This is a genomic window from Morganella sp. GD04133, assembly GCF_029835375.1.
Taxonomy (GTDB): Bacteria; Pseudomonadota; Gammaproteobacteria; order Enterobacterales; family Enterobacteriaceae; genus Morganella; species Morganella morganii_B.
Genome location: NZ_JAODZS010000007.1, coordinates 1 through 57671 on the forward strand (window position 1 = coordinate 1; position 57671 = coordinate 57671).

General features: G+C 51.3%; 53 protein-coding genes, 1 pseudogene and 1 riboswitch (1 of these 55 running past the window's edge). Of the genes and pseudogenes, 31 read left to right on the top strand and 23 right to left on the bottom strand.

Translation table 11 applies throughout. The features are described from left to right. Positions 1 to 186 (top strand): hypothetical protein (locus N7387_RS04305; protein WP_279797162.1); only part of this gene is annotated, 186 nt, incomplete at its 5' end. A 38-nt stretch (positions 187 to 224) separates the two neighbouring features. Here the strand turns inward: N7387_RS04305 and murI are convergent. Both murI and btuB read right to left on the bottom strand, forming a co-directional pair. Continuing rightward, positions 225 to 1091 carry a glutamate racemase gene (gene murI, locus N7387_RS04310; protein ID WP_279797163.1) on the bottom strand — a complete coding sequence of 289 codons (867 nt, stop codon included), beginning with the start codon at positions 1089 to 1091 and terminating at the stop codon, positions 225 to 227. Then, on the bottom strand, positions 1036 to 2886 hold the full coding sequence (gene btuB, locus N7387_RS04315) for a TonB-dependent vitamin B12 receptor BtuB (RefSeq protein WP_279797164.1): 1851 nt from the start codon (positions 2884 to 2886) through the stop codon (positions 1036 to 1038). The genes murI and btuB overlap by 56 nt, the downstream gene beginning before the upstream one ends. Before the next feature lie 64 nt (positions 2887 to 2950). After that, a riboswitch (cobalamin riboswitch) is annotated at positions 2951 to 3137 on the bottom strand. A 107-nt stretch (positions 3138 to 3244) separates the two neighbouring features. Here btuB and trmA point away from each other — a divergent pair. The 6 genes from trmA to N7387_RS04345 all read left to right on the top strand — a co-directional run bounded on the left by trmA (position 3245) and on the right by N7387_RS04345 (position 7905). After that, entirely contained in the window at positions 3245 to 4345 is a 1101-nt protein-coding gene (gene trmA, locus N7387_RS04320) for a tRNA (uridine(54)-C5)-methyltransferase TrmA (protein ID WP_279797165.1), read from the top strand. 434 nt (positions 4346 to 4779) lie between these two features. Further along, positions 4780 to 5469 (top strand): DUF4198 domain-containing protein, encoded by a 690-nt coding sequence (locus N7387_RS04325; protein WP_279797167.1) that lies wholly within the window; start codon positions 4780 to 4782, stop codon positions 5467 to 5469. A gap of 51 nt (positions 5470 to 5520) precedes the next feature. Next, positions 5521 to 5991, top strand: a complete 471-nt coding sequence (locus tag N7387_RS04330) for an Additional component NikL of nickel ECF transporter (protein ID WP_262864605.1) — start codon at positions 5521 to 5523, stop codon at positions 5989 to 5991. Between the two features lie 13 nt (positions 5992 to 6004). Continuing rightward, entirely contained in the window at positions 6005 to 6637 is a 633-nt protein-coding gene (gene cbiM / locus N7387_RS04335) for a cobalt transporter CbiM (RefSeq protein ID WP_279797168.1), read from the top strand. Further along, positions 6630 to 7346 carry an energy-coupling factor transporter transmembrane component T gene (locus N7387_RS04340; protein ID WP_214179129.1) on the top strand — a complete coding sequence of 239 codons (717 nt, stop codon included), beginning with the start codon at positions 6630 to 6632 and terminating at the stop codon, positions 7344 to 7346. The genes cbiM and N7387_RS04340 overlap by 8 nt, the downstream gene beginning before the upstream one ends. After that, positions 7261 to 7905 carry an ABC transporter ATP-binding protein gene (locus tag N7387_RS04345; RefSeq protein ID WP_262883151.1) on the top strand — a complete coding sequence of 215 codons (645 nt, stop codon included), beginning with the start codon at positions 7261 to 7263 and terminating at the stop codon, positions 7903 to 7905. The genes N7387_RS04340 and N7387_RS04345 overlap by 86 nt, the downstream gene beginning before the upstream one ends. 56 nt (positions 7906 to 7961) lie before the next feature. Here the strand turns inward: N7387_RS04345 and N7387_RS04350 are convergent, their stop codons facing one another. Further along, complete coding sequence (locus N7387_RS04350; protein ID WP_046892928.1) at positions 7962 to 8336, bottom strand: YijD family membrane protein; 375 nt, start codon at positions 8334 to 8336, stop codon at positions 7962 to 7964. Between the two features lie 23 nt (positions 8337 to 8359). Further along, positions 8360 to 9016 (bottom strand): HTH-type transcriptional repressor FabR, encoded by a 657-nt coding sequence (gene fabR / locus N7387_RS04355; RefSeq protein ID WP_262860765.1) that lies wholly within the window; start codon positions 9014 to 9016, stop codon positions 8360 to 8362. Between the two features lie 203 nt (positions 9017 to 9219). Between fabR and sthA the strand changes: the two genes are divergently transcribed. Beyond that, entirely contained in the window at positions 9220 to 10620 is a 1401-nt protein-coding gene (gene sthA / locus N7387_RS04360) for a Si-specific NAD(P)(+) transhydrogenase (protein ID WP_015422398.1), read from the top strand. Here the strand turns inward: sthA and oxyR are convergent. Further along, the gene (gene oxyR / locus N7387_RS04365) at positions 10617 to 11528 is read right to left on the bottom strand and encodes a DNA-binding transcriptional regulator OxyR (RefSeq protein ID WP_004236590.1); all 912 of its coding nucleotides are present in this window, start codon (positions 11526 to 11528) and stop codon (positions 10617 to 10619) included. The two genes, sthA and oxyR, sit on opposite strands and share 4 nt — an antisense overlap. A gap of 247 nt (positions 11529 to 11775) precedes the next feature. Between oxyR and N7387_RS04370 the strand changes: the two genes are divergently transcribed. Together N7387_RS04370 and N7387_RS04375 are read left to right on the top strand one after the other, a co-directional pair. Further along, positions 11776 to 11937, top strand: coding sequence for a hypothetical protein (locus tag N7387_RS04370; RefSeq protein WP_262883152.1), 162 nt, complete (start codon positions 11776 to 11778; stop codon positions 11935 to 11937). Between the two features lie 149 nt (positions 11938 to 12086). Further along, positions 12087 to 12488: a hypothetical protein gene (locus N7387_RS04375; protein WP_262883153.1), complete on the top strand. Its 402-nt coding sequence runs from the start codon at positions 12087 to 12089 to the stop codon at positions 12486 to 12488. Between the two features lie 407 nt (positions 12489 to 12895). Here N7387_RS04375 and N7387_RS04380 read toward each other — a convergent pair whose 3' ends face one another. Together N7387_RS04380 and N7387_RS04385 are read right to left on the bottom strand one after the other, a co-directional pair. Next, a complete protein-coding gene (locus tag N7387_RS04380) occupies positions 12896 to 14098 on the bottom strand; it encodes an MFS transporter (protein ID WP_279797179.1) in 1203 nt (400 codons plus the stop codon). A 77-nt stretch (positions 14099 to 14175) separates the two neighbouring features. Then, entirely contained in the window at positions 14176 to 14952 is a 777-nt protein-coding gene (locus tag N7387_RS04385) for a hypothetical protein (protein ID WP_279797181.1), read from the bottom strand. 198 nt (positions 14953 to 15150) lie between these two features. Between N7387_RS04385 and N7387_RS04390 the strand changes: the two genes are divergently transcribed. Next, entirely contained in the window at positions 15151 to 15372 is a 222-nt protein-coding gene (locus tag N7387_RS04390; protein ID WP_025151958.1) for a helix-turn-helix transcriptional regulator, read from the top strand. Positions 15373 to 15435: 63 nt separating this feature from the next. Here N7387_RS04390 and argH read toward each other — a convergent pair whose 3' ends face one another. From argH to argC, 4 genes are all read right to left on the bottom strand, one after another. Further along, the gene (gene argH, locus N7387_RS04395; RefSeq protein ID WP_279797184.1) at positions 15436 to 16815 is read right to left on the bottom strand and encodes an argininosuccinate lyase; all 1380 of its coding nucleotides are present in this window, start codon (positions 16813 to 16815) and stop codon (positions 15436 to 15438) included. Positions 16816 to 16896: 81 nt separating this feature from the next. After that, positions 16897 to 18120, bottom strand: a complete 1224-nt coding sequence (locus N7387_RS04400; RefSeq protein ID WP_025151960.1) for an argininosuccinate synthase — start codon at positions 18118 to 18120, stop codon at positions 16897 to 16899. A 69-nt stretch (positions 18121 to 18189) separates the two neighbouring features. After that, the gene (argB, locus tag N7387_RS04405; protein ID WP_279797188.1) at positions 18190 to 18963 is read right to left on the bottom strand and encodes an acetylglutamate kinase; all 774 of its coding nucleotides are present in this window, start codon (positions 18961 to 18963) and stop codon (positions 18190 to 18192) included. 42 nt (positions 18964 to 19005) lie between these two features. Next, complete coding sequence (gene argC, locus N7387_RS04410; protein WP_279797189.1) at positions 19006 to 20016, bottom strand: N-acetyl-gamma-glutamyl-phosphate reductase; 1011 nt, start codon at positions 20014 to 20016, stop codon at positions 19006 to 19008. A gap of 97 nt (positions 20017 to 20113) precedes the next feature. Here argC and argE point away from each other — a divergent pair, with 97 nt between their 5' ends. Together argE and metF are read left to right on the top strand one after the other, a co-directional pair. After that, positions 20114 to 21274: an acetylornithine deacetylase gene (gene argE, locus N7387_RS04415; protein ID WP_279797191.1), complete on the top strand. Its 1161-nt coding sequence runs from the start codon at positions 20114 to 20116 to the stop codon at positions 21272 to 21274. Between the two features lie 213 nt (positions 21275 to 21487). Then, positions 21488 to 22387: a methylenetetrahydrofolate reductase gene (metF, locus tag N7387_RS04420; RefSeq protein ID WP_072871468.1), complete on the top strand. Its 900-nt coding sequence runs from the start codon at positions 21488 to 21490 to the stop codon at positions 22385 to 22387. A 54-nt stretch (positions 22388 to 22441) separates the two neighbouring features. Here the strand turns inward: metF and N7387_RS04425 are convergent, their stop codons facing one another. From N7387_RS04425 to metB, 5 genes and pseudogenes are all read right to left on the bottom strand, one after another. Further along, positions 22442 to 23110 (bottom strand): hypothetical protein, encoded by a 669-nt coding sequence (locus tag N7387_RS04425; RefSeq protein ID WP_279797195.1) that lies wholly within the window; start codon positions 23108 to 23110, stop codon positions 22442 to 22444. Between the two features lie 141 nt (positions 23111 to 23251). Continuing rightward, a pseudogene (locus N7387_RS04430) lies at positions 23252 to 23586 on the bottom strand (carboxymuconolactone decarboxylase family protein). A gap of 174 nt (positions 23587 to 23760) precedes the next feature. Then, complete coding sequence (ppc, locus tag N7387_RS04435; RefSeq protein ID WP_279797197.1) at positions 23761 to 26394, bottom strand: phosphoenolpyruvate carboxylase; 2634 nt, start codon at positions 26392 to 26394, stop codon at positions 23761 to 23763. A gap of 718 nt (positions 26395 to 27112) precedes the next feature. Further along, positions 27113 to 29551 (bottom strand): bifunctional aspartate kinase/homoserine dehydrogenase II, encoded by a 2439-nt coding sequence (locus tag N7387_RS04440; RefSeq protein ID WP_279797199.1) that lies wholly within the window; start codon positions 29549 to 29551, stop codon positions 27113 to 27115. Positions 29552 to 29559: 8 nt separating this feature from the next. Further along, on the bottom strand, positions 29560 to 30720 hold the full coding sequence (metB, locus tag N7387_RS04445; protein WP_279797201.1) for a cystathionine gamma-synthase: 1161 nt from the start codon (positions 30718 to 30720) through the stop codon (positions 29560 to 29562). Positions 30721 to 30903: 183 nt separating this feature from the next. On the opposite strand from metB, the gene metJ reads away from it, so the two are divergent. Further along, positions 30904 to 31221 (top strand): met regulon transcriptional regulator MetJ, encoded by a 318-nt coding sequence (gene metJ, locus N7387_RS04450; protein WP_004236602.1) that lies wholly within the window; start codon positions 30904 to 30906, stop codon positions 31219 to 31221. Positions 31222 to 31341: 120 nt separating this feature from the next. On the opposite strand, the gene rpmE is transcribed toward metJ, so the two are convergent. Beyond that, positions 31342 to 31557 carry a 50S ribosomal protein L31 gene (gene rpmE / locus N7387_RS04455; RefSeq protein WP_025151971.1) on the bottom strand — a complete coding sequence of 72 codons (216 nt, stop codon included), beginning with the start codon at positions 31555 to 31557 and terminating at the stop codon, positions 31342 to 31344. A 303-nt stretch (positions 31558 to 31860) separates the two neighbouring features. Here rpmE and priA point away from each other — a divergent pair, with 303 nt between their 5' ends. The 7 genes from priA (at position 31861) to rraA (ending at position 39914) form a co-directional block, all read left to right on the top strand. Next, on the top strand, positions 31861 to 34062 hold the full coding sequence (gene priA / locus N7387_RS04460; protein ID WP_279797208.1) for a primosomal protein N': 2202 nt from the start codon (positions 31861 to 31863) through the stop codon (positions 34060 to 34062). A gap of 251 nt (positions 34063 to 34313) precedes the next feature. Next, on the top strand, positions 34314 to 35342 hold the full coding sequence (gene cytR, locus N7387_RS04465; RefSeq protein ID WP_279797339.1) for a DNA-binding transcriptional regulator CytR: 1029 nt from the start codon (positions 34314 to 34316) through the stop codon (positions 35340 to 35342). Positions 35343 to 35419: 77 nt separating this feature from the next. Further along, the gene (gene ftsN, locus N7387_RS04470; protein WP_262860779.1) at positions 35420 to 36226 is read left to right on the top strand and encodes a cell division protein FtsN; all 807 of its coding nucleotides are present in this window, start codon (positions 35420 to 35422) and stop codon (positions 36224 to 36226) included. A 100-nt stretch (positions 36227 to 36326) separates the two neighbouring features. After that, positions 36327 to 36857 carry an ATP-dependent protease subunit HslV gene (gene hslV, locus N7387_RS04475; RefSeq protein ID WP_015422392.1) on the top strand — a complete coding sequence of 177 codons (531 nt, stop codon included), beginning with the start codon at positions 36327 to 36329 and terminating at the stop codon, positions 36855 to 36857. 11 nt (positions 36858 to 36868) lie between these two features. Further along, a complete protein-coding gene (gene hslU / locus N7387_RS04480) occupies positions 36869 to 38203 on the top strand; it encodes an HslU--HslV peptidase ATPase subunit (protein WP_262860780.1) in 1335 nt (444 codons plus the stop codon). Between the two features lie 114 nt (positions 38204 to 38317). Further along, on the top strand, positions 38318 to 39247 hold the full coding sequence (locus N7387_RS04485) for a 1,4-dihydroxy-2-naphthoate polyprenyltransferase (RefSeq protein WP_262860781.1): 930 nt from the start codon (positions 38318 to 38320) through the stop codon (positions 39245 to 39247). Positions 39248 to 39374: 127 nt separating this feature from the next. After that, positions 39375 to 39914 carry a ribonuclease E activity regulator RraA gene (gene rraA / locus N7387_RS04490; RefSeq protein WP_279797213.1) on the top strand — a complete coding sequence of 180 codons (540 nt, stop codon included), beginning with the start codon at positions 39375 to 39377 and terminating at the stop codon, positions 39912 to 39914. A gap of 298 nt (positions 39915 to 40212) precedes the next feature. Here rraA and zapB read toward each other — a convergent pair whose 3' ends face one another. Continuing rightward, positions 40213 to 40455 (bottom strand): cell division protein ZapB, encoded by a 243-nt coding sequence (zapB, locus tag N7387_RS04495; RefSeq protein WP_004236611.1) that lies wholly within the window; start codon positions 40453 to 40455, stop codon positions 40213 to 40215. A 315-nt stretch (positions 40456 to 40770) separates the two neighbouring features. Between zapB and N7387_RS04500 the strand changes: the two genes are divergently transcribed. The 4 genes from N7387_RS04500 (at position 40771) to glpQ (ending at position 45954) form a co-directional block, all read left to right on the top strand. Next, positions 40771 to 41589, top strand: coding sequence for an aquaporin (locus N7387_RS04500; protein WP_279797217.1), 819 nt, complete (start codon positions 40771 to 40773; stop codon positions 41587 to 41589). A 69-nt stretch (positions 41590 to 41658) separates the two neighbouring features. Beyond that, complete coding sequence (gene glpK / locus N7387_RS04505) at positions 41659 to 43185, top strand: glycerol kinase GlpK (protein ID WP_279797219.1); 1527 nt, start codon at positions 41659 to 41661, stop codon at positions 43183 to 43185. 319 nt (positions 43186 to 43504) lie between these two features. Further along, positions 43505 to 44857, top strand: coding sequence for a glycerol-3-phosphate transporter (gene glpT / locus N7387_RS04510; protein ID WP_274369912.1), 1353 nt, complete (start codon positions 43505 to 43507; stop codon positions 44855 to 44857). A 14-nt stretch (positions 44858 to 44871) separates the two neighbouring features. Next, positions 44872 to 45954: a glycerophosphodiester phosphodiesterase gene (gene glpQ, locus N7387_RS04515; RefSeq protein WP_279797223.1), complete on the top strand. Its 1083-nt coding sequence runs from the start codon at positions 44872 to 44874 to the stop codon at positions 45952 to 45954. Between the two features lie 69 nt (positions 45955 to 46023). Here the strand turns inward: glpQ and emrD are convergent, their stop codons facing one another. Continuing rightward, positions 46024 to 47211 (bottom strand): multidrug efflux MFS transporter EmrD, encoded by a 1188-nt coding sequence (gene emrD, locus N7387_RS04520; protein WP_262862616.1) that lies wholly within the window; start codon positions 47209 to 47211, stop codon positions 46024 to 46026. 325 nt (positions 47212 to 47536) lie between these two features. On the opposite strand from emrD, the gene fpr reads away from it, so the two are divergent. Next, positions 47537 to 48286, top strand: coding sequence for a ferredoxin--NADP(+) reductase (gene fpr, locus N7387_RS04525; RefSeq protein ID WP_279797226.1), 750 nt, complete (start codon positions 47537 to 47539; stop codon positions 48284 to 48286). Positions 48287 to 48320: 34 nt separating this feature from the next. On the opposite strand, the gene N7387_RS04530 is transcribed toward fpr, so the two are convergent. After that, complete coding sequence (locus N7387_RS04530) at positions 48321 to 48749, bottom strand: DUF805 domain-containing protein (RefSeq protein ID WP_279797228.1); 429 nt, start codon at positions 48747 to 48749, stop codon at positions 48321 to 48323. A gap of 57 nt (positions 48750 to 48806) precedes the next feature. On the opposite strand from N7387_RS04530, the gene N7387_RS04535 reads away from it, so the two are divergent. Beyond that, entirely contained in the window at positions 48807 to 49427 is a 621-nt protein-coding gene (locus N7387_RS04535) for a DUF1454 family protein (RefSeq protein ID WP_279797230.1), read from the top strand. Between the two features lie 133 nt (positions 49428 to 49560). Then, entirely contained in the window at positions 49561 to 50331 is a 771-nt protein-coding gene (gene tpiA, locus N7387_RS04540; protein WP_025151987.1) for a triose-phosphate isomerase, read from the top strand. 96 nt (positions 50332 to 50427) lie between these two features. On the opposite strand, the gene N7387_RS04545 is transcribed toward tpiA, so the two are convergent. Both N7387_RS04545 and pfkA read right to left on the bottom strand, forming a co-directional pair. Further along, positions 50428 to 51030 (bottom strand): phenylacetic acid degradation protein, encoded by a 603-nt coding sequence (locus tag N7387_RS04545; RefSeq protein WP_279797232.1) that lies wholly within the window; start codon positions 51028 to 51030, stop codon positions 50428 to 50430. 263 nt (positions 51031 to 51293) lie between these two features. Then, positions 51294 to 52271 carry a 6-phosphofructokinase gene (gene pfkA / locus N7387_RS04550; RefSeq protein WP_025151989.1) on the bottom strand — a complete coding sequence of 326 codons (978 nt, stop codon included), beginning with the start codon at positions 52269 to 52271 and terminating at the stop codon, positions 51294 to 51296. Between the two features lie 908 nt (positions 52272 to 53179). Between pfkA and N7387_RS04555 the strand changes: the two genes are divergently transcribed. Beyond that, the gene (locus tag N7387_RS04555; RefSeq protein WP_279797235.1) at positions 53180 to 55660 is read left to right on the top strand and encodes an autotransporter outer membrane beta-barrel domain-containing protein; all 2481 of its coding nucleotides are present in this window, start codon (positions 53180 to 53182) and stop codon (positions 55658 to 55660) included. A gap of 214 nt (positions 55661 to 55874) precedes the next feature. Here N7387_RS04555 and N7387_RS04560 read toward each other — a convergent pair whose 3' ends face one another. Next, positions 55875 to 56375: a Spy/CpxP family protein refolding chaperone gene (locus N7387_RS04560; RefSeq protein WP_279797237.1), complete on the bottom strand. Its 501-nt coding sequence runs from the start codon at positions 56373 to 56375 to the stop codon at positions 55875 to 55877. 154 nt (positions 56376 to 56529) lie between these two features. Between N7387_RS04560 and cpxR the strand changes: the two genes are divergently transcribed. Then, positions 56530 to 57234, top strand: a complete 705-nt coding sequence (gene cpxR / locus N7387_RS04565; protein WP_004236626.1) for an envelope stress response regulator transcription factor CpxR — start codon at positions 56530 to 56532, stop codon at positions 57232 to 57234. Beyond that, a protein-coding gene (gene cpxA / locus N7387_RS04570) for an envelope stress sensor histidine kinase CpxA (RefSeq protein WP_024473658.1) crosses the window boundary here: on the top strand, positions 57231 to 57671 show its 5' end (the start). It continues 930 nt past the right edge of the window; the window shows 441 of its 1371 coding nt (coding positions 1-441); its start codon is at positions 57231 to 57233; the stop codon falls past the right edge of the window. The genes cpxR and cpxA overlap by 4 nt, the downstream gene beginning before the upstream one ends.

Consider the following 57671-nt stretch of genomic DNA (forward strand, 5'->3'; position numbering starts at 1 on the left):
GTTGCAACCTTCGCTGCCGTTGCCGGTCTTCTGCGTTGTTGCGAGGCTGCGTATATTACGTTTCCTCATTTGGTGTCAAGTATTTATTTTCAGACTTTTCACCTTGTTATCTCAGCGGACTTCGCGTCCTGTGCTGTGACAACGGATGCGCATTATAGGGAGTTTTTATCTGACCGCAAGGGGTAATTTATAAAAATGTGCTGACTGCTGATTAATGCAGCAAATCATCCTGTAATCGTCAGTTTTTTCAGCGATTCGAGTCCCAATTGCTGCAAAACCGGCTGTAATTTCTGTGTCGCTTCATCATCCCGCATGCAATACGCCACGTTTTTTTCAGCGGTTAAGTAATGAGGTTTCTCACTGTTATTGATTAACCACTGCACGCGGCGGGCAATCGCTGCACCGGAGTCCACCAGCCGGGTGCCGTCCGGTAATGCCGATTTCAGTTCTTCGGCGATCAGCGGGAAGTGTGTGCATCCCAGCACCACGGTGTCGGGCGGCTCTTTCATATTCCGCCACGGCGCAAGGATAGTTTCCAGGGCACCCGCCGGAATCGCCTCACCGTACAACTTGCGTTCTGCGAGTTCAACCAGCTCCGCCGATCCTAATAGTGATACCTGGCACTCAGAAGCAAACCGGTCAATCAGTTCCCGGGTGTAAGCCCGTTTTACTGTCGCCCGTGTTGCCAGCAGCCCGACCAGGCCGTTACGTGTCAGTTTCGCTGCCGGTTTGATCGCCGGAACCACGCCAACCACCGGAATGTCGGACATTGCACGCAGTGCAGGCAGCGTAATAGTGCTTGCGGTATTACAGGCAATGACAATCACTGCCAGCGGATGCTGCTGAGCAATCTGACGGACAATCTTAGTCACACGTTCGACAATAAAGGCTTCGGTTTTTTCACCGTAAGGAAATGCCTCATTATCGAATGCATAGATATAGTGGAGATCAGGAAGTAATTGTCTTACTTCCTGATAAACAGATAAACCGCCCATGCCGGAGTCAAACAGCAGTACTGTCGGGCGGGTTTTCGGATCAGAAGTTGTAGCTTCCTGTGAGGAAGTATTCGCGGCCAGCGGTTCGATAGCCATACGCAGTCTCGTAGTCTTTATCAAACAGGTTAGCTACTTTACCACGAATTGTCAGATGGTCAGTGATCGGATATGCGGCAGTCACATCAAAAAGACTGACTCCGCTAAGTTCAACACGCTCCGCCGGATACTTATTCCAATCCGTGTCATAACGTTTTCCGATATATTGGTACGTAACTCCCATATCAATATCTGCAACTACCCAGTCAAGCTGATATTTTACTTGCTGTTTTGCTCTGCGCTGCAGAATTTCGTCTTTACCATTACGCGGATCAACATACTGCAATGTCAGTTGATGATGGAAAATACCGGTATCCATTTCACCGACCCACTCAACACCTTTTATTTTTGCCGTATTTTCATTCAGATACTTATTATTTTCATAGATAATAAGATTGTCTATGTCATTCCGGTATGCAGATAAACGCCAACTTAATGGCCCGGACAGTCCCTCAAGGCCAATCTCCCACTGCTTACTTTCTTCCGGCTTCAGATTAGGATTACCCTGTGCCCATTTACTGCTGTACAACTGCCCCAGGTTTGGTGCTTTAAATGCAGTACCATAAGAACCAATTAAACGATACCCATCAATAAATTCCCAGCCAGCACCTGCCTGCCAGGTTGAGTGCCATCCGAATTCAGAGTGATGGTCGCTGCGCACCGCACCTTCGAGAGTAAACTTCTGAATTTCTTTTTGTCCGGTCAGATAGATACCTGTATTGTCAGTACTTTGCTTATCCAGAACAGACGCTGAGTTCGCATCAATTTCTTGTCGCTGCCAATCAACCCCGGTACTTATACCGCCATTTTCAATAGAAAAATGGTTACCCCACTGGATGTTATACTGTTTTGAATTATCGACACTCGAGTCAGCACCGTAATTTCCATATACAGAGTTATAGTTATAATCTTTCAAATGGCTATAGCTTGCCAATAACTGTGTATCATACATCCCGCGGCTGAAACGAAGGCCGGTATCTATGGCGCGATTAAAGATCTCACCCTGATCTGTTCCCCCGGGAAATGAAGGCGCATATGTAGTTCTGTTATTCCAGCCATAGGTTCTTGCAAAAACACCCATTTCATCCGATAACTGATGATCAACACCAAACCACCACGATTTACTCATCGCTCCGTGTTTATTGTGTGATGGTTCATAAACAGGTGATGTGTCATCCAGGATATTATACCCCTTCGTATAGACATAACTTCCGGCCGCACTCAGCGTTGTATTTTCACCTATTTTTTGCATGGTAGACCCATTGTAATTCTGGAAACCATGCGAACCTATTCCGGCATTTAACGTTGTGCCCGGATTTTCCCGCGTCGTAATTATGTTGATGACACCACCGACTGCATCAGAACCATAAATGGCAGAGCGGGATCCCCTTATGTATTCAATTCTCTGAACAAGCGCAATAGGCAATTGGCTCATGTCAAACGCCCCGGAAACGCCAGCCTGATTAGTGCGCATACCATCGATAAGAATGAGAGTATGACGGGCTTCAGAACCCCGGATTGACAGAGTACTAAACTGACCAACGCCACCATTTTGGCTGATATCCACCCCCGGGAGTCTTCTCAGCACATCCAGGACAGAATTCGACTGCCACTTATCTATCTCTTCACGGGTTACAACGGTTACCGGTGCCAGCACGGACGAAACCGGCTGCTGAAAACGGTTAGCAGAAACAATTATCTGATCATCTTTAGTATTAGCAGAAGCGCTAAACGATAACGCGGAAAACACGGCCAGTCCGACAGCGGACAGCGCATAAGGCGAGGTCATTTTCATTTTTTCCTGAGCACCCACATATATATAAAGAGGATGCCACCCGTCTGCTTTGTAGCGTCAGCAGGACGGACGACAAATCTTCGGCAGGTCTTCGGACTCAGGAGGGTACTACGTGATTCCCCGCAACGACTTCCCGTCATTTATAACAGTGTCATCGTGTTGCTTTTACCATTACCGCTGCGCGCCAGTTCCGGAATTTCACCGGATTCCCTTTTCATTCTTATGAAGAAACCGAATTATCATGCTACGATCCGGTTTTAAAACCTGTCCAGAATAAGATGTCTGAATTGTCGGGCGGAACACTTTAATCACCAGGACACGAACATTTTTTGTGATCAGCAAAACGGATCGACGCGCCATGCACAACACGTTACCTATTGAAAATTATGAAGAACAACTTGCGGAAAAGGCAAGAAGTCTGCAAAAAATGATGCAGCCTTTTCAGGCGCCGGATGCTCACGTATTTGCGTCACCGGTTTCACACTACCGGATGCGCGCTGAATTCCGTATCTGGCATGAAGGGGATGATCTCTGGCATATCATGTTTGATCAGCAGACCAAACAGCGTATCCGGATTGATACCTTCCCGGCCGCGAGTCAGCTGATTAATGACATGATGCAGGCCATTTTGCCGTTACTGAAACAGACCCATCTCCTGCGTCACAAACTTTTTCAGATTGATTATCTGTCGACACGCAGCAACAAAATTATTGTTTCCCTGCTCTATCATAAAAAACTCGATGACAGCTGGACAGAAGCCGCCAAAACATTACGGGCACAATTGCAGTCACAGGGTTTTGATTTACAGCTGATTGGCCGTGCCTCTAAAACAAAAATCATGCTGGATAATGATTATGTTGATGAAGTTTTACCGGTCGCAGGTAAAGAGATGATTTACCGCCAGGTGGAAAACAGCTTCACGCAGCCGAATGCGGCGGTCAATATCCATATGCTGGAGTGGGCACTTGCCGCGACAGAAGGTTCAGAGGGCGATTTGCTGGAGCTGTATTGCGGCAACGGCAATTTCTCACTGGCACTGGCGCGTAATTTCCGCCGCGTGCTGGCAACCGAAATCGCCAAACCGTCAGTGGCTGCCGCGCAATATAATATCGATGCTAACCATATCGATAATGTGCAGATTATCCGTATGTCCGCGGAAGATTTCACACAGGCAATGCAGGGCGCACGTGAATTTAACCGTCTCGCGGGGATTGATCTGTCCTCTTATGAATGCAATACCATATTTGTCGATCCGCCACGCAGCGGACTGGATGCGGAAACCGTCAAACTGGTTCAGGGCTACGAGCGGATTCTGTATATTTCCTGTAATCCGGAAACATTATGTGAAAATCTGGAGACACTGAACCAGACACATGATGTCGTGCGGCTGGCGCTGTTTGATCAGTTTCCGTACACCCCGCACATGGAAAGCGGCGTTTTGTTGATCCGGCGCGGATAAGTTGTTACGGGTTTTCCCAAAAAGTTCTTGATCTTTGATCAGGAACTTTTTTACTTTATGAGTTTATATCAATTATTTCTTTATGATCTCCGGCTGACGTCCCGGTTTTCTTTATTCATCAGAATGATCCACTGAGGCCGCTGGCAAGCGGTGAAAAATACGTCATAAAGTGACATTTAAATCCTGTAAATATTCATTCAACGAATATTCATTACACTCATAACATTTCAGAGACAAAAAATAACCCTCACGCAATAGATTAACAACCCACCCAAGTCCATTAAAAAAAACGGTTTCGGTAAATAAATATTTAACAATTTACTGTGAGCAGTTCCTGATATTAATTATTCTTCTGAATTTAAGGTCTTATTTTTATTTTCACTCCTCTATACTCGGCCATAAATAATCCCGCAACTTAACCGAAAGGTATTTTTATGTCTCTGAAGAAAATGACGTTAATTTCAGCCGCCCTGTTATTTGGTAGTTTTCAGGCAAATGCACACAATGTTTGGATTGAACAAACTGACGGCTCTGATTATGTTGTCCGTTTTGGTCATAATCCGACAGAAAAATATCCGGAAAATAAATTAAAACCGGTTCAGGCGGTAATGCATGACGGTAAAATAGAAACGGTCAGCACCACCTTTAAAGATGGTGAAGCTTACTTTGTTATGCCTGAGAATGCGTCAATTATATTATTAGGTTACGACAACGGTGTCTGGAGTAAATTAAAGAACGGCCGTACCGTTGAGAAAAATAAAATTGAAGTACCGGATGCTGAGTTCAGCAAGAACCCGATTAAATTCAGCAAAAATATCGTCAAATGGGATGACAATGCCACAAAAGTCTTTAACACCCCGTATGAGCTGGTACCGATGACCAAACCGGTGGCCGGTCAGGAGGTTGAGATCAAAGCCCTGAAAGATGGTCAGCCGCTGGAAGGCATGAAAATCGCCAAAAGCGAAGAAGACCCGGGTGTGCTGACCAATAAAGACGGCCTGGCAAAATTCAAAGCTGAAAAAGGTGCCAATAAAGTTTACGCCGAATACAAACTGGACACACCGGATAATAAAGAATACGGGTTCCAGCAGCTGGAATATGTTTTATCTTTTGACGCTGAGTAATTAAACGTTATGAAATCTGTTTATTTATTTGTCATTTTACTGATTAACGGGGTGCTGTTGGCAACAACAGCACAAGCTCATTCCATGCATGTGGTTGCACAGCTGGAAGGAAATGTGATCAGCGGCCAGTCTTATTATTCTGATATGTCTCCGGCAAAAGATACTTATGTCGGTACGTATCTGAAAGGCCATGAAGATGATGAAATATCCGGTAAGACCGATGAAAAAGGGTATTTCAAAATCGACGTCCCGGCGACCGGTGATTATATTCTCTATGTTGAAGGTGATGAAGGGCACAAAGTGGAAACGGAAGTGCCGGTTATTTCCGCCACTGCCAATACCGGCAGCGGTGATTCCTCTTCCGGTTATATTCAGATCCGCCAGGATATTGACCAGCTGAAGAATAAGATCTATCTGCAGAATATTCTCGGTGGTGTGGGCTATATCGTGGGTATTTTCGGTGTGATTGCGTTCTTCCGTGCCCGTGAATTAACGAAGCAGGCCGCCAAAAACGCCGCATAACAGGAGGAAGACCATGCATTTATCTGAAGGCGTATTACATCTTCCTGTTCTGGCCGGTGCCGGTGTGGTGGCAGCCGCCGGGGTTGCCATCGGCATCCGTCAGCTGGATACCTCGCGTCTGTCACTGGCAGCCCTGTTCGGGGCTGCGTTTTTTGTCGCCGGAACGATTCATGTACCGATCGGGGTCAGCAGTGTGCATCTGATCTTAAACGGACTTGCCGGATTGTTTCTCGGCTGGGCGGTTTTCCCGGCATTCCTGATAGCCCTTGCGCTGCAGGTGCTGTTTTTTTCCTTCGGCGGCTTCGCGGTTCTCGGGGTTAACCTGTGTAATATTTCCATTCCGGCGCTGCTGGTCTATTACCTGTTCCGGAACTCCCTGCGTCCGGGGCTGAGTCAGGGACGTCTGGTTTATCTCGGGATCATGGCCGGGGTTATCGGTACGCTGGGTACAGTGTGTCTGACCTCACTGGCACTGGTGCTCGACAGCGGTAAATCCTATATCGATCTGGTCTGGCTGCTGTTTATCGGGCATCTGCCGATTTTTGTCACCGATTCCCTGATCAGTGTCGGGATTCTGCTGGCGCTGGCAAAAATGCGTCCGGCTTCCCTGATGGTCAATCAGCCCGGGCAGCATACCTATGGATAACTGGCTGCCTCCCCACCGGCGCCTGCTTCTTGCGGTTCTCTGGGCTTTTTTGCTCAGCGGTATCCGGCAGACCGACTGGCTTATCGCCGGTCTGTCGGGTGCTTTTCTGCTGTTTGTTGTCTGCCGCCGCCGTCAGTTGGGCCGTTCACTGCTGACGGTGCTGAAACTGAATATTTTTATTCTGTTTGTCTGGCTGACACTGCCGTGGAAAATTGAGAGTCAGGGCATTGTGCAATCCCCGGCAGGGGTGTTTCTCGCCCTGCAAATCACGCTGAAAATGAATGCGATTCTGCTGTTTGTCTCTGCAATGCTGACAAACATGACAGATATCGATCTGGCGTGTGCGGTGAAACGTTACCCCCTGCCCGACAAGCTGATAAAGCTGTTTATTCTGACTATCCGCTATATCGCGATTTTCAGTGAAACCAAACAACAGCTTGAAACGGCCATGAAAGCACGGGGATTCCGCAAAGGGATGAATAAACGGACATTTACCATGTTATCCCAGCTGGTCGCCCTGCTGCTGATCAAAGCCATGCACAAAGCGGAAACCACTGAAATGGCGCTGAAAGCCCGGGGTTTTTACGCGCGTCCGTCTTCTGTTAATACAAAAAGGTCTGTTAATGACGTCCCCAAATCCCCTGATTCAGGTCAGCAATCTGGTTGTCAGCCGCAACAATGCGCCGATAATTCAGGATCTGAGCTTTGAACTGAACGCCGGAGAACGGCTTTTTCTGTGCGGTGATATCGGCAGCGGGAAATCGACCCTGCTGCACACACTGTTAGGTTTTATCCCGTTCACCGGAGATATTTCGGTTTTCGGTAAATCCCGTCATTCCGAAGATGATTTCACCGGGGTGCGCGGCCCGCTGGGATTGCTGTTTCAGCATCCGGATGATCAGTTGTTCGGCCCGGGTGTGCTGGATGATGTGATGTTTGGTCCGCTGAATATGGGAATGACACAGGATGCCGCACGGGAGCGCGCTTTACAGTGTCTGGAAATGCTGGATATTGTCCGCCTGAAAGACCGTGCTGTGACGGAGATTTCCGGTGGTGAGAAAAATTTTACCGCGCTGGCCGGTGTGCTGGCAATGTCACCGTCTGTTCTGCTGCTGGATGAACCGACCAACGGCCTGAATGAGAAAAATATTCAGCGTCTGGAAGCGATTCTTACACAGCTGAATCTGCCGATGATTGTTGCCTCGCATAATCAGCAGTTCACGCAGCGGATGGCGCACCGCGTGATCCCGTTTCCCTGCCGTGCCTGATACGGATACTAAAAAGCCGGTCAGTGACCGGCTTTTCATCGTCTTTCTGACACCAATTACTCTGTCACTTCATCCTGCCCGGTGGCACGGCGCTGCTTCATCGCCCGGTAGAGCCACACGGCAATAATCACAATAAAGACGGCAGAAAAGTAGTTTGATCCGGCTTCCGGATATTCCGCACGCATCAGGGCGTTATAGGCAAACAGACCCAGGAAGAACGTGCCGGTCACCAGCTTGGGCATACCTTCCGGCAGCATCTGGTTGAGGTAGCGCTGATGGAAACAATAAACCGCAAGACACAATGCCAGAACCGGAAAAACCGAAAAATGGACTGCGGAATTAAAAAGTGCTGAAAAAGTACCGTGTACTGAAAGCCCGACAATAAAAGCGAGCAGTAAGGTTCCTTTGTCACGGCGATACTGTTCCGTCATAACGTTCTCCTTGGTGATGTGTGCTAAATTAAAGGGGTATAATCGGGGTCATGCATTTTCTCTTGTTCACGGCGATACCAGTAATACGCGCCTCTGGCAATCATCCGCAGCTGTAATACCAGCCGCTCTTCCAGGTATGCCCGCTTTTCCAAATCAATATCCAGAGCTTCCGCACCGGCGCTGAATACGATGGTTACCATCGATTCTGCCTGCAGTTCAGTAAACTGACGCGGCATTTTACTTTCCAGTTCCAGATAGTCTGCCAGTTCTGCAATAAAATGCTGGATTTCCCGTGCGACCGCTGCACGGAATTCTGCGGATGTCCCGGAGCGCTCACGCAATAATAACCTGAAAGCGTTGGGGTTATTACCGATAAACTCCATAAATGTCGCAACTGATGTCCGGATCACACTCCCGCCTTTGGCGATACGCTGACGCGCCTGGCGCATCAGCTGGCGCAGCATCAGCCCGCTCTCATCCACCATCGTCAGCCCCAGCTCATCCACATCCTTGAAATGACGGTAAAAAGAGGTCGGGGCGATCCCGGCTTCACGGGCGACCTCGCGCAGGCTCAGACTGGTGAAGCTGCGCTCGGCGCTGAGCTGGCTGAAGGCAGCTTCAATCAGGGCCCGGCGGGTTTTTTCTTTCTGTTTTGCTCTTACACCAATCACGTTACTCACGGAATTCAGACTCTCAATTTATTCAGACGGATCAATATAACAAACTTAATACTTTTTTCAGTGATGATTAGCTTATGGCCGGTGAAATTCCCGAAAAAAGATTTTCCGAAGTGTGACCTGTAAACCTTACTAATCATAGGCTGATTTTCCATCTGATGTTAAGATGATGTTGTTAATTTATGTATAAACAGGTTATTTCTCATATGCAACAGAACCAGTTTGATGCCATTGTCATCGGCTCCGGCCCGGGTGGCGAAGGTGTGGCAATGGGACTTGTGAAGCAAGGGAAACGGGTTGCCGTAATTGAGCGTTATGATGACGTCGGCGGCGGCTGTACCCACTGGGGAACGATTCCTTCCAAAGCACTGCGCCACGCCGTCAGCCGTATTATCGAATTTAACCAGAATCCGCTGTACAGTGATAACTCCCGGGTTCTGAAATCGTCATTTTCTGAGATCCTGGCACACGCCGGCCGCGTCATTACCCAGCAAACCGGTATGCGCCGTGGTTTCTATGAGCGCAACGGCTGCACCATGTTCTGCGGTGAAGCCAAATTCACCGAAGAGGGTGATGTCCGTGTGCGCTACAGCGACGGCAGCTGCGATATTCTCCGTGCAGAGAATGTGGTTATTGCCACCGGCTCGCGCCCGTACTGCCCGCCGGATGTGGATTTCAGCCACTCCCGCATCTATAACAGCGACACCATTCTGTCACTGACACACGAACCGCGCCATGTCATCATTTATGGTGCCGGGGTTATCGGCTGTGAATATGCCTCTATTTTCCGCGGCCTGAGTGTGAAGGTGGATCTGATCAACACCCGCGACCGCCTGCTGGCGTTTCTCGACCAGGAGATGTCGGACGCCCTCACCTATCACTTCTGGAACAACGGCGTGGTTATCCGCCAGAATGAAGAGTATGAGCGGATTGAGGGCACGGATGACGGTGTGATTATTCACTTCCGCTCCGGAAAAAAAGTGAAGGCGGACTGCCTGCTCTTTGCCAACGGTCGCACCGGTAACACCGATAATCTCGGTCTTGAGCATGTCGGGATCACCGCTGACAGCCGGGGTCTTATCAGTGTCAATGATACCTATCAGACCAGCAACCCGGCGATTTATGCGGTCGGGGATGTTATCGGCTACCCGAGCCTCGCCTCGGCGGCTTATGACCAGGGGCGGATTGCCGCCCGTGCTATCACCCATGACGGCAATGCACCGCTGCATCTGATAGAGGATATCCCGACCGGGATTTACACCATTCCGGAAATCAGCTCAGTCGGTAAAACAGAGCAACAGCTGACGGCGATGAAGATCCCGTATGAAGTGGGCCGGGCGCAGTTCAAACACCTGGCACGGGCACAAATCGCCGGGCTGGATGCAGGCAGCCTGAAAATTCTGTTCCACCGCGAAACCCGGCAGATTCTGGGGATCCACTGCTTCGGCGAACGTGCAGCTGAGATTATCCATATCGGCCAGGCAATTATGGAACAAAAAGGTGAAGGTAATACCATCGATTATTTCGTCAATACCACCTTCAATTACCCGACAATGGCGGAAGCCTACCGGGTTGCCGCACTGAACGGGCTTAACCGCTTATTTTAAGCGGCAGGCTCCTGCTGATAATAAGCGCACATTTTTGCACGGATAGCCTCTGCCAGCTGGCTGTAACGGCTGCGCAGCGGCGACCCCGGACGGTATACCAGGATCACTTCACGGAACGGTTCCGGATTAGTGCAGGAGAGATAGCACACGCCGTCGCGCTTGTGCTCCGGCGGAATCGCCAGATCCGGCAGTAACGTGATACCACTGCCTGCCGCCACCATATTGCGCAGGGTTTCCATACTCGTCGCCCGGAAGTGGGTATCTTCCCGCGCGCCGGCCTGGAAACAGAATCCCATCGCCTGATCACGCAGACAGTGCCCGTCTTCCAGCATCAGCAGTTTTTCCCCTGCCAGTTCATGCATTTCCACTTCCTGGCGGGATGCCCACGGATGTTCATCATAAATCGCCAGTTTCATCGGCTCATTAAACAGCGGCTCTTCAATAAAGCTGCCGGTTTCTTTTACCCGCGCCAGAATCGCGCAGTCCAGTTTCCCGCTGTCCAGTTGCGCCAGCAGCTGATGGGTCTGGGCTTCATGCAGATACATTTCGAGCTTCGGCCATAACCGGTGCAGTTCCGGAATGATATGCGGCAGCAGATACGGGGCGATAGTCGGGATCAGCCCGATATGCAGCGGCCCCGCCATGCTTTCCCCCTGAAGGGAGGCCATTTCCTCAAGGATTTTCACCTCCCGCAGAATGGTCCGGGCCTGATCCACCAGCAGCATTCCCTGCTGGGTAAACAGGACTTTGCGGCTGGTGCGCTCCAGCAGCATCACACCCAGTTCATCCTCGAGCTTGCGGATCTGTCCGCTCAGTGTCGGCTGGCTGACATGACAGGCATCTGCCGCGCGGCGAAAGTGATTATGCTCAGAAAGTGCCACCAGATATTCCAAATCCCGGATATTCATGCCTGTGTCTCCGTCTGCGATTAATAGATAAAATCAATTGATAACTATCATAACGCAACTGCATTGTTAGTCGAGCTTAAATCACAGGCAGGATACAAGCGTAAACTGATGTTCAGGTGTTCCCGTCAGTTCAGATAAAAAATTCCGGTTATCTCTGAAAAATACTATACTGAAAAAGATAGTATTTCCAATCACACAAAATACGTTAATTTACTTGGTTGATATATTACAAATAAAAGGATTTTAAATGTCAGATCTAATGGATTTATGCAATGCAGACAGCAATGAAAATTATCCAAAATGGGGAGTGATTGATGCCGCATGGTGGCAAACATTTGGAGGGGACGATTACCTCAATAAATATAAAGACAGCTACCTTATTTATCACAAATCGAGTATAAAAAAATAGCATCACAATATAAAATACCTGCTGACTTATTAGGAAGTGTAGCCCGAATAGAAGCTGGCGGAAAACCTGATGGAGTAAAACAATATGTTGTTCTTCCAATCAGGCAACTTGATTATTCAGGCCCTGATTGGATTGACAAACATCTCACAATGACAAACCCGCCTGAGAATACATCTATCGGTATAGTTGCAATACAAATAAGAATAATAAGTGAAATGTTTGGTAAGAATCCGGAGAAACTAAGCATCAATGATGTCAACTACATATCCAATTGCTTACAAAAGGATATTTTTAACCTGAATGTTGTTGCAAAGCATCTTCACGACCTGATTGTTTATGATTTCCCTGATATTGATACAACAAATTTAACTGATGAACAATTCATCATTGCCGGCTCAAGATACAACAGAGGGAAAGAACGTAATTTAAATGATTTCAAACAATCCATTAATGCAGACACAAGCGATTACAGCTCAAGAGTGTATACTTCATATGGAAGAACGATGCTGAGAAACAGAAATAAAGTAAAAGCATTACTTGAAATTAAATAAATGGAGTAAACATGAAATTACTACTGATAGCCTATACTTTTATTTCATTATTAATAATAAAAATATTTACATCTTCAGATTATGAATCGTTATTAAGTGATGGTATTTACAGCGTCTGTGAACTACCAAAAGATAATGATTCAATATCCTATTTTTTGCCGATCCTGTGTTTCGTGCCATTTTTATTTCTCAAGAGAAATAAACTATTTTACCTGTCACTTTCATTTATTCTGATTTATTACATATGGAGAATCTGGCTCAGATTTTTATTTTGTTAGAATCATGTATTAATCGTGACCTGCGATGTTTTACCGGCTACAGCCAACACACCGCAGAACATAACCGGAAAAAGTCAGATATATCACTGTTGAAGTGCCGGGATGATTACCCGGCACTGGCCGGTGTTGCTACCGGTAAGCGTATGCCTTTACATCACTATTCCGCATTAACCGGTAAGAAAGTGCGACTGTGAGACCGGAGGCGGCGATATACACCCCGGCATATGTCAGGTTATATGACACCAGCCAGCCGATAATTAACGGGGTAAATCCGCCGATCAGGGTGGATGCCAGGTTATAACCCAGACTTAAAGTAGTGGTATGACCACGGGAAATACCGGCAATCACCGATGCCAGTGTGCAGGAGATACAGGACGCATTAATGGTCAGAATCAACTGAGCGGTAATCACCAGGGCGGTGTGTTCGCTGCTGAGTAAGAAATAAATTGGCACTGATAATATCACCAGACATCCGGCACTGATTTTAAAAACACGTTCCGCTGAACTGTATTTATCCGTCAGCCACCCGCAGATAAGAATAGCGATGAACAGGAAACAGGACGAGTATATTGCATAACCTTCTTTCAATATGTCTGTCTTAATCTGTTCACGGACCAGTGAAGAAGACATGTTATAAGAATAGAAAACAGCGGAACCCGGAATTGTCATCAGAAAGATAAGCAGCGCCTGATAGCCGTTAACCTGTTTGTCCGTTACCGGTTTAACAGACAGTTCCGGTAATCGTGTACGGAACCAGAAACTCATCATAATATTCGCCAGGCCAACCAATAACGGAATGCGCCAGCCAATACTTTGCATCATATCTGGTGTAAGCATCTTCTCCAGACACAAAACCAGTCCGAGGGAGATAATCACACCGAGAGTAGAACTTGCCACAACGAGTGATGACAACCTTGCTTGTTCATTATCTTTTGCATGACTGAACAGATACGTAATTAATGACGGATACTCACCACCAAAACTGAACGACAATGTCATTTGCAAAACTAAAACGGCGACAGGTGTATAAGATCCTAATACGTTAACCGGAAGTAACGCCATACATAACGTTGCAGTACCTGTTATCAGGCTGGTTAATATCAGCGCCGATCGTTTCCCTGCTCTGTCCGCATAACGTCCGATAATATAGCCGCCGATCGGACGTGCCAGAAAACGCAGCGCAAATATTCCCCAGACCATTTCAGTTGCTGATTCATAGCCCAGTCTTTCAAGCTCAGCACTGAGGTATACGGAGATTGCCGCAAAAACCGCGATATCGTAATACTCCAGTGCATTCCCTGCCACGGCACCCAGCCGGTATCTCCATTTCATTCTCAGTTCCCTTTGATCCTGGTAAAGACGGGCTGCCCGGCAGCCCGCTCTGTTATTGTGTTATTTATACAGATGGCTTACGGCAGGCTTACCAGGGTATCCAGACACGCCAGTGTGATCCCGTTTTCTTTCAGCGCATTAAACACCCCGCCGGACGATGCATGCGGGCAGCCCAGTTTTTCTTTAATCCGCTGAATACGTTTATGCTCTGATGCTTCTGAACACCCTTGTATCGCGCTGATCTCTTTTATTTTACGATGGGATAATAATAACCGGATGGTGAGAATTTCTTTGCGGGTAAAACGGATATTACCGAAGCGCATATATTGGTGGATATCTAAAATATCAGCAGGGTCATTGTTTACCTGATCATTTTCATTAGCAGACGTATTTATTTCTGCCCGTAATGGTAAAATTAATTCTTCTTTCTTTTTCCAGAGTCTGTCTGCGTAATCAGAAATAACCGGTTTCCATTTATAGATGGTCATCATATCCGCGACAGATAATTTTTTTCCTGAATTGATGGACACAATCTCAAATAAATCGCCGTGCTTCGTACAGAAATCCACTTTAAACTGACTATTTTTCCCTTTCCGTAAAACCGCTCTGTACTCATCACTGTAGTTCCTCCAGTACTGAATTCCGGCACTCAGGCGTTCCCCGATACGTAAATCCATATCATCCCCCCAGAATGTCAGTAACCAATCATAGTCACTGGATAAGACATTGACAGATTTGTCAGAAAGATTAATTCTGGAATAATTAATCCCCATATCATTCCAGTCAAAATATTGAGAAAAATCATTTGTCAGATTATTACATAATTCTTCCATTGCGATACTTTGAATATTCATATTATTCCCTGTGCAAGTGAGCATTTGTTAAATCACTTTAATATTTAGCATAGTAAAACAATATTTCAACCCCTCATTTTATCTGTATTTTAAAATTTATAATTTAGTCTACCCTTTAATTTCAGTACTAATATTACTAATTAGCATGATATTAAATAATCACCAAATTTAGTCAGATTAATTAATAAAGGAATAAATATGCATAAAGCACAAGACTGGCATCCGGCGGATATTATTGCCGCTATCAAAAAAAGAGGAACATCATTGTCGGCACTGTCGCGTAATGCCGGATTACGGCCGGCGACACTGAATAACGCCCTTGCCCGGCGCTGGCCGAAAGGCGAAAAGATTATTGCGGATTTCCTGAATGTATCACCGGCCGACATCTGGCCTTCGCGTTACAGGCAAAAAATATACTGATGATAATAAATAAAAACCCCGGATCACGGGGAACAGAGCGTGATCCGGGGACAATGCATTATGTTACACCCATTTCAGCCGGATTTTGGCTTCACTGATGGCCGCTGCCACCTGCTCCGGTGAAACACCGCCTTTCGCGCAGCGTTTTTCCAGGCAGGACTGAAGTGACAGGATGTCATACACATCCAAGGCAATCACCGGACTGAATTCCTGCAATTCTGTCAGCGGCATTTCTTCCAGTGCCACGCCTTTTGCTATCGCGCCGACCACCACTTCACCGACAATATGATGCGCCTCGCGGAACGGAACACCGTTTGCCACCAGGTAATCCGCCAGTTCTGTCGCGTTGGCATAGCCCTGTTTGGCGGCTTCCTCGCAGCGCGGACGTTTCACCTGAATACCTTCCAGCACCAGGGCCGCCATATGCAGGCAGTCCAGCCAGCTGTCGAGTGCATCAAACAGCCCCTCTTTGTCTTCCTGCATATCCTTGTTATAGGCGAGCGGCAAACCTTTGAGAGTCATCATCATGCCGGTCAGTGCGCCCTGCACCCGGCCGCATTTACCACGGATAAGCTCAAGGGCATCCGGGTTTTTTTTCTGCGGCATCAGGGAAGAGCCGGAGGTGACACGATCAGATAACTCAATAAACGCCGCTTCACCGCTGTTGAAGAAAATCATATCTTCAGCAAAACGGGAGAGATGCACCATGCTGATCGCCGCATCACTGAGCAATTCCAGTACATGGTCGCGATCAGACACACTGTCGAGGCTGTTACGGGTCGCACCGGCGAATCCCAGCCAGCCGGCCAGCTGTTCCCGGTCAATGGCATACGCGGTCCCGGCCAGCGCGCCCGAGCCGAGCGGGCTGTAATCAAAACGCGCCAGAGCATCACGGACACGGCTTTCATCCCGCGCCAGCATTTCACTGTACGCCAGGCACCAGTGGGCAAATGTCACCGGCTGTGCCCGCTGTAAATGCGTATAGCCCGGCATCACCGCGTCCTGATTCTGCTCCGCCGTCAGCACCAGTGCCTGCTGTAATTCCTGTAATGCAGCGAGGATCTGACTGACCGCCTCTTTGCACCACAGTTTTAAATCAGTCGCCACCTGGTCGTTACGGCTGCGTCCGGTGTGGAGTTTTTTCCCCAGATCGCCGACTTTAGCGATAAGTTTACCTTCCACCCAACTGTGAATATCTTCCGCATCACTGCGCAGAATGGCACGCGGGTCGGCCTGTACTTCCGCCAGCAGCTCATTCAGTGCCTGCTCCAGCGCCGCCTGCTCCTGTGCGGTCAGCACATTAACCGTCACCAGTGCTTTCGACCAGGCCACAGAGCCGGTAATGTCCTGCTCCGCCAGACGATAGTCGAATCTCAGCGAATCGTTGAATTGTTTGAACCGTTGATCTGCTTCCTGACTGAAGCGTCCGCCCCACAGTGCCATACTTTTTCCCTTTCTTTCTGTTTTTAATGATAAATCAGTCTGATGCACGTCCTTGTGCATAATCTCCCTGTCTCCCGCCGGTTATTTCTGTGCTTTCAGCGCACGGATCCGCGAGGAGAGTGAATACAGACGGATAAAGCCGCCCGCATGGCTGTGGTCATAGACTTCATCTTCGCCGAACGTGGCGAACTCTTCAGAGTAGAGGCTGTTGGCGGATTGTTTTTGAATCGCCGTAACCTGCCCTTTATAGAGTTTCAGTACCACTTCACCGCTGACCTCTTCCGCCAGAGAATCTGCTGCGGCCTGAATGGATTTACGCAGCGGGGCAAACCAGCGGCCGTCATACACCACATAAGACATTTCGAGTCCGATCTGCTGACGCCATTTGAAGCTGTCGCGATCGAGAATGATCTCTTCCAGTCCGCGCAGTGCCGCCATCATGATGGTGCCCCCCGGGGTTTCATAACAGCCGCGGGATTTCATCCCCACCAGCCGGTTTTCCACAATATCGATCCGGCCGATGCCGTGTTTCGCGCCCAGTTCATTCAGGGCATTCAGGCAGTTATACGGGGACAGCGCTTTACCGTTCACCCCGGTGACTTCACCGGCCTTAATGGTAACAGTGACCAGTTCCGGCTGATCCGGGGCTTCCTGCGGATCAGCAGTCCATACCCAGCAATCCGCATTGGACTGATTCCACGGGCTTTCCAGCACGCCACCCTCGGTGGAGATATGCCATGCGTTTTCATCACGGCTGTAGATTTTTTCCAGAGATGCGGTGGTCGGAATATTACGGACTTTCAGGTAATCCAGCAGAGCCTCACGTGAACGCAGATCCCACTCACGCCACGGCGCAATCACTTTCAGCTGCGGCGCAAGGGCGGTGTAGGTTCCCTCAAAACGCACCTGGTCATTGCCTTTGCCGGTCGCGCCATGTGCCAGCGCATCCGCGCCGACTTTCAGTGCCAGCTCAACCTGGGCTTTGGCGATAATCGGCCGCGCCATGGAGGTACCGAGCAGATATTTGCCTTCATACAGTGCGCCGCTTTTCAGCACCGGATAGACAAAATCTTTGATAAATTCTTCACGCAGATCGACGACATAGCAGGAAGATGCCCCGGAGTTCAGTGCTTTCTGCTCAACACCGTCGAGATCTTCCGCGCTCTGGCCGATATTGGCGACAAATGCCACCACTTCACAGTTATCATAATGCTCTTTCAGCCACGGAATAATGGCCGATGTATCCAGGCCGCCGGAGTAAGCCAGTACGATTTTTTTAATACCTGTTTTTTTTGCCTCTGTCATAACCCTGTCCTTTCAGTAAATGTTATCCGCCGCTGCGGAGTGATTCTGCCAATGTGCTGATAATCCGGATTACGCGGAAATCCGCGTGCCGATGGCTTCGCCATCAAATAATAAATGCAGCTGATCCGCATGACGCCAGGAAGCGATATCCACCGGACGCCCCAGTGTGGCCGCCGCTTCCAGCGCCGCATTCACTTTCACAATCATGCCGTCGGTGATAATGCCGTCGTCGATCAGTTTCTGTGCATATACACCATCGAGTGTTTTGATTTTCTGGCCTTTGCCGTCCAGGATGCCGCTGACATCCGACAACAGGACCAGATCCGCGCCCAGCGTTTCCGCAATGGCGGTCGCCGCCTGATCCGCATTCACATTCATCAGCAGCCCGTCTTCCGTGATACCGATAGAACTGACGACCGGCAGAAAACCGTTGTTCAGTAACAGATTCAGCAGAACCGGGCTGCCGGGCTCCGCTTTGCCGACATGGCCCAGCTCGTCACTTAGTGGTGTGACTTTCACACTCTGACCATCCCCGAGACACAAACCGGTGCCGTTAAGCTGGTAACGGGTCGCCCACGCCAGCAGTGTTTTGTTGGCACTGCCCGCCAGCGCCCCGGTGATAATATCGATCTGATCCGCCGGGGTGACCCGCAGTCCCTGTTTTTTCACTACCGGTAACTGTAATTTCGCCATCAGTTCATCCACCACGCAGCCGCCGCCATGAACGATGACAATGCGGCGGTTATTCGACGCCCGGTATGCGGCCAGTGCGGTGAACAGACGCCCCAGCGCTTCTTCGCTGTCCAGTAACACGCCGCCTAATTTGATGACTAATGGTTCCATTTCCGTTTTCCGTCAGATAAAAGAGTAAGTCGTGCTGTCTGCTTACTGTGGCAGCAGAGACAGCGTTTCATTAAAGCCAAAACGAATATTCATGCACTGAACCGCCTGAGCCGCCGCCCCTTTGAGCAGATTATCCTCTGCACCGACGACAATCAGATGATCCCTCTGCACGGCAAAACCCAGGTCGCAGAACGGCTGACCAACAACCGCATTCAGTGCCGGTACGCCGCGGTCATACACCCGCACCAGTGGTTTATCGTCATAAGCGCGGTGATAGGCTGCACTGACCTGCTCTGCGGTCACACCGCTTTTCAGTTTGCAGGTAATGGTTGCCAGAATTCCGCGCTTAAAATTGCCGAGATGCGGGGTAAAGATCACCGGTGTCCCGAGATGTGCAGAAATTTCCGGCTGGTGCCGGTGAGTAAACAGCCCGTAGGGTTGCAGACTCACCTCACAAAAACTGTTATTCAGGGCGGCTTTACGCCCGGCGCCGCTCACGCCGCTGGTGGCATTGATCACCGGCCATTGGGTCAGATCCAGTAAGTCATTATCCAGCAGTGGTTTCAAAGCCAGCTGGGAGACCGTCGGATAACAGCCCGGCACTGCAACCAGCTGCGCGGTACGAATTTTGTCACGCTGCCATTCCGCCAGCCCGTACACCGCCTGAGCCAATAAGGCGGTATGTTTGTGTTCAAATCCGTAGTATTGTGGGTAAAAATTATCCTGCTGAACGCGGTAAGCGCCTGAAAGATCAAACACCGTGCAACCCGCCGCAAGGAAAACCGGCACGAGGTCATGGCTGACTTCATGGGCGGTTGCCAGGAACACCACATCGGTATTTTGTGCAACGACAGCCGGGTCCGTCAGCGGCGTCAGCGGCAGATCCACCAGGCCCCGGAACTGCGGATGCAGATCCGAAAAGCATTTTCCGGCGTCCGCACTGTTGGCGGATATCATCAGGCCGGTCAGCTCCGTCTGCGGGTGGCGTTGGATATAAGCCGCGAGCTCTGCTCCGGTATATCCGCTGGCACCGATAATCAGCGTTTTCAACATATGTTATCTTCACCTTGTACCTGAAACACAAACAATGTATTTTTATTCACATAAACTGCATGAATATTGATACTATTATGACTAAAGGCTGTCAACAGTGAATATTAAATTACCTGCATTTATTGAGATTTATCGTCAGCTCATCGCGGCCCCTTCCATCAGTTCCACGGAAGCAGAATCGGATCAGAGTAATGAAACGGTGATCAATCTGCTGGCGACCTGGTTTGAAACCCTGGGGTTTGATGTCGAAGTGCAACCTGTTCCGGAAACACGCGGCAAATTCAATCTGCTTGCCAGTCTCGGCGACGGTGACGGCGGTCTGCTGCTGTGCGGTCACACCGATACCGTTCCGTTTGATGAAGGGCGCTGGAGCAAAGATCCCTTCACCCTGACAGAGCAGAACAACAAGCTGTACGGGCTGGGAACAGCGGATATGAAGGGCTTTTTCGCCTTTATCCTCGACGCGCTGCGTGATATCAGTGTGAAGGATTTGCAGCACCCGCTCTATATCCTCGCCACCGCAGATGAAGAGACCACCATGGCCGGGGCGCGCTATTTCGCCGCCAATGCTGCAATCCGCCCGTCCTTTGCCATTATCGGCGAACCCACATCGTTACAGCCGGTGCGGGCGCACAAAGGTCACCTCTCCAATGCTATCCGCATTACCGGTCAGTCCGGTCATTCCAGTGATCCGGCGCGCGGCGTCAATGCGATTGAGCTGATGAATGAATCCATCACGCACCTGATGTCGCTGCGTAACGAGCTGAAAGAAAAATTCAATAACCCGGCGTTTGTCATTCCGTATCCGACCATGAATTTCGGTCATATTCACGGTGGTGATGCGGCAAACCGTATCTGCGGCTGCTGTGAATTGCATATGGATATCCGGCCGCTGCCGGGCATGACCCTCAGTGATATCGATGACATGCTCAACACCACGCTGGAGCCGGTGAAACAGCGCTGGCCGGGACGGCTGGCGATTGAGGAGCTGCACGCGCCGATCCCGGGTTACGCCTGCCCGACGGATCATAAAATGGTCGGTGTGATTGAAAATCTGCTCGGCGAAAAAGCGCAGACCGTAAATTACTGCACCGAAGCACCGTTTATTCAGGATCTGTGCCCGACCCTGGTGCTCGGTCCCGGTTCAATTGAACAGGCGCATCAGCCGGATGAGTTTCTCGAAACCCGCTTTATTGAGCCAACCCGCGAGCTGCTGACTCAGCTTGTCACCCATTTCTGCTGTAAAGACCCGGCATAATCTTCTCAGCGGACAGCCTGCCTGTCCGCTGCTTTTCCCTCATCATGACGAACTTTCATACAGTGCGTGAGAAAACCTCACCCGCACTGTGACAATTAGTGGTTGACGTTTAACCAACTCATCCCGTAATCTACATCCAGACGTCTAAACGTATAGACACTTAAATAATCACGTGCCGGGATATATCCGCCACGGACGACCGCGGGGGCAGCGATGAGTTTTTTACATATAGACCAGCACGAAGCACTGAATCAGAACCTGGCAGAACTGGCCGGTCGTGTGGCCGTATCCTTTGAATTCTTTCCGCCGGGCACACCGGAAATGGAAAAAACCCTGTGGCAATCCATCGAACGCCTCAGTGTGCTGAAACCAAAATTTGTTTCCGTCACGTACGGGGCGAACTCCGGCGAGCGGGATCGCACTCACTCCGTGATTAAAAGTATCAAAGAGAAAACCGGACTGATCGCCGTTCCGCACCTGACCTGTATTGATGCCACCCGTGATGAGCTGAAAACCATCGCCAAAGATTACTGGGATAACGGTATCCGCCATATTGTGGCGCTGCGCGGCGACCTGCCGGACAGCAGCAGCAAACCGGACATGTATGCCGCTGACCTGGTCGGTTTATTAAAATCGGTCGCCGATTTTGATATTTCCGTCGCCGCTTACCCGGAAGTGCATCCGGAAGCGCGCAGCGCGCAGTCGGATCTGATTAACCTGAAAAAGAAAATTGATGCCGGTGCTGACCGCGCTATCACGCAGTTTTTCTTTGATGTCAGCACCTATCTGCGTTTCCGTGACCGCTGCGCGGCGGCAGGAATTGATGTGGAGATTGTGCCGGGTATTCTGCCGGTCTCTAACTTTAAACAGTTACAGCGTTTTGCCGGCATGACTAACGTCCGCATCCCGGGCTGGCTCGGCACCATGTTTGAAGGGCTGGATGATGACCCGGAATCCCGCAAGCTGGTCGGGGCTTCCGTGGCAATGGAGATGGTGAAACTGCTCAGCCGTGAAGGCGTGAAAGATTTCCACTTCTACACCCTGAACCGTGCGGAACTGACTTACGCTATCTGCCATACCCTGGGTGTCCGCCCGGCGGCCTGTGTGGCATAACACCGCACTCAATAAAGCCCCTGTGATTTTACCGGGGCTTTACAACAATACCTGTCAGTAATTATTCAGTGAATAAAATGAAATATCTTTCATTAATTCCAGCTGAATAATATCTGTCCCTTCTAACACCGGCCCGTGCTCAGCCTCATTAATATCATGAGCGATTAATATTTCAGAAATCACGGCGTTTTTTATCTTATCCCCATAGTCTTCAACTATCTCTGCAAATTCAGTTCCCCGGAGAGATTTACTGTCTGAACCTTTTTCAGCCATCTCCATCACAGTCCGTATTTTTTCCAGCATTTCCGGTGAGACTTTCTGTTCATACAGCTCACTGCTCAGCATGTCATACAGTTCCTGAGCGGAGTACTCCAATCCTTCCAGATCAGACCATCTGCTGATAGCGTAGCTGCCGGGCACACCTTGTTCACGTCTGTCAGAAATCTCAACAGTCGATGTTATATTAAGTTTTTTTACACAGTCTCCTGTGAGACCTTCAGTATAATACTCCCGCTTCACCAGTGTTTGCGCCAATAATGCACCGCACGCAGTCATGATATTATACTCTTTCTGTTCTCTGCACCCCGCGAAGATTGTCTCATCGCTGTTAGCAACCGCGATACACTTATCTGCTGTCATTTGAAAAGCACCACGGTCCTTCTCTGTAATCTGATTTACAGATTTTTCACCCAATCTTTGCTGCACTATTCCATTTAACTCCACGATTTCTTACCTATTTAATTAAAAAAGAATAAATAATAAGGAATGAAATCGTTGCCGTATTTTAATAAACCACCATTTGCTTTTGATAAAAAATACGGGTTACACACTTTCGTCTGTAACCCGTATCAAAAAACAATGTTTTTATGAGAACTCTTTAAATGCCTTTAATGTATTCGCCGCATACATCACCGATGGTCCGCCGCCCATGGCAACCGCGACACCCAGCGCTTCCGCCAGTTCCTGCTCCGTAACACCCAGTTCGACCCGCGTTTTGGTATGAAAACCAATGCAGCCATCACAGCGGTTTGCAACCGCGATCCCTATCATAATAAGTTCTTTGGTTTTTTATCCAGAGCACCATCAGCGGTACTGGCGCCCACCAGGCCGGAAAATGCTTTCATGACTGCCGGAATATCCTTGCTCAGATCCTGCATATTGCCTGAGATCTCTTTCATTATTTCCTGATAATAAGACATGCTCACCTATTGTTATATAATAATACAATATATGTTTTTATATTATATGAAGTGGCGGTGAATGCAATGCCGTTTTTCGTAAACACACTTCTGTGTTGTGTTACACCCGCTGATTTTCCATAAAAAATGGCCGCGATTGCGGCCATCTCCGGAGAAAAAGAAAATAGACTGATATCAGCCGGTATTTCGCATCCCGGCAGCAATACCGGCGATAGTGACCATCAGTGCCTGCTCTACCTGCGGATCAGACTGATCACATTCGCGTGAGCGGTGCAGCAGTTCAGCCTGCAGGACGTTCAGCGGATCGGTATACACGTTACGCAATGCGATAGATTCCGCAATCCACGGCAGATCCGCCATTAACTGCTCATCTTTGGAAATCATCAGGACACTCTTAATATCCTCTGATAACTGTTCGCGCAGTTTTGCTCCCAGCGGCCACAAACGCGGCTCCACCAGACGCTGGTCATAGTATTCCGCCAGCCATAAATCGACTTTGGCGAACACCATTTCCAGCATACCGATGCGGGTTCTGAAGAATGGCCACTGATAATACATCACTTCCAGCATGGCCCGGTTGCCTTCATCCACCGCCGTTTTCAGTGCCGCACCCGCGCCGAGCCAGGCCGGCAGCATCAGGCGGTTTTGCGACCAGGCAAAAATCCACGGGATCGCACGGAGTGTTTCCACACCGCCGGTCGGGCGGCGTTTTGCCGGACGGGAGCCCAGCGGTAATTTGCCCAGTTCCTGCTCCGGTGTGGCTGCACGGAAATACGGGACAAAATCCGGCTGTTCGCGGACATAGTCGCGGTACATCTCACAGGAGACATCAGAGAGGCGATCCATCACTGCGGCCCACTCCGGTTTAGGCTCCGGCGGCGGCAGCAGATTCGCTTCCAGGCTGGCACTGGCGTACATGGCCAGGCTGCTGATAGTGACCTGCGGCAGACCGAACTTAAAGCGGATCATCTCACCCTGCTCTGTCACACGCAGACCGCCTTTCAGGCTTCCCGGCGGTTGTGAGAGCAGTGCAGCGTGAGCCGGTGCACCGCCACGACCGATGGTGCCCCCGCGACCGTGGAACAGCGTCAGTGTCACGCCTTCACGGGCGCAGACTTTAATCAGTGCATCCTGAGCGCGGTACTGTGCCCAGGACGCCGCCATTACCCCGGCATCTTTGGCTGAATCCGAATAACCGATCATCACCATCTGACGGTCATTAATCAGGTTACGGTACCAGTCGATGCTCAGCAGGCGGGTGATGACACTCTCTGCATTATTGAGGTCATCGAGGGTTTCAAACAACGGTGCGACCGGCAAGGTGACCGGGCTGCCGGATTCTTTGAGCAGCAGTTTGACCGCCAGGACATCCGACGGCACTTTTGCCATCGAAATCACATAGGAGGCGACAGAATTTTCCGGTGATTCAGCGATCACCCGGCAGGTATCAAAGACTTCACGCGTTTCATTGCTGCACTGCCAGTTCTGCGGTACCAGCGGACGCTTTGACTGCAGTTCACGCAGCAGGAATTCCTGTTTTTCCTCTTCCGGCCAGGCGGCGTAATCCCCGAGGCCGAGGTATTGCGTCAGTTCAGACAGTGCTTCGGTATGGCGGGTACTTTCCTGGCGCACATCAATACGCACCAGCTGCAGGCCGAAGCAACGGATACGGCGCAGCGTATCCAGCAACTGACCATTGGCAATAATCTTCATGCCGCACTCAACCAGTGAGCGGTAGCAAAGATAGAGCGGCTCCCATAACTCTTCGTTATCAGTCAGCAGGTTATCCGGTTTAATCGCCGGTTCACCGGCCAGGCAGCGCTCCAGATAGTCCAGCGTACTTTTCAGACGGGCGCGCAGTTGTTTGGTGATGACGCGGTACGGCTCGGCGGCATCCTCTCCCACACGCTCACGCAGCTCCGGTGTGCATTCGCTCATGGAGAGCTCAGAAACCAGTACCTGGATATCATTATAAAACAGATCCGCGGCCTTCCAGCGGCTGAGGGTCAGCACGCGCCGGGTGATATCTGCCGTGACATTCGGGTTACCGTCGCGGTCACCGCCCATCCAGGAGGTAAAGCGGATCGGTGTGGCTTCCACGGACAGGTTGTAGTCCAGTGATGCCTCAAGTTGCTCATTAAACTCGCGCAGAAACGCCGGAACCCCTTCCCACAGACTGTTTTCCACCACGGCAAAGCCCCACTTCGCTTCATCAAGCGGCGTCGGACGGTCTTTGCGGATTTCATCGGTATGCCAGGCCTGTGCCACCAGCTGACGCAGACGGCGCATAATACGATCATGCTCATAATCAGCCAGGTCATCGTGATCCAACTGCGCCAAGCAGGTATTCACCGCCACCAGTTTGTGGATCAGGGTACGGCGGGCAATTTCGGTCGGATGTGCGGTCAGTACCAGCTCAATGGAGAGCTCATCCACGGCCCTGCACATCTCTTCATTCGTAAAGTTTTTGGCTTTCAGCTGATCAAACAGCGCCGCCAGGGCAACCGGATTACTGGCCGCCTCACCGTGCGGCGAAATGCTGTGATACTGCTCCGCCACGTTGGTTAAATTCAGGAACTGGTTAAATGCGCGGGCAACCGGCAGCAGTTCTTCATTGGATAGATTTTGCAGTGTCATCAGCAGCTTCTGCCGCTGGATTTCATTACCGGCCTGTGACGCTTTGGATAACTTACGGATGGATTCTACTTTTTCGAGAATATGTTCACCCTGGGCCTCTTTGATCGTGTCTCCGAGGAGTTTCCCCAGCATACTGACGTTACTGCGCATTGCGGAATATTGTTGATTCATACGACCCCTGACCCTTATTGACGGCAGAATCCTATGACCGCCGGTGAGGAACTTTCAGCCGGCAGTTCTCTGTCCTGTACATCTTAGTGATTTCATACGACGGATTAATTCTTATTTTGTGACGCCGTTCCCTTGCATTTACCTCTGCCCTATATTCATATCAAAAAAAACGCGCTTTGAAAGGACTTTATCAGATTTAATTACCGTACTGCCGTTATGTTGCACACAGGCAGATACCGGATTATCGGGTAAAATTCCGTCCCGTCAGCATAATGAAAGGGAAAAACAAACGTCACAGACAGATATCGCGAATTAAGGCAAAAATAGTAACGATTCAGCCTGAGCGAAAATCCTCAGTCCGGCAGGGAAAAATTCAGCGGAAACGTTTAATGGAAAATGTTTCATAGAAAACAACAGGGAAGTGAAAATAGTAACGGGATGCAATTAAATCCGTTAATTGCATCCCGTCGGGATTGTTTCTGTCCTCAGACTGACATCCTGTCAGAAAAAGCACGTCCGGTGCATATCCTTACCATGACATCCTGTCACAGCCATCATCCATGATGGTTATATGTCCATCCTGAAACATCACCATGCGTTATTTATACCAACCCTGTACTATAAACTTAATAAGACAATTCCCGTTATAGTCGTTTTTTGTCCCGCATACCGGTTTTTTGAGACTATTTAACCCCGGTTGTCGTCGCAATCCGATGCATTACAGCAATTGCGCCAGACGGTTTAAGTCTGACTGAATCGCCCCGGCGGTGACATCCCGTCCGGCACCCGGTCCGCGGATCACCAGCGGATTATCACGGTACCAGCGGCTTTCCACGGCAAAGAGGTTATCACCCGGCTGTAATGAGGCCAGCGGGTGATCAGGCCGGACCGCTTCCACCCCGACCCGGGCTTTGCCGTTGGCATCAAAACGGGCCACGTAGCGCAGCACCATGCCCATTTCACGGGCGGCTTCCAGGCGGCAGGCCATCTGTTCATTCAGTGCCGTGACATTATCAAAGAAGTGATCCGGTGTGCCTTCCTGTGCCGCTTCCGGCACCAGGGATTCCACCCGGACATCTTCCGGCTCAATTTCATACCCGGCTTCGCGGGCGAGGATAATCAGCTTGCGCATCACATCCTGGCCGGATAAATCAATACGCGGATCCGGTTCGGTCAGCCCCTGCTGCCAGGCCTGCTCCACCAGCTCGCTGAACGGCACGGTACCGTCGAATTGCAGAAACAGCCAGGAGAGTGTGCCGGAGAAGATCCCGCTGATCGCAATAATGCTGTCACCGCTTTCATGCAGATCGCGCACACAGTGGTTGATCGGCAGTCCCGCACCGACAGTGGCGTTGTACAGCCAGTGACGCCCGGTTTTACGGAACGCATCGCGGATCTGGCGGTAATCGCGGGTTTTTGCCGCCCCGGCGATTTTGTTGGCACTGATAACATGGAAACCGTACGCAGCGAAATCAGCGTAGCTTTCCGCCAGGGTTTTGCTGGCAGTCAGGTCGATAATCACCAGGTCATCAAACGGATGGTTGCGCATCCACAGATACAGCGTGTCCTCATCGGCGATCGGCTCGGCTTCCTCATTGAAGAAAGCCAGTGCGCGGCTCGGATCCAGCCCGTCATAGCTGAGCAGCGCTCTTTCGCTGTCCGCCACCCCGGCGAGAATAAATTCAAATCCGCTGCGGGCAGAAAGATTGCGCTGCTCACGCGCAAACAATTCCAGCCAGCGGCTGCCGATATTGCCTTTGCCGAAGACCATCAGACCGATTTGTTTTTCCGCACGGAACAGGCTCTGGTGCAGACCCTGAATCACATGTCCGGTCTGGCGGGTGCGCAGAATTGCCACCAGGCTGATGCCGTCCTCGGCCTGCCAGATAAATTCCACCGGCTGGTCTTTGAGCTGCTGATAAAAACGGTGGTAATGCAGGAGGTTTTTACAGACCCCCGCCCCGACCAGCGCCACCAGCGAGAAGCCGTCACGCAGTGTCAGAGAGCCCGGCAGCCCGGCGCTTTCCAGCACGTGCAGGGCGCTGTCTGCCACTTCGGCGGTATAACTGAGCTGAATAAGATTATCATCATTATGCAGGCCAACCGCCAGCGGGCGGATCTGGCTGCGTTTAAGCAGCAGATCAATACTTTTATAACGCGCCTTCGCATCATCCCCGGACGGCAGGCGGATATCAATCAGGCAAACCTCATCATGGTTGGTGACGATTTTCGCCCCGGTGCCGGATGCCAGCACACGCTCAATTTTTGTCGAGCCCTGTTCCGGCTGGTAACTGCAGCGCAGCTGTAAATCGATATCACTGACGGATACCGGCTGTAAGGTACGGGTATGCAATACCGGTGCAGCGAGACGTGCCAGTTCACTGGCTTCATCCAGACGCAGCAGTGGCAGCAGACAGGCATCTTTGACTTTACGCGGATCCGAGCTGTAAACCCCCGCGACATCACTCCAGATGGTGACTTTTTTCACCCCGGCCAGCGCACCGACCTGCGTGGCAGAATAGTCACTGCCGTTACGGCCGAGCAGTACGGTTTCCCCGGCAGCGTTGCGGGAGATAAACCCGGTCACCACCAGACGTTTACCCGGATGCAGCGCCAGCAACTCAGCCAGCAGCGGCTGCGACCGTGCGGTATCGACTTCCGGCTGCGCCGCCCGTTCCGCGCACAGAAATGTGCGGGCATCCAGCCATTGCGCCGCCATGCCCTGCTCCTGAAGCACCTGCGCCATCAGGCGGGCAGACCAGATCTCCCCGTGACCGACCACTTCCGCGTAAATCACATCATTCAGCGGGTGTTTCAGCCGTTCCGCCAGGCGGTGAATATCGTCATTAAACTGAAAAATCAGGACATTAGCCTGAACTTCCGGCAGCAAATCACTGATAAGGGCAGTCTGATAGCGTTGCAGGGTCTGTTGCGCCTGCTCTGCGGCAGCGCGGTCACTCTGACTCAGTTTGACCCAGTTAATCAGCTGGTTAGTGGTGCTGCCTGCGGCAGACACAACCATCAGGTCATCCGGCTCACTGTAGTTCGCCATAATATTCGCCACCCGCAGATAGCATTTCGCATCTGCCAGGCTGCTGCCGCCGAATTTATGTAACTGGCGCCCTTTTACTGATTCATCAATCGCCAACGCACTCATGATTACCCTTACCCCTTAGTCACTGACTGAAATGCGCGATCCAGATCAGCAATCAAATCGCTGCTGTCCTCAATCCCCGCAGAAATACGTAATAAGCTGTCTGAAATTCCCGCTGCATGCCGCGCCTGCTCCGGCATTCCCGCATGTGTCATGGTCGCGGCATGGGAAATCAGTGTTTCCACCCCGCCCAATGACTCTGCTAGTGTAAAGAGAGACAGGTGAGATAAAAAGCGGGAAATTGCCGCTTCATCACCATTAATGTCAAAACTGAGCATTGCGCCGAATCCTTTCTGCTGCTTTGCCGCCAGTTCATGTCCGGGATGCGTCACCAGTCCCGGATAATACACCTTTTTCACCAGCGGCTGACGCACCAGATAATCCGCCAGAATACCGGCATTTCTTTCCTGTAAGGTGATCCTCGGGATCAGGGTGCGGATACCGCGCAGCAGCAGATAGCTGTCAAACGCCCCCAGCGTCACACCGATATTATTCGCCCACCATGCCAGTGTTTCGCCGTGCTCCGCGTCTGCGGCGATCACCACACCGGCAACCACATCGGAATGCCCGTTCAGGTATTTGGTGCAGGAATGGATAACAAAATCGGCCCCCAGCGCCAGCGGCTGCTGTAATGCCGGGCTGAGAAACGTGTTATCCGCCGCCACCAGCGCCCCTGCCTGATGTGCTTTTTCACTGACTGCCGCGATATCCGTGATGCGCAGCAGCGGGTTGCCCGGTGTTTCAATCAGCACCAGTTTCGGCTTTTCCGCCAGCGCGGCACTGAGTGACGTCTCATCATTCATATCCGCAAAGCGAACGGTAAAATGGCCGCGCTGCTGACAACTGTCGAGCAACCGGTAAGTGCCGCCGTAGCAGTCATGCGGGGCCACAATCACATCCCCCGGTGACAAAAACACGGTAAACAGCAGATGCAGTGCTGACATCCCGCTGCTGGTCACCACCGCCCCGGCGCCGCCTTCCAGCTCAGCCAGTGTGCGCCCGGTGATATCCCGGCCCGGATTGCCGCGCCGTGAATAGTCATGCTCACGCGGGCTGCCGAAAGCCGGAAAATTGTAAGTCGATGAGAGATACACCGGCGGTATGACACAGCCGAATTGGGTCTCTTCATTGAGTCCGTTATGAATTGCCGCTGTTGCGGGTTTACGTGCCATACCTCTTTCCCTGTCAGTCACTGAACGAATTATCAGCATATCCGCGGTTCATTTAGCCGTCAATATGTCTGGACATCCATCCTGCTTTACGGTTATATATACAAGTGGGATAATACCGATATCTGTCAGGTACCTTTCTGTACCCGGCACCTCCTCAAACTGACTAAGATAACAAGGTAATCCATGGCTGAATGGAATGGCGAATATATCAGCCCTTATGCTGAGCATGGCAAGAAAAGTGAGCAGGTAAAGAAGATTACAGTTTCTATCCCGTTGAAAGTGCTTAAAATTTTAACGGATGAGCGTACACGCCGCCAGGTGAATAACCTGCGTCATGCCACCAATAGCGAACTGTTATGTGAAGCATTTCTGCATGCTTTTACCGGACAGCCACTGCCCGATGATGATGATCTGCGCAAAGAGCGCAGTGATGAAATCCCGGAAGTGGCAAAAGAAATTATGCGCCAGCATGGGGTCGACCCGGATACGTGGGAATATTGAGTTTTATCCGCGTGTTATACGACTTATTAACCCGGAAGCAGACATAAAAAAACGCCCTGTGAAATATTTTCATTCAGGGCGTTTTTTATGGAACAACGCGCGGCATGCCGCGCAGTGCCCTTATTTCTTCGCAGAAGGAACGCTGAAGCGTTTGTTGAAGCGATCAACACGGCCGCCGCTTGCAACGTCACGCTGTTTACCGGTGTAGAACGGGTGGCATTCGCCGCACACGTCCAGGTTCAGGTTGTGACCTGCGGTAGAGTTAATTTTCATTACGTTGCCGCAAGAGCAGGTTGCAGTGATTTCTGCGTAGTCTGGGTGAATACCTTTTTTCATGGGAAAACCTCGGTTAAGGCCGTGTCGCTATCCGGGCCTTTTTGCCGGACACCACACGTCGTGTTGATGATAAGTTATCGGTGGTATTTTAATTACCAAAGGCGGCGGATCATACAGAAAATCCCTGAACCATGCAATGAAATCCGCTGTCTTTTCGTGGTATTCTGGATCCCGCATTGCGGATAATTTCCCTGTTTTTACCGGGGAAAAGCTGAAATCCGGTGATTATTCAGACACTTTTACGCCTTTTCCGCCGCTGTGTGTTTTTTACACGCCGGCGCTCTGCCGATAATGGACATTATAATGACAGTCGTCCGGGTGATATTACCAGTACCTCTGACACAAACATTTGACTATTTACTGCCTGATGATATGCCCCGCCCGGTGCCGGGGGCACGGGTGATTGTGCCGTTCGGACGGCAGAAACAGGCAGTCGGTATTGTGGCTGAACTGGCGGAAACCAGCACCTTCAGCCCGGAAAAACTCAAACCTGTTATTGCCTGTCCGGATGATGACACGCTCTTTCCCGGTGATCTGTGGCCGCTGCTGAACTGGGCGGCGCAGTATTACCACTATCCGTTAGGGGAAGTGCTGTTTCATGCCATGCCGATTTTGCTGCGTCAGGGCAAAGAGGCCGCCTTTGCACCGTTGTGGTGCTGGGAAGTGACGCCGGAGGGGCGTGAGATTGATATCCATACCCTCAAACGCTCCCCGAAACAGCAGCAGGCACTGGCCTGCCTGCGCCGTCAGCCGGTTTACCGCCATCAGACTGCAGAATATGAACTCAGTGACAGCGCATTGCAGGGACTGAAAAAGAAAAACCTGATCACCCTGAACGATGTCCAGCCGGAGAGCAAACCCTGGCAGCCGGGATTTGCCGTCACCGGCGAACGCCTGAAACTCAATACCGAGCAGGCCACCGCCGTGGGGGCGATCCGCGCAGAGCAGCATCAGTTTTCTCCCTGGCTGCTGGACGGTGTAACCGGCTCCGGGAAAACCGAGGTGTATCTCAGTGTACTGGAAAATGTGCTGGCCGAAGGCCGCCAGGCACTGGTACTGGTGCCGGAAATCGGCCTGACCCCCCAGACTATCGCCCGCTTCCGTGCCCGTTTTCAGGCACCGGTGGACATTCTCCATTCCGGCATGAATGACAGCGAACGGCTGGCTGTCTGGCTGCGGGCAAAACGCGGGGAGACCGCCATTGTTATCGGCACCCGCTCCGCGCTGTTCACGCCGTTTACCTCACTCGGCATCATTATTATCGATGAAGAACACGACGGCTCCTATAAACAGCAGGACGGCTGGCGTTATCACGCCCGTGATCTGGCGGTATTCCGCGCCAAGAAAAATGATATTCCGATTGTGATGGGGACAGCGACCCCGTCACTGGAAACCCTGTTTAATGTCCGGCAGAAAAAATACAAGGTGCTCCCGCTGACACAGCGGGCGGGAAATGCACAGCTTGCCGATCAGCACCTGCTCGACCTGAAGGGGCTGCCGCTGACTTCCGGGCTGTCACAACCGCTGATCAAACGTATCCGCCACCATCTGGCGGCAGATAATCAGGTTATTTTGTTCCTCAACCGGCGCGGCTTTGCCCCGGCAATGCTGTGCCACGAGTGCGGCTGGATAGCAGAGTGCCCGCGCTGCGACCATTTTTACACCCTGCATCAGAACCACCGCATGCTGCGCTGCCATCAGTGCGACAGCCAGCGACCGGTGCCGAAACAGTGTCCGCAGTGCGGCTCCACGCAACTGGTGCCGGTCGGGCTGGGTACCGAACAGCTGGAAGAGAGCATCACCCCGCTGTTCCCGGATATTCCGGTCACACGGCTGGATCGCGATACCACCAGCCGCAAAGGCGAGCTGGAGCAACACCTGGCGGATGTGCATCAGGGCGGAGCCCGTATCCTGATCGGCACCCAGATGCTGGCCAAAGGTCACCACTTCCCGGATGTTACCCTGGTCGCCCTGCTGGATGTCGACGGCGCACTGTTCTCCGGAGATTTCCGGGCGGCGGAGCGTTTTGCCCAGCTCTACACTCAGGTCTCCGGACGGGCGGGACGTGCCGGTAAACGCGGTGAGGTGATTTTGCAGACTCACCATCCGGAGCACCCGCTGCTGACCGTGCTGCTGGAAAAAGGCTACGCTGCTTTTGCCGCACAGGCACTGAATGAGCGGCAGAGCGTCTGCCTGCCGCCTTACACCAGTCAGGTGATGATCCGTGCCGAAGATCAGAATAACCAGCGGGCGAATGCATTTCTGCAGGCCGTGCGGCAGTTATTCGAATCCCATCCGTTACGGGATGAGCATTTCTGGCTGATGGGGCCGCTGCCTGCTATCCAGGCCAAACGCGGCGGACGTTTCCGCTGGCAGTTATTGTTACAGCATCCGTCCCGCAGTCAGTTGCAGAAACTTGTCGCGCAGGCCATTCCGTATATTCAGCAGATGCCGGAAAGCCGGAAAGTCCGCTGGAATGTGGATGTCGATCCGACCGACGGCTGAGACTGACGTCTTACAGAAAGTGCATGCCATCTCAAAAAATTGAGATAACTCACAGTTTTATGCAAACCAGGTAACAGATTAATTTTACAAAGGGCTTAGAATAGCCGTTAATAGAATGATTAATAAACCGTCTGAATTTCACTTAAGAAGCTCAGGCGGTTTTTCACAGGCATGTGAAAAATACAGCGGACCATAATGATCACAAAAACCGCGCAATCGATACACTTACAGGGTAACCAAAGGAATTAATGATGGAACCACGCCGCAACGATACCGGCGCGACAATGAAAGATGTCGCCAGAGCCGCGGGCGTCTCAACCGCGACCGTGTCGCGGACACTGATGAACCCGGAGAAAGTGTCCGTGCAGACACGGCAGAAAGTGGAAAATGCTGTTCTGGAAGTGGGATATTACCCGCATAATCTGTCCAGGGGGATGAAACGTAATGAATCCCGCACCATTCTGGTGATTGTGCCGGATATCGGCGATCCGTTTTTTACCGATATTATTGTCGGTATTGAGGAAGTGGCCGCCAAACACGGCTATCTGGTCCTGATCGGCGACTGCCGTTATCAGCACAAGCCGGAACACACCTTTGTGAATCTGATTGTGACCAAACAAATTGACGGCATGGTGCTGCTCGGCTCCGATGTGCCGTTTGACAACCGCCATGATGAACAGCGCCACTTCCCGCCGATGGTGATGGCTAACGAATTTGCCCCGGAGCTGGAGCTGCCGACGGTCAATATTGATAACCTGACCGCCGCCTTTAATGCCACACACTACTTACAGTCACTCGGACACACCCGTATCGCCTGTATTTCCGGGCCGGAAGCGCTGCCGTTATGTCAGTACCGTGTCGAAGGGTATATTCAGGCTATGCGCCGCATGGGAATGCCGGTGCGGGAAGAGTATCTGGTGCGCGGTGATTTTACCCACGAGAGTGGTGCGGAATGTGCCGCACAGCTGCTGGCACTGCCGGAACCGCCGACGGCCATTTTCTGCCATAACGATATTATGGCGATCGGCGTGCTCTGGGCGGCCAGAAAACAGGGGATGACACTGCCGCAGGATCTCTCGGTTGTCGGTTTCGATGATTTACCGGCTGCACAATACTGTTCGCCGACCCTGACAACGATCGCACAACCCCGCTATGAAATCGGCCGTCAGTCTTTTTTACTGCTGCTGGAACAGTTGCAGGGACACACCGTGGCAAAAGGTTCGCGCCTGCTGGATTCTGATTTAATCATCAGAGAAAGTGCCTGCGCGCCTAAAAGCTAGGCAAAAACCGTAAGGTTAAGTAACATATAACGCTGAATAAGATGTTTCCTTAACCGACTTATTAGTGAATTGAAACAGTGGCACAACGAGATTATGTGGGACGCGGACGCTCTGCGCCGCGTAAAAAAAGTAAATCACGGAAGAAAAGTCAGGCGAAAGGCCTGCCGTTCACCACATTGGTGATCGCCGTGGCACTGGTGGTCGTTTTTGTCGGCGGCCTGTTCTATCTGGTCCATAACAAAAAAAGTCAGACCGCTTCTGACAGCATCATTCCGCCTGCACATCAGCAGAGTACCGGCAACGGGCTCCCGCCGATCCCGGAGGAGCGCTGGCGTTATATCAAAGAGCTGGAAAACCGCGAAGCCGGGGTACCGGAACAGTATTACGCCAACCCGCAGACACCGGCTAACCGCATTGACCCGGGTGCCAGACTAACCCCGGAACAGCGGCAGCTGCTGGAGCAGATGCAGTCTGATATGCAGCAGGCACCGGTTCAGTTGCAGGAAGTACCGGCAAACGGCACTGTTCCGCGTTCTCAGGTCGTCGTTACCGGTCAGGATCCGCAGCTGCGTATGCAGCCGGAAACCCGTCCTGCACCGCAACCGGCAGAAAAACCGGCTGAGAAACCAAAGCCGGTGCAGGAAAAACCGCAGGCCGCACCTGAACGCTGGTTAGTCCAGTGCGGATCATTCCGTGAAAATGGTCAGGCTGAGGAAGTCCGCGCCGGTCTCGCCTTCTCCGGTATCGAAAGCCGCGTCTCACAGGGTGGCGGCTGGTATCGGGTGATGCTCGGCCCGTATGAAAAATCCGCCGCGCAATCGGTGAAAAGCCGTGCCGCTGATGCCGGCGTAACAAATTGTATTCTTCGCGCCGCCGGGGGTTGAAATCCTTCAGCCCTCCCCCCATATCTGAAGTTAATTCTGTGCCGCCGGGAATATATCCGGCGGCCTCTCTCCATCCTTTAGCACAACCAGGGGCTGACTCATGACAACAATCGTAAGTGTTCGCCGTAATGGCCAGGTCGTAATTGGTGGTGATGGGCAGGCGACAATGGGTAATACCGTCATGAAAGGTAATGTCCGCAAAGTCCGCCGCCTCTATCACGACAAAGTCATTGCCGGTTTCGCCGGCGGCACCGCGGATGCCTTTACCCTCTTTGAACTGTTTGAACGCAAACTTGAACTCCATCAGGGGCACCTGACAAAAGCCGCCGTTGAGCTCGCCAAAGACTGGCGTACCGACCGTATGCTGCGCAAGCTGGAAGCCCTGCTGGCCGTTGCCGATGAAACCGCATCGCTGATTATCACCGGACAGGGGGATGTCGTTCAGCCTGAAAATGATCTGATTGCCATTGGTTCCGGCGGCCCGTACGCCCAGGCAGCAGCCCGCGCCATGCTGGAAACCACCGATCTGAGTGCCCGGGAAATCGCGGAGCGCGCACTGACTATTGCCGGTGATATCTGTATCTACACCAACCACAATCTGAATTTTGAAGAATTACCTTCAAAAGCATAAGGATCGACGTTATGTCCGAAATGACTCCACGCGAAATTGTCAGCGAACTCGATAACCATATTATCGGCCAGGATAAAGCCAAACGCGCTGTCGCCATCGCACTGCGTAACCGCTGGCGCCGTATGCAGCTCAATGAAGAGCTGCGCCACGAGGTCACCCCGAAAAATATTCTGATGATTGGCCCGACCGGTGTCGGTAAAACGGAAATTGCCCGTCGTCTCGCCAAACTGGCCAATGCGCCGTTTATCAAAGTTGAAGCCACCAAATTCACCGAAGTGGGTTATGTCGGTAAAGAAGTGGATTCCATCATCCGCGATCTGACGGATTCCGCCGTGAAAATGGTGCGCCTGCAATCCATCGAGAAAAACCGTTTCCGTGCTGAGGAAATGGCCGAAGAACGTATTCTCGATGTATTGATCCCGCCGGCGAAAAATAACTGGGGTCAGACTGACACCCAGGCAGAGCCGTCTGCAGCCCGTCAGGCATTCCGCAAGAAACTGCGCGAAGGCCAGCTGGATGACAAAGACATTGAAATTGAAGTCTCTGCCGCACCAATGGGTGTGGAAATCATGGCACCTCCGGGCATGGAAGAGATGACCAGCCAGTTACAGTCCATGTTCCAGAACCTGGCCGGACAGAAACAAAAACCACGCAAAATGAAGATTAAAGAAGCCTTCAAACTGCTGGTTGAGGAAGAAGCCGCCAAACTGGTGAATCCGGAAGAGCTGAAAGAGCAGGCCATTGAAGCCGTTGAACAGCACGGTATCGTGTTTATCGATGAATTCGATAAAATCTGTAAGCGCGGCGGTCAGTCCTCCGGGCCGGACGTATCCCGTGAAGGGGTTCAGCGCGACCTGCTGCCGCTGATTGAAGGCTGCACGGTCTCCACCAAGCACGGCATGGTCAAAACTGACCACATCCTGTTTATCGCCTCCGGTGCGTTCCAGGTTTCCAGCCCGTCTGATCTGATCCCGGAATTACAGGGCCGCCTGCCTATCCGTGTGGAATTACAGGCACTGACCACTGAAGATTTCGAGCGTATCCTGACCGAGCCGAACGCCTCACTGACCGTTCAGTACAAAGCACTGATGGCTACCGAAGGTGTGGATATTTCCTTCACCGCTGACGGCATCCGTAAAATTGCGGAATCCGCATGGCAGGTCAACGAAACCACCGAAAATATCGGTGCCCGTCGTTTACACACGGTGCTGGAACGATTAATGGAAGAAATTTCCTATGACGCCAGTGAAAAACAGGGCCAATCCATTGAGATCAATGCGGAATACGTGAAAGATCATCTGGATCAGCTCGTGGCTGATGAAGATTTAAGTCGCTTTATTCTGTAATTCGATAATAATCAGACATAATATTATTCAGACTGCGCGGGTATCATCCGCCCGGCAGTCTGCGTTATTATTTTTTGTCGTTATTATTACATTCTGAAAAGTAAGCGAGTTTCAATGTCAGTCACCCCTTCACCGGCCATCAGCCGTACCCAAGCCTGGCTGGAAAGCCTGCGGCCCAAAACATTACCTCTCGGGGTGATCGCGATTATTACCGGTTCCGCGCTGGCTTACTGGACCGGTCACTTTAAATTCCCTGTTGCCCTGCTCGCCCTTATCACCACCGGGATTCTGCAGATCCTGTCGAATCTGGCCAATGACTACGGTGATGCGGTAAAAGGCACCGATACCGAAGCGCGCCTCGGCCCGCTGCGCGGTATGCAAAAAGGTGTGATCACCGCCGCTCAGATGAAAAAGGCACTGATTCTGACCGTCACGCTCGCCTGCCTGTCCGGGCTGGCGCTGATTATTGTCGCCTGCGAGAAACCGGAAGATATTATCGGCTTTCTGGGGTTAGGTGTGGCGGCGATTATCGCTGCAATCACCTATACGGTCGGGAAAAAACCCTACGGCTACCTCGGGCTGGGTGATATTTCTGTTCTGATCTTTTTCGGCTGGCTGAGCGTGATAGGCACCTATTACCTGCAGGCCGGTTTTTTCAGCCCGCTGACCATTCTGCCCGCGACCGCCTGCGGACTGCTGTCAGTTGCGGTGCTGAATATCAATAATATGCGCGATATCGAAAATGATATCCTGACCGGGAAAAATACCCTGGCTGTCCGCCTCGGTCCGCTGAAATCCCGCTATTACCACGCCGCCGTGATCACAGCGGCGTTCCTGTGCCTGGTGCTTTTTACCCTGCTCTATCTGCACGGCTGGTACAGCTGGCTGTTCCTGCTTTCCGCACCGGTACTGTTTATGCATATCAGACGTGTGCTGGGTGACATGACCGCCACGGGAATGCGCCCGCTGCTGGAACAGATGGTGAAAGCCGCACTGCTGGTCAATATCCTGTTTTCCGCAGGGCTTATCTGCCAGCGTCTGTAACCGGGATTTACGCCGAAATCTGCCGCTTTCTTGATTCAGATCGGAAAGCGGTCGCTGTTGATTTTGCAAACAACGGTGCGAAGGGGCTATACTGACTGTATCCGGCAGCAACCAGACGTAAAATCCTATGAAAAATGATACCTTCGACACCTCCGAGCTTTGTGACATTTACCAGGAAAATGTGAATGTCGTTGAACCCCTGTTTTCCAACTTCGGGGGCTGTTCATCGTTTGCGGGGCAAATCACCACCGTAAAATGCTTTGAAGATAACGGACTGCTCTTTGATCTCCTGGAAGAAGAGGGAGAAGGCCGTATTCTGCTCGTTGACGGGGGCGGTTCTGTCCGCCGCGCGCTGGTTGATGCGGAACTCGCGGCACTGGCAGTGCAGAACGGCTGGGAAGGTATTGTGGTATACGGCGCGGTGCGTCAGGTGGACGACCTGGCAGAAATGGATATCGGTATTCAGGCCATGGCCGCCATTCCGGCAGGCTGCGGTTCAGAAGGTATCGGTGACAGTGATATCCGCGTGAATTTCGGCGGCGTGACGTTCTTCTCCGGCGATTATCTGTATGCGGATAACACCGGGATTATTCTGTCTGATATCCCGCTGACCCTGCCGGAAGAAAATGATGACGATGAAGATGAAGATGAGCTGACCGAAGCATAATCCTCATCAGATACACAAACAGCAAAAAGGGCGGATATCCGCCCTTTTGTCGTTATGACGCCATATAAAACCGCATCACACTCAATCAGTTATTTGCAGTAAGGCGGACAAATGAAGTCAGCACCACAGAACAATACCCGTATTACGCTAAACAGCCACAGCATCAAAACCGCGATTACGCTAAATCATTCGTTCTGTGGCAAGGCGGTGAAGCGAAGAGCTCCGGGAGCATACATCAGTATGTGACCGGGGAGCTGAGCGAAACCAACACAGCCACAGGGCGAAGGATGACGCGTAATTACTGGACGTCGTCCATTTTTCCGAGCAAAGCCCGCAGACGCTCCTGCCAGCCTGCCTGCTCCTGCTTCAGCTGTTCGTTTTCACGCACCAGTGACTCACGGGCACCGGCGGCATTCTGCACTTCGCGGTTCAGGTTATTGTTCGTTTCTTTTAATTCGTCGATTTCCATCTGTAACAGGGTGATGGTGTCGATAGCCTGCTGGACCTTTGCTTCCAGCTTTTCAAATACTTCAAATGACATCTTGCGTCCTCCTTGTAAGCGATGCTCTGATTGTAAGTAGGTGTTATCAATGTGTCCAGTCACATCACGTGTATTCCCCATAATGCCGCAGAATAAAATCCGGCAATTATCAGCCTGAATGTTGCATCCCTGTTACAAAATATGCGAAATCGCTCAATTTTTTGACACAAACCACAGTTCTTGATTTCGTTATTTCTCGATTACGAACATTAACGATAAATTCACACTCAGACATATGTCTGATACACGAAGAACATCATTTGTTAATAATTCACACTTATTTCACCCTAATTTTGCACTATCAGGATTGATACTATGAGTCTACTAAAATCTCCGACCCTCTTCGGACAATGTCTTTCCGAGTTCCTGGGTACAGCTTTGCTGGTCTTCTTTGGTTTAGGCTGTGTGGCTGCGGTTCGTATTGCCGGCGCACAGCTGGGATTATGGGAAGTCAGTATCATCTGGGGTCTGGGTGTGGCACTGGCAGTGTATCTGACAGCCGGGATCTCAGGCGCGCATCTCAACCCGGCGGTCACACTCGCGCTCTGGCTGTTTGCCTGCTTTGATCGCCGCAAAGTCATTCCGTATATCGCGGCACAATTCCTCGGCGGATTTGCTGCCGCAGCACTGGTGTATTCAATGTATTACAATGTGTTTCTTGATTATGACCAGGTGCATCATATTGTGCGCGGCTCACCGGAAAGCCTCTTTACTGCCGGGGTATTCTCCACCTATCCGGCAGCAGCAGTCAGTGTGGGCCAGGCGTTCTTTATCGAAGTGGTGATCGCCGCCATCCTGGTCTGCCTTATCCTGGCACTGACCGACGACGGCAACGGTGTACCGCGCGGCCCGCTGGCACCGCTGCTGATTGGCCTGCTGATTGCGGTTATCGGCGGCTCCTTCGGTCCGCTGACCGGATTCGCCCTTAACCCTGCCCGTGACTTCGGCCCGAAAGTAGTTGCATACCTCGCAGGCTGGGGAGATATCGCCTTCACCGGCGGGCGTGATATCCCGTATTTCCTGGTGCCGATGTTTGCGCCGGTCGTCGGCGGGTTACTCGGTGCATTCGGCTACCGCAAACTCATCGGGCGTCATCTGCCGTGTGAAGTGTGTGATACCGGAGACGAAAAATAATACCGCAGCGAATCACGTACTCTGACGTTATCGCGTGTTTGTTCACTCAGAAATAAAACAGGTTTAATTATGACAACAGAAACAATCACCCGTGAGAAAAAGTATATCGTCGCGCTGGATCAGGGAACCACCAGTTCACGGGCGGTACTTTTTGATCGTAATGCCAATATTATCGATATCGCGCAGCGCGAGTTCACCCAAATCTACCCGAAACCGGGCTGGGTGGAGCATGATCCGATGGAAATCTGGGCCACACAGAGTTCCGTTTTAACGGAAGTCCTCGCCAAAACGGACGTACATCCGGACGAAGTCGCCGCTATCGGTATCACCAACCAGCGCGAAACCACCATCGTCTGGGAAAAAGAGACCGGCAAACCGGTTTATAATGCGATTGTCTGGCAATGCCGCCGGACGGCAGATTACTGCACCGGTCTCAAGCAGAATGAAGAAATGGTCCGCTACATCCGGGAAAACACCGGTCTGGTGGTCGACCCGTATTTTTCCGGCACCAAAGTGAAGTGGATCCTCGATAATGTTGAGTGTGCGCGGGAAAAGGCGGAGAAAGGGGAATTACTGTTCGGAACCGTTGATACCTGGCTGGTCTGGCGCATGACTCAGGGACGTGTGCACGTCACTGATCACACCAACGCCTCGCGCACCATGCTGTATAACATCCGTTCACTGGCGTGGGATCAGAAAATCCTCGATCTGTTCGGCATTCCGCGTGCCATGCTGCCGGACGTGAAAGCATCATCAGAGATCTACGGCAAAACCAACATCGGCGGGAAAGGCGGTACCCGTATTCCTATCGCCGGTATTGCCGGTGACCAGCAGGCGGCACTGTTCGGTCAGATGTGTGTTCAGCCGGGCATGGCGAAAAACACCTACGGCACCGGCTGCTTCCTGCTGATGAACACCGGTAACGAAGCGGTGCTGTCTGAACACGGCCTGCTGACCACGATCGCCTGCGGTCCGCGCGGTGAAGTAAATTATGCCCTTGAGGGCGCGGTTTTTGTGGCCGGAGCCTCCATCCAGTGGCTGCGTGATGAGATGAAAATCATTGCTGATGCCACCGATTCCGAATACTTCGCCACCAAAGTCAAAGACAGTAATGGTGTGTATGTGGTGCCCGCCTTTACCGGCCTCGGTGCACCTTACTGGGATCCGTATGCACGCGGAGCCATTTTCGGTCTGACACGGGGAGTGAACAGTAATCACCTGATCCGCGCCACGCTGGAATCTATCGCCTATCAGACCCGCGACGTACTGGAAGCCATGCAGGCCGATGCCGGAACCCGTCTGAAGGCACTGCGTGTCGATGGCGGTGCGGTGGCAAACAATTTCCTGATGCAGTTCCAGTCCGATATCCTGGGCACGTCTGTGGAACGCCCGCTGATCCGCGAAAGTACCGCACTGGGTGCGGCATTGCTGGCCGGGTTATCCACCGGGTTCTGGCAGGATTTGGAGGAAATAAAAGCCAAATCCACCATCGAGAAAACCTTCCGTCCGGGCATTGAAACCACGGAACGGAATGTCCGTTATAACGGCTGGAAAAAAGCCGTTGCCCGCGCACAGGACTGGGAAGACCACAGCTAATCCCTCTGAGTTTTACCTTTCTGCCGCCGGTTAATACCGGCGGTTTTTTATGCGCGAAAACAACAATTATCACCAGAACAAAAAACCACCTCACTCTGTAAAAGTACCTGCCTGCAGATTAAATTCCCGGATATGCCACCGCGATCACAAAAATTAACCAACTGTAATCAATATGTAACATCTTGTGCTGGAATTCACAGTAATAACGAATAAAAACGAATAGTCTGTGAGCGCAAAGGAAAATACATGAAGAAAACCGCCGTTGTTCCGGTAAACTTCATCACCGCACACTGATAAATACTTAGCGAAGGAGATGTCTATGCTAAGCCTGTTTAAACCTGCGCCGCATATTCAGCGGCTCAGTGCCGATCGTATTGATCCGGTATACCGCCGTCTGCGCTGGCAAATCTTTATGGGGATCTTTTTTGGCTATGCTGCCTATTACCTGGTCCGGAAAAATTTCGCCCTTGCTTTCCCCAGCCTGATGGAACAAGGGTTCTCCAGAGGCGAACTCGGTACGGCATTATCGGCGATCTCCATTGCTTACGGTCTTTCCAAATTTATCATGGGATCGTTTTCTGACCGGGCTAACCCACGCTATTTTCTCCCGACCGGACTTATTCTTGCCTCCGCTGTCATGTTAATCATGGGCTTTTGCGACTGGGCAACCTCTTCCGTCTGGATTATGGCTATCCTGCTGTTTCTCTGCGGGTGGTTCCAGGGGATGGGCTGGCCGCCGTGCGGACGCACCATGGTCCACTGGTGGTCACAAAAAGAGCGCGGCGGGATTGTGTCTGTCTGGAACTGTGCCCATAACGTCGGCGGCGGCTTACCGCCGATGCTGATGCTGCTGGGAATGTACTGGTTCGGTGACTGGAAAGCCGCGTTTTATATGCCGGCATTTGCCGCCATTCTGGTAGCACTCATTGCATTTGCCCTGATGCGGGATACCCCGCAATCCTGCGGCCTGCCGCCAATCGAAGAGTACAAAAACGACTATCCTGATGATTATACAGAGAACAGCGAAGTTGAACTGACGGCAAAACAGATCTTTATGCAATACATCCTGCCGAATAAGTTACTGTGGTATATCGCTTTTGCTAACGTCTTTGTTTACCTGCTGCGTTACGGCGTGCTGGACTGGTCACCGACTTATCTCCGGGAAGTCAAACATTTCGATATAACGGGCTATTCTGTCGCCTATTTCCTGTATGAATGGGCGGGGATCCCCGGCACACTGCTGTGCGGCTGGATGTCAGATAAAGTCTTTAAAGGAAACCGCGGTGCAACCGGGGTGTTCTTTATGGCACTGGTCACCATCGCCACCGTGGTCTTCTGGCTCAACCCGCCGGGAAACCCGGCGGTTGATATGGCGTGTATGATCACCATCGGCTTCCTGATTTACGGCCCGGTCATGCTGATCGGCCTGCACGCCCTGGAGCTTGCACCGAAGAAAGCAGCCGGTACCGCAGCGGGATTTACCGGGTTATTCGGCTACCTCGGCGGCTCGGTGGCAGCAAGTGCCATCGTCGGCTTTACCGTGGATTATTTCGGCTGGAATGGCGGTTTTGGTGTCATGATTGGCGGCAGTGTGCTCGCTGTGATCCTGTTAGTTGTGGTCATGCGTGGTGAGAAAAAACACCACGATGAAATCGCCCGCAATAAAGCCTAAGCGGAGACAGACAGATGAATATATCCCGTCAGTTTTATCTTGTCAGTGCCCTTGCGGGTGCCGTGCTCTGCGGCTCTGCCGCTTTTGCGGCAGACAATAAGATTGTGATTGCACATCGCGGTGCCAGCGGCTATCTGCCGGAGCATACCCTGCCGGCCAAAGCGATGGCATATGCGCAGGGTGCTGATTATCTGGAGCAGGATCTGGTGATGACCAAAGATGATGAACTCATCGTCCTGCATGATCATTATCTCGACCGTGTTACCGATGTGGCAACACGCTTTCCGGATCGCGCACGTAAAGATGGCCGTTACTACGCTATCGACTTTACTCTCGCGGAAATTAAGTCCCTGAAATTTACTGAAGGATTTGAAATCGAAAACGGTAAACCGGTACAAAAATATCCGGGTCGTTTTCCGATGGGAAAATCAGATTTCCGTATTCATACCTTTCAGGAAGAACTTGAGTTCATTCAGGGTCTGAATCATTCCACCGGAAAAAACACCGGGATTTACCCGGAAATCAAAGCGCCGTGGTTCCACCACCAGGAAGGTAAAGATATCACCCGTAAAACCCTGGAAGTGCTGAAAGCTTACGGCTACCAGACTAAAGATTCCGGGGTATTTCTTCAGTGTTTCGATCCGAATGAATTAAAGCGCATCAAAAATGAACTGATGCCGGAAATGAAGATGGATCTGATGCTGATACAGCTGATCGCTTACACCGACTGGCAGGAAACCTTTGAGCAGAATGCGGAAGGCAAATGGGTCAACTATAACTATGACTGGATGATGTCTCCCGGTGCGATGAGTAAAATCGCAGCATATGCTGATGGCATCGGGCCTGATTATCATATGCTTATCAGCAAGGAGTCCAGACCGGGGCACATCACCCTGACGCCGATGGCAAAAGAGGCACACGCTTCGCAACTGATGATCCATCCGTTTACTGTCCGCGCGGATGCCTTACCGCCGTATGCGGAGAACACTGAACAGTTATTTGATGCTATTTATATTCAGGCCGGAGCAGAAGGGTTATTTACTGATTTTCCGGACAAAGGCGTACAGTTTCTGCAAAAACATAAACTGCATCAGTGATCACTCCGCTGCGGAACAAAACAACAACGGGCACAACAGTGCCCGTTTTCTTTATCTCAGAAGCCTGACTCAGGATGCCATCGGCTGCTGATTCTGCAACCGGTGAGCCAGCGGCAGCCAGCACAGCACCATAATCACGGAGACTGCCAGCATCAGCAGGCCGACACTGCCCTGCCCGCCCTGCGGCATCAGTGCTGAAATCCAGGTGGCAACACCGGAACCCACATTCTGTAGTCCGCCCACCAGTGCACCGGCAGCCCCCGCCAGATACGGGAACGGCTCCATTGCCGCCGTGGTGGCCAGCGGAAACAGCATCCCGGCACCAAAAAAGAACAATGCAGCGGGGATCAGTAACGTCCAGACATTCATCACACCCAGCAGCCCCGGGATCCACATCAGCGCACCGGCCACCAGGCAGCAGATTACCGCACACCACACCAGAAAACTGAAGGATTTACTGTCCCGCCCGGCAAACCAGGCACCGAAAAATGCTGCCGGGATCGGCAGAATAAACAGAATACTCACCGCCATACTACTCAGCCCCAGGCCGTCACGCATCAGCACACCACTGGAGGCCTCAAATACCGCCACCCCGGCCAGGCCGCAAATCAGCATCGCCAGATACGGCACAAATGTCCGGTTGGTCAGCAGCAGGCGGAAAGAGGCCCACATTTTCGGTTTCTCTTTCATCGGCGGACGGGTTTCCGGCAGCTTGTGCCACATGTTGTAACCCACCGCCAGGCCGAGCAGGAGCAAAAACGCATAACAGGCGCGCCAGCCGAAGAAAAACGCCAGCGCACCGCCGAGCATCGGGGCAATCAGCGGGCTGACCAGGATCCCCATATTCAGCAGGCTGTTGGCATAGCGCAGGGAAATCCCGGTATATAAATCACGCGGCATGGTCCGGGCCATCACCCCGGCCACCCCGGTCCCCAGCCCCTGCAACCCGCTGGCAATCACCAGCATGGTCAGGTTCGGCGAAAACAGCGCAGCAGTCGTGGATAACACATAAATAAATAACCCGGTGAGGATCACCGGACGGCGGCCGATTTTATCTGAGATCGGCCCGTAAATAAGCTGGGATGCACCATAGGTAAATAAATACGCCGCCATCACACTCTGCACGGCACCCGCCGGTTCGCCGAAATCCAGCGCAATATCCGTTATTACCGGTACATACACCGTCTGCGTCATTTGTCCGACAGCAATCAGCGCAATCAGCATTACCAGCAGATGAAAATTTTCCAGTTTTTTCATTTTTATTGTCAGTCTTTACATTGTTACCGGGAGGGCACAGCACAATTCCGGCAGTGATAATTACAGCCAGAATCAGTCATACTTGCGATACCCTATAAAATAGCAAATTAAAAAAATTTTGGGAGATAGTTCACACATTTATTTTTGTTACCAAACGACCGTTTTTATGCTGTTTCCGGCAACTAAACTGTACAGTTCATCCTGATTTATCGTATTCATGCGACAGGATCCTCTGACGCATTTAATCGATACATTTTTCCCCGTTGGCTTATTACACTGGTTTACATATTAATAACGACCATTCTGCGACTGACGGAGGTTATGCATGTCAAACTGGATCACAGGACGTGTCACACGTATCACACACCATACTGATACCTTATTCAGCCTGCATGTTCAGGCACCTGTCCGCCCGTTTACGGCGGGACAATTCGCCAAACTCGGCCTGGAAATTGACGGCGAACGCATACAGCGCGCTTATTCTTATGTTAATGCACCGGATGATGATGATCTTGAATTTTACCTGGTCACCGTCGGCGACGGTAAACTCAGTCCGCGTCTGGCAGCCCTGATCCCGGGAGATGAACTGCTGATCACCGATGAAGCGGCCGGTTTTTTTGTGCTTGATGAAGTACCGGACTGCGACACCCTCTGGATGCTCTCCACCGGCACCGCCATCGGCCCGTTTTTATCCATTCTGCAATATGGCAAAGATCTGGATCGGTTCCGGCATATTGTGCTGGTACATGCCGTGCGCTATGCCGCCGACCTGAGCTATCTGCCGCTGATGCAGGAACTGCAGAAAAACCTCAGGAGTGACAAACTGCGGATTGTGGCTGTCGTCAGCCGGGAACATGCGGAAGGCTCACTGCATGGCCGGGTCCCGGCGCTGATCAGTTCCGGTGAGCTGGAAGCCGCCGCCGGCTTACCGCTGACCGCCGACAGCAGCCATGTGATGCTGTGCGGTAACCCGGAGATGGTGAAAGATACCCAAAATCTGCTGAAAACGGAGCGGGAAATGCGCAAACACCTGCGCCGCAAACCCGGGCATATCACCAGCGAGCAATACTGGTGATACCCTGACAGCGGGTTCGCCCGCTGTCTCCGCCTCAGTGGCCGTCGATTTTATCCACCGGCTGTGTGTTTTCCCCGAAGCGGTTGCCCTCATCAAGACTTTTAAACACACCGCAGTCGAGCACCATGATCATCACAATAAAAATCGGCAGAAAACGCCCGAGTCCCCACTGCCAGAAGTCACCGGCGAGGCTCCAGTCCGGTGTGGTCAGCGCCCACGCCATCACCAGCATCAATGCCCAGCCGCCGCGTTTATTGCGATCATGCAGGCGTTTGGTAAAAATTGCGGCTGCCGGATACATCACCATCAGTACCGGTACCATAATCACTTCAACAGGTAACTGAAACAGCCCCTGTAATGACATCAGGAGAAACAGCACTGCGCCGCACACGCCGATCCCCGCCCAGAATGCTTTGCGGCCGATCCGCCCGTGAAACGAAAACGCCCATTGTTGTAGTGTCATTTCTCTTTCCTAATCGTGTACACTGGTTATGTTGCAGACAGATCACAGGGAGCCGTTATGAACGCAGTCAAAAAAACCGTACTGACCGCCCTGACAGCGGGATGCACACTGCTGCCTGTCACATCCGCTGCGGCAGGTGATACGGTACTGATCCCCATCCCCTGCTCACCGGAAGCGCTCTGGCTTCAGGCAGATGCGCCCGCCTTCGGCATCACCATCCCCGTTATGCGCGAACAGTTTAACCGCAACAACCCGTTGCTGCCATTGCGGGAATACAAAGTCGTGGCCTCAAACGACATTACTGCCAGCTATCTGCGGGCGGCAACCCGCATCAGCCCTTATATTTACTCCTCTGCCGTCCTTGAGCGCGACAGTGAAAAAATCAAAAGTCTCCAGCTGACACTGCTGCCCGGTGCGGACAGTACGGCGGAAAAAAACAACCGGGACCTGATGCTGGCCTATATTAAAGCACTGATTATTCAGTTCGAGCCGACACTCAATAAAAGCAATATTGATGCCGCCCTGAGCCGGGCGCTGGCAACGGATTTCAAAACCGGCACTTACGCCTCTCAATTCGGTGCATTACGTTATCTTCTGGTAGTTGATAGTAAAAATGGGGTAACTTTCGCTATTGAACCGATTAAGCTTTCGCTATCTAATAGTGAAACGGCACAGTAAACAGTGGCCGAAAAGCAAAGCTATTTCGCGCCGCTTTCACTATACTGTCTCTCTGTTTGCCTGTTCGCCGCTCTGCGCGGACAATGGTAATAAAGCTGAAGTCATTTAACTCATTCCGGCAGGAGGAAATACAATGCGACATCCCTTAGTCATGGGTAACTGGAAGCTGAACGGCAGCAGTAAAATGGTTCATGAGCTGATCACCGCTCTGCGTCATGAAATCGGTAATGTCACCGGATGTGATGTTGCGATCGCACCACCGGCAATTTATCTCTCTCAGGCCAAACAGGTTCTGGCGGGCTCCTCCATTGTGCTGGGTGCCCAGGATACCGGCCTGAATCTCTCCGGTGCGTTCACCGGCGAAACCTCCCCTGAAATGCTGAAAGATATCGGCGCGCAGTACATCATTATCGGTCACTCCGAGCGCCGTACTTACCACGGTGAGAGTGATGAATTAGTGGCAGAAAAATTCGCTGTCCTGAAAAAACTGGGTCTGACCCCGGTACTGTGTATCGGTGAATCCGAAGCGGAAAATGAAGCGGGTAAAACCGAAGAAGTCTGCGCACGTCAGATTGATGCTGTTCTGAATACCCAGGGTGCAGACGCTTTCCTCGGCGCGGTCATTGCCTATGAGCCTATCTGGGCTATCGGTACCGGCAAATCCGCCACGCCTGCCCAGGCACAGGCAGTCCACAAATTTATCCGCAGCCATATCGCGAAAAAAGATGCGAAAGTGGCAGAGCAGGTCATCATCCAGTACGGCGGTTCCGTGAACGATAAAAATGCCGCAGAGCTGTTCACTCAGCCGGATATCGACGGTGCATTAGTCGGCGGCGCATCACTGAAAGCCGATGCGTTCGGCGTGATCGTCAAAGCTGCTGCCGCAGCCAAAGCGGCAAAATAATCCCGGATTCCGGACAGCAAAAAGCGGCGAAATCGCCGCTTTTTTTGTGTGTTCCGTGAAATCAGAACCGGTACTGTCGTTTTAAATAACAAAAAACTAGTTTTTCCAGTTTATATTATTTTTATTTGCACGTTTAAATGTCTCCCGCACCCGGTCAATAATATCTGTCTGTGCCTTTGCCGGTTTCCCCTCCAGCGTCACCACACGTTCTAATAATGAAAGGAATGTCACAACCATTTCAGGTGTAAATTGCTTCATACTCAATTTAAGTATATGAGGGACACTTTGATCAAAATTCAGTTCGTTATCATGTACCAGATGTGAAGATGAGGAAAACAAGTCCGCAGCATCCTGATTTTCCAGGTTAAAATTATCCGTAAACAGCGTAATTACCGTTTGTTTTTGTTCCCGGGATATTTCCCCTTCCTGCTTCAGAGCCCCGACAATAATAACGGCAGCCGCTTCTGTTGCCGTCGGTAAATTATAAATCGGTTTCACCCCGTATTGTTTTTGCCACTTTCTTCGCCGGGCCCAGGTAAACGGATTAAACGAATTCAGATCAACACCTGAGTTTTGTAATGAATGTAACGCCCATACAAGCGCCGCTAATGCTGAAATTGCAGCAATAATAATATGCATATTGAGGTCTGCCCCACTGTCCTTATGAATCCGGTATCCGATTTCTTTTAAATTCTCCATGTTACAGACAGAGATGCAACAAAAAATGTGTGACAAGGCAGCAACGTGAGGATATCCCGGGTCACATACACTAGTATGTGACCCGGGCGATGAATGAAGCCAACACCGCCACAGGCTGAAGGACAATTCGCGTAATCCTCTAAATCATTCAGTTTGTGGCAAGGCGGCAAAGTGAGAACATCCCCGGGAACATACACCAGTATGTGACCGGGGTGGGCGAACGCAGCCAACACGGCCACGGACTGAAGGATGACGAGGATTTTTTAGTAGAGTTTCTTCGCGGTCTCATACCAGTCTTTCTTAAACACCCGCTTCATATTCATCACCGCATCAATAATATCGTGATGAACCAGTTTTTCATTCTGGATCCCGACACAGCGGCCGCCGTAACCTTCCAGCAGTAACTGAATAGAATATGCGCCCATGCGGGATGCGAGGATACGGTCATACGCCACCGGTGAACCGCCGCGCTGGATATGGCCCAGCACCGTTGCGCGGGTTTCGTGATGTGTTGTTGCTTCGATCTGGCGCGCCAGTTCATACACATCGGTGACATGTTCGGTGATCGCTACAATGGCATGGCGTTTACCTTTATCAATCCCGGCTTTGATTTCTGCAATCAGTTCATCACTGCTGTATTCCACTTCGTTCGGCGGCAGAACGATAAATTCACAGCCTCCGGCAATGGCGGCAGACAGCGTCAGGTCACCGCAATAGCGCCCCATCACTTCCACAATAGAGATACGTTTGTGGGATGTGGAGGTATCACGCAGGCGGTCAATCGCTTCAACCACGGTTTCCAGCGCGGTAAAATAGCCGATGGTGTAATCGGTTCCTGCCACGTCATTATCGATAGTGCCCGGCAGACCGATGCACGGAAAACCCGCTTCGGTCAGTTTTTTGGCGCCGAGATAGGAACCGTCCCCGCCGATAACCACCAGCGCGTCGATGCCGTTTTTGCGCATATTTTCAATCGCCGTTTCCCGCACTTTATCATCACGGAATTCCGGGAAACGAGCTGACCCGAGGAAGGTACCGCCGCGGTTGATCACATCAGAGACACTGAAGCGGTCGAGCTGTTTCATCCGGTTTTCATACAGCCCGAGATAGCCGTCATAAATCCCGATAACTTCCAGCTCTTCTGACAGCGCAGCGCGGACGACGCCGCGGATCGCGGCATTCATGCCCGGCGCATCACCGCCGCTTGTCAGCACACCGATTCGTTTGATCTTCTTGCTCATGATGACCTCTGATTTGCAGATGTAATATGTGTAAATCTGAAAAACCTGAGCGGCATGTTACCACGCTTCCCCGGTCAGGCTTCGGGAATTCACTGCTGTAATGCGGTGCTGAATTGATTCACCTAACCCTATAGTAAAATAAGGTTTCGCCGGATGCACCTACCTTTGCGGATTTTTTTGTCATTTTGAGACACCGGAAACACCGGTACGTCATAACCGGATATTATTCAGCATACCCGTTAAGGATACCCGAAAAACAGAAAATAATTAGCGTATCCGAAACATTTTTTTCACAAAAAATGCGTTACAGGAAAGAGAGGAGTAAAAACCGGAATTTGAAATAAAAAATCACATCCGGAGAAGAATATATATCCGGATTCTCCGCACATTATGTAATTAATGAAAACAAACAGTAATAAACTATGTAAGAATTTACATTGTGACATAATTAATGTAATAGAATTTTATATAATATTTTTTTGCAATTATTGAATATTACTTATGGCAGGTATTAAAAACAAGAATATTAGTAACATTCAGACATACTAATTTAATATTTATCACACCATCATCGTTACTCATATCACGGGTATCGCCATTTCCTCCGGTAAATCAAATCCGGAATTTAAACAACAATACTAACCCAAAAACAGACTTAACAAGAATATTATACTGGCCAATAAAATAAAAAAACCATCAGATTACCTTCATTCATCCTGTGTATTAAGATTCATTCCCACCAAATAAAATTAAAAAAAACTACGTAAATATGTATTTTGCCCTCCGTTGATTAAACAAATCTTAAATAAGATACTTATCTCATAAATAAAAATAACTGCTTTAAATATTTACCCTTTTCGTCTGACGAAATGGCTTTTGTTATATATACCGACACCAGGGAATCACTCATGAAACCAAAAAAGAAAATATTACATCTCGCCATATTGTCCGTTATTTTTACCACCGCGCCTTCATTGGTGATGGCAGAAACATTCTGTGGTGACAGAGGCAGTATCACTTACGGCGGGAGCTCAACACTCACCGGAGAACTCACCGCGGATCAGTGCTATGAGGTTGGCGCATCGGTTATCGGCGATCCCGCAGACTATATCGGGATTGCCAAAGAGCTGACCCTGCTGAGCGGCAGTAAACTCAGTGTGCTTGGCCTGTTTGAGGATTCCCGGGTTCAGGGCGGCGCTGAAGCCTGGATAGGAAAAAATACTAACATCGCTGTGGACGGGTATCACACCGGTTTTCCGGCTACCGGCAGCCGTATTGATATTCAGAGCGGCGGATTAATCCGTGTTCTGGACGGCGGAACATTAAAAGATTCCGTACTCAACGGCGGAACTGTTTATGTCAGTAATACCGGTACAGCAGATGATCCGGGCCAGTCTGAAAATAATACCGTCAACAGCGGCGGGAAATTATTTATTTACCTGGGCGGGGAATCAACCGGAACACAGGTTAATGACGGCGGTTATGAATATGTCCAGCAGGACGGTAAATCCCTGGATACCGTTGTGAATAACGGCGGATTACAGCAACTGCACGGCAAAGGGTTTGCCGATAATACCCTCGTGAACGCCGGGGCCCGGCAATATGTTGTCGATGATTCCAAAGCCACCAATACAACCGTTGATGGCGGTCAGCAATATATTTTCCGTCAAAATACCACCGCTGCTGCCGGTATTGCGGAAGTTAACCGGATAAAAAACGGTGGTGCCCAGATTATTAAAGGCGGCGGACAAGCGATTAATAACAAACTCTATGACACCGCCGTACAACGTATTTACGAAGCCTCCTCCGCGACAGATACCACACTGAGTGATCGCGCCAAAAGCTGGCTGGCGGCCGGCGCACAGCTCCTCGGCGTCACCACCGTTAATCAGCAGTCTCAGGTACAGCTGACTGCCGGTGCGGAAGACAGACTGGCTGCGGATGCCGGGGCATATGCGGAAAATATTATCTTATCCGGCACGGACAGCACCCTGCTGGTGATCACCGGCGATACCGGGAATACCGCCTTTGCCGGTTCGCTCAGCGGACAAGGGCAGGTCCGGTTTGTTGCGCCGGTCAATGCCGGGTACAGCCATCTGACCATTGATAATCTCTCCGGCAGCCAGACATTCTATATGAACACAGCCATTGCGGAGCAACAGGGGGATTACCTCACCATCCGTAACGGCAGTGGTGACCATGCTCTGAATGTACAGGATTCCGGGGCTGAAATTACCCGTCCGGATGAGTCACGTCTTGATGTAATCACGGACGAAAGCAGCAATGCACAGTTCCGCCTGAGCGCCCTCGACGGTACCAATATCAATGCGGTGGACAGCGGGACCTATATGTACTCGCTCTATCAGCGTGATGAGCAGAACGGCAAAATCTGGTATCTGGCGGCTCAGAAAGATGACAATACCGGTGAACCCGGCGAGCCTGAAAAGCCGGTTCCGCCGGTTGTTCCGGACAATAAAACCACACCGTCCACCGACGCAGTGTTATCCATGTCTGCCGCGCCGCAGCTGATTTTTAATCACGAACTCGATAATCTGCGGTTCCGCCGCGGCGAATTACGGGATAATCAGGGCGATGCGGGGGTATGGGTGCGCCTGACCGGCGACAGAACCCGTGCAGGCACCGGACACACACATTTTAAACTGAATCAGGCCGGTTTTGAGCTGGGTGCGGATAAATCCGTCCCGCTGGAAAACGGCAAATTGTGGCTCGGCGTCTTTACCGGCTATAACGATGTCAAACTGAAGCATCAGCGCGGCGGCGAAAGCAGCATCGACAGTGTCACTGCCGGGGGTTACGCCACCTGGTTCTCAGATAACGGCTGGTATCTCGATGGTGTGCTGAAATATAACCATTTTAACAATGAGTTACGTGCGGTTTCCACCAACCGCAGCAGCATCCGCGGGGATTATTCACAGAATGCTTACGGCGCATCCGCAGAAGCCGGTTACTCCTTTGATCTGCCGGACGCCTTCCGGACCGAGCCGTATGCCCGCCTGAGCTATATGCGTGCGGACAGCAAATCAGTTCACCTGAACAATAATATGCAGGCAAAACTGGATGCACAGCAATCCCTGCAATCCGAACTCGGCCTGCACGCGGGGAAAGATTTCACTCTGAACAATCAGGTGATTATCACCCCTTACGCCACACTGGCCTGGCAGCATGAGTTTATCAGCAATAATGATGTGACCATTAACCAACGCAATACGTTTGACACCGATTTCTCCGGGGACAGCCTGAAAGCCGGCGGCGGGTTAACAGTCCGTTTCACGCCGCAGATTCAGGCGTATGCGGAAATCGATTACCGCAAAGGCGACAAAACGGAATCGCCGCTGCACGGCAATATCGGCGTGCGCTACAACTTTTAATTTCTCGTTGTGATTCAATTACGGCGGCCGCAAGGCCGCTTTTTTTTACCGGCTGCATCTCCGGTACCCAAAAAACAGATAAAAAAAAGCCCCTCGAGAGGGGCTGTAAAAGACAGGGATGGTGTCTATGGCAAGGAAAAACTTCTTGGGTGCTACTTAACGACTCTACTGACTCTACTGACTTCACTACTCTGACAAATGACTACTGACAAATTCATTCCGGCATATTCTGCGCGGAGGAGGCGGATGAGGTATGAATACTCTCCTCCGGCTCAAAATTGGCATCCAGCTGCATTTTCTGCTCCTGGTTGAGTAACTGATACATCTGATGATGAACCCGTATCATCTCAACCTGGTAATCCAGCCGCTTGCGCATCTCCTTTTCCAGCTGATTACGCACCGCCGTTTCATCAAACTTCTCGGCCTTAACCAGCTCGTACAGCGCGATATCATCTTCTGCAAGGTTACGGACATTCCGTAACTGGTCGCGGTAATTGTGCATCAGATCCCGCAACTGCATCCGTTGTTGTTCCGTTAACCGGATACCGGTCAACATAGAGGTATAACCATCTCCCCCTGATGTCGTTATACCTTTATACTGACTGTGACTCTGCACCGGGGTAACGCAGCCATCACTTTCTGAATCCTGCGCCAGTCCGGGCGCACTTTGCATCACAAACATTGACGCTAAAGTGATTGTTGCTATCTTACCCATAGTAACTCCTTAAACTTCTGAGTCTGCGTCACCTGACCCGTTGGAATTAACTATACGCACCCGGCTGCAAACATGCGTCAGAGCATGTAAAAGAACGTAAAGTCATGGAATAGAAACGTTTGTTGTCGTATTTTGCACGTGGAGGACGTGAATAATGAATAAAATACTGCTTGTTGATGATGACCGCGAATTAACCTCGCTGTTAAAAGAATTACTCGATATGGAAGGGTTCAACGTTGTCATTGCACATGACGGCGAGCAGGCACTGACCCTCCTTGACGATTCCATAGACTTGTTATTGCTCGACATCATGATGCCGCGCAAAAACGGGATTGAAACCCTGAAAGAACTGCGCCAGAACTACCAGACACCGGTGATTATGCTGACCGCACGCGGCAGTGACCTCGACCGTGTTCTGGGGCTTGAACTGGGTGCGGATGACTATCTGCCGAAGCCGTTTAACGATCGCGAGCTGGTGGCGCGTATACGCGCGATTCTGCGCCGCTCCAACTGGAGTGAGCAACAGCAGCAGAGCGACAGCAGCAGTAACTCTTCCGTGGTGATGGTGGATAAACTCCAGCTCAACCCGGGCCGTCAGGAAGCCAGCTTCGGTGACGAAGTGCTGGATCTGACCGGGACTGAGTTCACCCTGCTTTACCTGCTGGCACAGCATCTCGGCCAGGTGGTCAGCCGTGAACACTTAAGCCAGGAAGTGCTGGGCAAACGTCTGACGCCGTTTGACCGTGCCATTGATATGCACATTTCCAACCTGCGCCGCAAATTACCGGAGCGCACAGACGGCCTGCCGTGGTTTAAAACCTTACGCGGTCGTGGTTACCTGATGGTATCGGCAACATGATAAGCAGCCTGACGGCGCGGATTTTCGCCATCTTCTGGTTTACCCTGGCACTGGTGCTGTTACTGGTGCTGATGGTGCCGAAGCTCGACTCCCGGCAGCTGATGCCGCTCCAGGAGGCCGAGTACCGGCAGGGTATGATGCTGCAGCAACATATTGAATCTGATCTCGCACAGGATCCGGCGAATGACCTGCTCTGGTGGCGGCGGCTGACCCGCGCCCTGGTAAAATGGACACCGCCGGACAAGCGCCTGATTATTGTCACCAGCGAAGGCCGGATCATCGGGCCTATCCGCAATGATTCCCAGGTCATCCGTAACTTTATGGGCCAGTCAGATAACACTGACAACCCGAAAAAGAAACGCTATGGCCGCATTGAGCTGCTCGGGCCGTTTGAAGTCCGCGACGGCGAAGACCGCTATCAGCTTTATCTGATCCGC

Bases quoted from the DNA above. Each gene is read 5' to 3' on its own strand.
- priA (WP_279797208.1), top strand. From the start codon at position 31,861: ATGACAGTCGTCCGGGTGATATTACCAGTACCTCTGACACAAACATTT.
- ppc (WP_279797197.1), bottom strand. From the start codon at position 26,394: ATGAATCAACAATATTCCGCAATGCGCAGTAACGTCAGTATGCTGGGG.
- argC (WP_279797189.1), bottom strand. From the start codon at position 20,016: ATGTTGAAAACGCTGATTATCGGTGCCAGCGGATATACCGGAGCAGAG.
- glpT (WP_274369912.1), top strand. From the start codon at position 43,505: ATGCTAAGCCTGTTTAAACCTGCGCCGCATATTCAGCGGCTCAGTGCC.
- fpr (WP_279797226.1), top strand. From the start codon at position 47,537: ATGTCAAACTGGATCACAGGACGTGTCACACGTATCACACACCATACT.
- N7387_RS04390 (WP_025151958.1), top strand. From the start codon at position 15,151: ATGCATAAAGCACAAGACTGGCATCCGGCGGATATTATTGCCGCTATC.
- N7387_RS04380 (WP_279797179.1), bottom strand. From the start codon at position 14,098: ATGAAATGGAGATACCGGCTGGGTGCCGTGGCAGGGAATGCACTGGAG.
- N7387_RS04485 (WP_262860781.1), top strand. From the start codon at position 38,318: ATGTCAGTCACCCCTTCACCGGCCATCAGCCGTACCCAAGCCTGGCTG.
- oxyR (WP_004236590.1), bottom strand. From the start codon at position 11,528: ATGAATATCCGGGATTTGGAATATCTGGTGGCACTTTCTGAGCATAAT.
- murI (WP_279797163.1), bottom strand. From the start codon at position 1,091: ATGGCTATCGAACCGCTGGCCGCGAATACTTCCTCACAGGAAGCTACA.
- zapB (WP_004236611.1), bottom strand. From the start codon at position 40,455: ATGTCATTTGAAGTATTTGAAAAGCTGGAAGCAAAGGTCCAGCAGGCT.
- tpiA (WP_025151987.1), top strand. From the start codon at position 49,561: ATGCGACATCCCTTAGTCATGGGTAACTGGAAGCTGAACGGCAGCAGT.
- pfkA (WP_025151989.1), bottom strand. From the start codon at position 52,271: ATGAGCAAGAAGATCAAACGAATCGGTGTGCTGACAAGCGGCGGTGAT.
- N7387_RS04555 (WP_279797235.1), top strand. From the start codon at position 53,180: ATGAAACCAAAAAAGAAAATATTACATCTCGCCATATTGTCCGTTATT.
- N7387_RS04530 (WP_279797228.1), bottom strand. From the start codon at position 48,749: ATGACACTACAACAATGGGCGTTTTCGTTTCACGGGCGGATCGGCCGC.
- N7387_RS04325 (WP_279797167.1), top strand. From the start codon at position 4,780: ATGTCTCTGAAGAAAATGACGTTAATTTCAGCCGCCCTGTTATTTGGT.
- glpK (WP_279797219.1), top strand. From the start codon at position 41,659: ATGACAACAGAAACAATCACCCGTGAGAAAAAGTATATCGTCGCGCTG.
- argH (WP_279797184.1), bottom strand. From the start codon at position 16,815: ATGGCACTGTGGGGCGGACGCTTCAGTCAGGAAGCAGATCAACGGTTC.
- btuB (WP_279797164.1), bottom strand. From the start codon at position 2,886: ATGAAAATGACCTCGCCTTATGCGCTGTCCGCTGTCGGACTGGCCGTG.
- N7387_RS04350 (WP_046892928.1), bottom strand. From the start codon at position 8,336: ATGACGGAACAGTATCGCCGTGACAAAGGAACCTTACTGCTCGCTTTT.
- N7387_RS04345 (WP_262883151.1), top strand. From the start codon at position 7,261: ATGACGTCCCCAAATCCCCTGATTCAGGTCAGCAATCTGGTTGTCAGC.
- N7387_RS04370 (WP_262883152.1), top strand. From the start codon at position 11,776: ATGTCAGATCTAATGGATTTATGCAATGCAGACAGCAATGAAAATTAT.
- sthA (WP_015422398.1), top strand. From the start codon at position 9,220: ATGCAACAGAACCAGTTTGATGCCATTGTCATCGGCTCCGGCCCGGGT.
- hslV (WP_015422392.1), top strand. From the start codon at position 36,327: ATGACAACAATCGTAAGTGTTCGCCGTAATGGCCAGGTCGTAATTGGT.
- N7387_RS04500 (WP_279797217.1), top strand. From the start codon at position 40,771: ATGAGTCTACTAAAATCTCCGACCCTCTTCGGACAATGTCTTTCCGAG.
- N7387_RS04560 (WP_279797237.1), bottom strand. From the start codon at position 56,375: ATGGGTAAGATAGCAACAATCACTTTAGCGTCAATGTTTGTGATGCAA.
- argB (WP_279797188.1), bottom strand. From the start codon at position 18,963: ATGGAACCATTAGTCATCAAATTAGGCGGCGTGTTACTGGACAGCGAA.
- N7387_RS04375 (WP_262883153.1), top strand. From the start codon at position 12,087: ATGACAAACCCGCCTGAGAATACATCTATCGGTATAGTTGCAATACAA.
- N7387_RS04340 (WP_214179129.1), top strand. From the start codon at position 6,630: ATGGATAACTGGCTGCCTCCCCACCGGCGCCTGCTTCTTGCGGTTCTC.
- N7387_RS04440 (WP_279797199.1), bottom strand. From the start codon at position 29,551: ATGAGTGCGTTGGCGATTGATGAATCAGTAAAAGGGCGCCAGTTACAT.
- glpQ (WP_279797223.1), top strand. From the start codon at position 44,872: ATGAATATATCCCGTCAGTTTTATCTTGTCAGTGCCCTTGCGGGTGCC.
- metB (WP_279797201.1), bottom strand. From the start codon at position 30,720: ATGGCACGTAAACCCGCAACAGCGGCAATTCATAACGGACTCAATGAA.
- metJ (WP_004236602.1), top strand. From the start codon at position 30,904: ATGGCTGAATGGAATGGCGAATATATCAGCCCTTATGCTGAGCATGGC.
- cbiM (WP_279797168.1), top strand. From the start codon at position 6,005: ATGCATTTATCTGAAGGCGTATTACATCTTCCTGTTCTGGCCGGTGCC.
- trmA (WP_279797165.1), top strand. From the start codon at position 3,245: ATGCACAACACGTTACCTATTGAAAATTATGAAGAACAACTTGCGGAA.
- rpmE (WP_025151971.1), bottom strand. From the start codon at position 31,557: ATGAAAAAAGGTATTCACCCAGACTACGCAGAAATCACTGCAACCTGC.
- N7387_RS04535 (WP_279797230.1), top strand. From the start codon at position 48,807: ATGAACGCAGTCAAAAAAACCGTACTGACCGCCCTGACAGCGGGATGC.
- hslU (WP_262860780.1), top strand. From the start codon at position 36,869: ATGTCCGAAATGACTCCACGCGAAATTGTCAGCGAACTCGATAACCAT.
- N7387_RS04545 (WP_279797232.1), bottom strand. From the start codon at position 51,030: ATGGAGAATTTAAAAGAAATCGGATACCGGATTCATAAGGACAGTGGG.
- N7387_RS04400 (WP_025151960.1), bottom strand. From the start codon at position 18,120: ATGACAGAGGCAAAAAAAACAGGTATTAAAAAAATCGTACTGGCTTAC.
- N7387_RS04385 (WP_279797181.1), bottom strand. From the start codon at position 14,952: ATGAATATTCAAAGTATCGCAATGGAAGAATTATGTAATAATCTGACA.
- metF (WP_072871468.1), top strand. From the start codon at position 21,488: ATGAGTTTTTTACATATAGACCAGCACGAAGCACTGAATCAGAACCTG.
- emrD (WP_262862616.1), bottom strand. From the start codon at position 47,211: ATGAAAAAACTGGAAAATTTTCATCTGCTGGTAATGCTGATTGCGCTG.
- rraA (WP_279797213.1), top strand. From the start codon at position 39,375: ATGAAAAATGATACCTTCGACACCTCCGAGCTTTGTGACATTTACCAG.
- cytR (WP_279797339.1), top strand. From the start codon at position 34,314: ATGGAACCACGCCGCAACGATACCGGCGCGACAATGAAAGATGTCGCC.
- cpxR (WP_004236626.1), top strand. From the start codon at position 56,530: ATGAATAAAATACTGCTTGTTGATGATGACCGCGAATTAACCTCGCTG.